At 35.4% G+C, this 57671-nt stretch carries 52 protein-coding genes and 2 tRNA genes (1 of these 54 running past the window's edge); 42 read left to right on the top strand and 12 right to left on the bottom strand.

The annotated features are described in order from the left end of the window. The 9 genes from GON26_RS19670 to GON26_RS21700 all read left to right on the top strand — a co-directional run. On the top strand, positions 1-253 hold the final stretch of the coding sequence (locus tag GON26_RS19670) for an aspartate kinase (protein WP_140503575.1). It extends 404 nt beyond the left edge of the window; the window shows 253 of its 657 coding nt (coding positions 405-657); the start codon falls outside the window, past its left edge; its stop codon occupies positions 251-253. Between the two features lie 393 nt (positions 254-646). Beyond that, the gene (locus tag GON26_RS19665; protein ID WP_160376479.1) at positions 647-1210 is read left to right on the top strand and encodes an RNA polymerase sigma factor; all 564 of its coding nucleotides are present in this window, start codon (positions 647-649) and stop codon (positions 1208-1210) included. A gap of 228 nt (positions 1211-1438) precedes the next feature. After that, the gene (locus GON26_RS19660; protein ID WP_160376478.1) at positions 1439-2617 is read left to right on the top strand and encodes a FecR family protein; all 1179 of its coding nucleotides are present in this window, start codon (positions 1439-1441) and stop codon (positions 2615-2617) included. Between the two features lie 132 nt (positions 2618-2749). Continuing rightward, entirely contained in the window at positions 2750-6025 is a 3276-nt protein-coding gene (locus tag GON26_RS19655) for a TonB-dependent receptor (protein WP_160376477.1), read from the top strand. 8 nt (positions 6026-6033) lie between these two features. After that, positions 6034-7548, top strand: coding sequence for a RagB/SusD family nutrient uptake outer membrane protein (locus GON26_RS19650; RefSeq protein ID WP_160376476.1), 1515 nt, complete (start codon positions 6034-6036; stop codon positions 7546-7548). 12 nt (positions 7549-7560) lie between these two features. Continuing rightward, on the top strand, positions 7561-8640 hold the full coding sequence (locus GON26_RS19645; protein WP_160376475.1) for a SusE domain-containing protein: 1080 nt from the start codon (positions 7561-7563) through the stop codon (positions 8638-8640). Between the two features lie 136 nt (positions 8641-8776). Then, positions 8777-10153, top strand: coding sequence for an alpha-amylase family glycosyl hydrolase (locus GON26_RS19640; protein WP_160376474.1), 1377 nt, complete (start codon positions 8777-8779; stop codon positions 10151-10153). 49 nt (positions 10154-10202) lie between these two features. Next, a complete protein-coding gene (locus GON26_RS19635; protein ID WP_202110906.1) occupies positions 10203-12383 on the top strand; it encodes a glycoside hydrolase family 97 protein in 2181 nt (726 codons plus the stop codon). A 253-nt stretch (positions 12384-12636) separates the two neighbouring features. Next, on the top strand, positions 12637-16008 hold the full coding sequence (locus GON26_RS21700; protein ID WP_160376473.1) for an Ig-like domain-containing protein: 3372 nt from the start codon (positions 12637-12639) through the stop codon (positions 16006-16008). A 77-nt stretch (positions 16009-16085) separates the two neighbouring features. Here the strand turns inward: GON26_RS21700 and GON26_RS19625 are convergent, their stop codons facing one another. From GON26_RS19625 to GON26_RS19615, 3 genes are all read right to left on the bottom strand, one after another. Then, positions 16086-16559 carry a hypothetical protein gene (locus GON26_RS19625; RefSeq protein WP_160376472.1) on the bottom strand — a complete coding sequence of 158 codons (474 nt, stop codon included), beginning with the start codon at positions 16557-16559 and terminating at the stop codon, positions 16086-16088. A gap of 223 nt (positions 16560-16782) precedes the next feature. Next, positions 16783-20151, bottom strand: coding sequence for a transcription-repair coupling factor (mfd, locus tag GON26_RS19620; protein ID WP_160376471.1), 3369 nt, complete (start codon positions 20149-20151; stop codon positions 16783-16785). After that, entirely contained in the window at positions 20144-20746 is a 603-nt protein-coding gene (locus GON26_RS19615) for a hypothetical protein (RefSeq protein ID WP_160376470.1), read from the bottom strand. The genes mfd and GON26_RS19615 overlap by 8 nt, the downstream gene beginning before the upstream one ends. A 481-nt stretch (positions 20747-21227) precedes the next feature. On the opposite strand from GON26_RS19615, the gene GON26_RS19610 reads away from it, so the two are divergent. The 3 genes from GON26_RS19610 to GON26_RS19600 all read left to right on the top strand — a co-directional run bounded on the left by GON26_RS19610 (position 21228) and on the right by GON26_RS19600 (position 24931). Beyond that, a complete protein-coding gene (locus GON26_RS19610) occupies positions 21228-22166 on the top strand; it encodes an L-threonine 3-dehydrogenase (protein ID WP_160376469.1) in 939 nt (312 codons plus the stop codon). A gap of 181 nt (positions 22167-22347) precedes the next feature. Continuing rightward, the gene (locus GON26_RS19605) at positions 22348-23544 is read left to right on the top strand and encodes a DUF418 domain-containing protein (protein ID WP_160376468.1); all 1197 of its coding nucleotides are present in this window, start codon (positions 22348-22350) and stop codon (positions 23542-23544) included. Between the two features lie 319 nt (positions 23545-23863). Beyond that, on the top strand, positions 23864-24931 hold the full coding sequence (locus tag GON26_RS19600) for a BamA/TamA family outer membrane protein (RefSeq protein WP_160376467.1): 1068 nt from the start codon (positions 23864-23866) through the stop codon (positions 24929-24931). A 222-nt stretch (positions 24932-25153) separates the two neighbouring features. On the opposite strand, the gene GON26_RS19595 is transcribed toward GON26_RS19600, so the two are convergent. The 3 genes from GON26_RS19595 to rseP all read right to left on the bottom strand — a co-directional run bounded on the left by GON26_RS19595 (position 25154) and on the right by rseP (position 26772). Further along, positions 25154-25227 (bottom strand) — tRNA-Asn (locus tag GON26_RS19595). Between the two features lie 38 nt (positions 25228-25265). Beyond that, positions 25266-25339 (bottom strand) — tRNA-Asn (locus tag GON26_RS19590). Between the two features lie 83 nt (positions 25340-25422). Beyond that, positions 25423-26772, bottom strand: a complete 1350-nt coding sequence (gene rseP, locus GON26_RS19585) for an RIP metalloprotease RseP (protein ID WP_160376466.1) — start codon at positions 26770-26772, stop codon at positions 25423-25425. Between the two features lie 203 nt (positions 26773-26975). Between rseP and GON26_RS19580 the strand changes: the two genes are divergently transcribed. The 6 genes from GON26_RS19580 to GON26_RS19555 all read left to right on the top strand — a co-directional run bounded on the left by GON26_RS19580 (position 26976) and on the right by GON26_RS19555 (position 35966). Next, positions 26976-28046, top strand: coding sequence for an NADH:flavin oxidoreductase/NADH oxidase (locus GON26_RS19580; protein ID WP_160376465.1), 1071 nt, complete (start codon positions 26976-26978; stop codon positions 28044-28046). A 76-nt stretch (positions 28047-28122) separates the two neighbouring features. Further along, positions 28123-29163 (top strand): Gfo/Idh/MocA family oxidoreductase, encoded by a 1041-nt coding sequence (locus tag GON26_RS19575; protein WP_160376464.1) that lies wholly within the window; start codon positions 28123-28125, stop codon positions 29161-29163. Between the two features lie 227 nt (positions 29164-29390). Then, positions 29391-30614: an MFS transporter gene (locus GON26_RS19570; protein ID WP_160376463.1), complete on the top strand. Its 1224-nt coding sequence runs from the start codon at positions 29391-29393 to the stop codon at positions 30612-30614. 190 nt (positions 30615-30804) lie between these two features. Further along, positions 30805-33630 (top strand): carboxypeptidase-like regulatory domain-containing protein, encoded by a 2826-nt coding sequence (locus GON26_RS19565; protein ID WP_160376462.1) that lies wholly within the window; start codon positions 30805-30807, stop codon positions 33628-33630. A 20-nt stretch (positions 33631-33650) separates the two neighbouring features. Then, positions 33651-35000: a DUF5689 domain-containing protein gene (locus GON26_RS19560; protein WP_160376461.1), complete on the top strand. Its 1350-nt coding sequence runs from the start codon at positions 33651-33653 to the stop codon at positions 34998-35000. Positions 35001-35099: 99 nt separating this feature from the next. After that, positions 35100-35966 (top strand): hypothetical protein, encoded by an 867-nt coding sequence (locus GON26_RS19555; protein ID WP_160376460.1) that lies wholly within the window; start codon positions 35100-35102, stop codon positions 35964-35966. A gap of 102 nt (positions 35967-36068) precedes the next feature. On the opposite strand, the gene GON26_RS19550 is transcribed toward GON26_RS19555, so the two are convergent. The 3 genes from GON26_RS19550 to GON26_RS19540 form a co-directional block, all read right to left on the bottom strand. Next, positions 36069-36416, bottom strand: a complete 348-nt coding sequence (locus GON26_RS19550; RefSeq protein ID WP_230407970.1) for a hypothetical protein — start codon at positions 36414-36416, stop codon at positions 36069-36071. A 158-nt stretch (positions 36417-36574) separates the two neighbouring features. Beyond that, the gene (locus GON26_RS19545; RefSeq protein ID WP_160376459.1) at positions 36575-37300 is read right to left on the bottom strand and encodes a tetratricopeptide repeat protein; all 726 of its coding nucleotides are present in this window, start codon (positions 37298-37300) and stop codon (positions 36575-36577) included. Positions 37301-37306: 6 nt separating this feature from the next. Beyond that, positions 37307-37888: an RNA polymerase sigma factor gene (locus GON26_RS19540; protein ID WP_160376458.1), complete on the bottom strand. Its 582-nt coding sequence runs from the start codon at positions 37886-37888 to the stop codon at positions 37307-37309. Between the two features lie 124 nt (positions 37889-38012). Between GON26_RS19540 and GON26_RS19535 the strand changes: the two genes are divergently transcribed. The 6 genes from GON26_RS19535 (at position 38013) to GON26_RS19510 (ending at position 46259) form a co-directional block, all read left to right on the top strand. Further along, positions 38013-38312, top strand: coding sequence for a hypothetical protein (locus tag GON26_RS19535; protein WP_160376457.1), 300 nt, complete (start codon positions 38013-38015; stop codon positions 38310-38312). Positions 38313-38395: 83 nt separating this feature from the next. Continuing rightward, positions 38396-39373 carry a hypothetical protein gene (locus tag GON26_RS19530; protein ID WP_160376456.1) on the top strand — a complete coding sequence of 326 codons (978 nt, stop codon included), beginning with the start codon at positions 38396-38398 and terminating at the stop codon, positions 39371-39373. 184 nt (positions 39374-39557) lie between these two features. Further along, the gene (locus tag GON26_RS19525) at positions 39558-41510 is read left to right on the top strand and encodes a PKD domain-containing protein (protein WP_160376455.1); all 1953 of its coding nucleotides are present in this window, start codon (positions 39558-39560) and stop codon (positions 41508-41510) included. 116 nt (positions 41511-41626) lie between these two features. Beyond that, positions 41627-44251 carry a CHAT domain-containing protein gene (locus GON26_RS19520; RefSeq protein ID WP_160376454.1) on the top strand — a complete coding sequence of 875 codons (2625 nt, stop codon included), beginning with the start codon at positions 41627-41629 and terminating at the stop codon, positions 44249-44251. Further along, positions 44248-44685 (top strand): retropepsin-like aspartic protease, encoded by a 438-nt coding sequence (locus tag GON26_RS19515; protein WP_160376453.1) that lies wholly within the window; start codon positions 44248-44250, stop codon positions 44683-44685. Before GON26_RS19520 ends, GON26_RS19515 begins: the two co-directional genes overlap by 4 nt. 122 nt (positions 44686-44807) lie before the next feature. Continuing rightward, a complete protein-coding gene (locus GON26_RS19510) occupies positions 44808-46259 on the top strand; it encodes an RNA-binding domain-containing protein (protein WP_160376452.1) in 1452 nt (483 codons plus the stop codon). A 108-nt stretch (positions 46260-46367) separates the two neighbouring features. Here GON26_RS19510 and odhB read toward each other — a convergent pair whose 3' ends face one another. Together odhB and GON26_RS19500 are read right to left on the bottom strand one after the other, a co-directional pair. Next, positions 46368-47645: a 2-oxoglutarate dehydrogenase complex dihydrolipoyllysine-residue succinyltransferase gene (gene odhB, locus GON26_RS19505; protein WP_160376451.1), complete on the bottom strand. Its 1278-nt coding sequence runs from the start codon at positions 47643-47645 to the stop codon at positions 46368-46370. Between the two features lie 193 nt (positions 47646-47838). After that, positions 47839-50613: a 2-oxoglutarate dehydrogenase E1 component gene (locus tag GON26_RS19500; RefSeq protein WP_160376450.1), complete on the bottom strand. Its 2775-nt coding sequence runs from the start codon at positions 50611-50613 to the stop codon at positions 47839-47841. A gap of 116 nt (positions 50614-50729) precedes the next feature. On the opposite strand from GON26_RS19500, the gene GON26_RS19495 reads away from it, so the two are divergent. Next, positions 50730-51278: a hypothetical protein gene (locus tag GON26_RS19495; RefSeq protein ID WP_160376449.1), complete on the top strand. Its 549-nt coding sequence runs from the start codon at positions 50730-50732 to the stop codon at positions 51276-51278. A gap of 105 nt (positions 51279-51383) precedes the next feature. On the opposite strand, the gene GON26_RS19490 is transcribed toward GON26_RS19495, so the two are convergent. After that, complete coding sequence (locus tag GON26_RS19490) at positions 51384-51569, bottom strand: class I lanthipeptide (RefSeq protein WP_160376448.1); 186 nt, start codon at positions 51567-51569, stop codon at positions 51384-51386. 187 nt (positions 51570-51756) lie between these two features. Between GON26_RS19490 and GON26_RS19485 the strand changes: the two genes are divergently transcribed. From GON26_RS19485 to GON26_RS19405, 17 genes are all read left to right on the top strand, one after another. After that, entirely contained in the window at positions 51757-53568 is a 1812-nt protein-coding gene (locus GON26_RS19485; RefSeq protein ID WP_160376447.1) for a helix-turn-helix domain-containing protein, read from the top strand. A 713-nt stretch (positions 53569-54281) separates the two neighbouring features. Next, positions 54282-54464, top strand: coding sequence for a class I lanthipeptide (locus GON26_RS19480; RefSeq protein ID WP_160376446.1), 183 nt, complete (start codon positions 54282-54284; stop codon positions 54462-54464). A gap of 6 nt (positions 54465-54470) precedes the next feature. Then, the gene (locus GON26_RS19475; RefSeq protein ID WP_160376445.1) at positions 54471-54638 is read left to right on the top strand and encodes a class I lanthipeptide; all 168 of its coding nucleotides are present in this window, start codon (positions 54471-54473) and stop codon (positions 54636-54638) included. A gap of 13 nt (positions 54639-54651) precedes the next feature. Next, the gene (locus tag GON26_RS19470; protein ID WP_160376444.1) at positions 54652-54834 is read left to right on the top strand and encodes a class I lanthipeptide; all 183 of its coding nucleotides are present in this window, start codon (positions 54652-54654) and stop codon (positions 54832-54834) included. Positions 54835-54841: 7 nt separating this feature from the next. Next, the gene (locus GON26_RS19465) at positions 54842-55012 is read left to right on the top strand and encodes a class I lanthipeptide (protein ID WP_160376443.1); all 171 of its coding nucleotides are present in this window, start codon (positions 54842-54844) and stop codon (positions 55010-55012) included. 13 nt (positions 55013-55025) lie between these two features. Further along, positions 55026-55193: a class I lanthipeptide gene (locus tag GON26_RS19460; RefSeq protein WP_160376442.1), complete on the top strand. Its 168-nt coding sequence runs from the start codon at positions 55026-55028 to the stop codon at positions 55191-55193. 513 nt (positions 55194-55706) lie between these two features. Beyond that, positions 55707-55853 (top strand): class I lanthipeptide, encoded by a 147-nt coding sequence (locus tag GON26_RS19455; protein ID WP_160376441.1) that lies wholly within the window; start codon positions 55707-55709, stop codon positions 55851-55853. Positions 55854-55880: 27 nt separating this feature from the next. Then, complete coding sequence (locus tag GON26_RS19450; protein ID WP_160376440.1) at positions 55881-56039, top strand: class I lanthipeptide; 159 nt, start codon at positions 55881-55883, stop codon at positions 56037-56039. 32 nt (positions 56040-56071) lie between these two features. Then, positions 56072-56236: a class I lanthipeptide gene (locus tag GON26_RS19445; RefSeq protein WP_160376439.1), complete on the top strand. Its 165-nt coding sequence runs from the start codon at positions 56072-56074 to the stop codon at positions 56234-56236. Positions 56237-56252: 16 nt separating this feature from the next. Beyond that, positions 56253-56411, top strand: a complete 159-nt coding sequence (locus GON26_RS19440; RefSeq protein WP_160376438.1) for a class IIb bacteriocin, lactobin A/cerein 7B family — start codon at positions 56253-56255, stop codon at positions 56409-56411. Positions 56412-56419: 8 nt separating this feature from the next. Continuing rightward, positions 56420-56575: a class I lanthipeptide gene (locus GON26_RS19435; RefSeq protein WP_160376434.1), complete on the top strand. Its 156-nt coding sequence runs from the start codon at positions 56420-56422 to the stop codon at positions 56573-56575. Between the two features lie 27 nt (positions 56576-56602). Then, positions 56603-56755, top strand: coding sequence for a class I lanthipeptide (locus GON26_RS19430; RefSeq protein ID WP_262885443.1), 153 nt, complete (start codon positions 56603-56605; stop codon positions 56753-56755). A gap of 10 nt (positions 56756-56765) precedes the next feature. Beyond that, positions 56766-56921: a class I lanthipeptide gene (locus tag GON26_RS19425; RefSeq protein ID WP_160376436.1), complete on the top strand. Its 156-nt coding sequence runs from the start codon at positions 56766-56768 to the stop codon at positions 56919-56921. Positions 56922-56938: 17 nt separating this feature from the next. After that, positions 56939-57094 (top strand): class I lanthipeptide, encoded by a 156-nt coding sequence (locus GON26_RS19420; RefSeq protein WP_160376435.1) that lies wholly within the window; start codon positions 56939-56941, stop codon positions 57092-57094. A gap of 24 nt (positions 57095-57118) precedes the next feature. After that, the gene (locus GON26_RS19415) at positions 57119-57274 is read left to right on the top strand and encodes a class I lanthipeptide (protein ID WP_160376434.1); all 156 of its coding nucleotides are present in this window, start codon (positions 57119-57121) and stop codon (positions 57272-57274) included. Between the two features lie 23 nt (positions 57275-57297). After that, entirely contained in the window at positions 57298-57453 is a 156-nt protein-coding gene (locus tag GON26_RS19410) for a class I lanthipeptide (RefSeq protein ID WP_160375836.1), read from the top strand. 28 nt (positions 57454-57481) lie between these two features. Beyond that, on the top strand, positions 57482-57637 hold the full coding sequence (locus GON26_RS19405; protein ID WP_160375835.1) for a class IIb bacteriocin, lactobin A/cerein 7B family: 156 nt from the start codon (positions 57482-57484) through the stop codon (positions 57635-57637). Positions 57638-57671 lie beyond the last annotated feature (34 nt).

Here is a 57671-nt window from a genome sequence, read left to right as displayed (position 1 = left end):
TAATCATTTGGTTGAAAAACACTTTATGCGCGAAAAATTAATTCAGAAATTAGATAATTTAGCTTCAATTACAGTAAAATTGCCTAAAGAAAATATTGTTGTACCGGGTATTTATTACTTCATTTTTCAGCGTTTGGCCTGGGAAGGAATTATCATCAATGAGGTAATTTCTACTTCGAATGAGTTTACTATTTTGGTAGGAGAAGATCAGGTAGATGTAGCTTTTAAAGTAATAAAAGACCTGAAAAACTAGTTCGCAAAAATCCAATCAGAATCTATTAAAGATTCTTTATTATACCATCCTTTTGTCTTTTTTTAAGAAAGATAAAAGGATTTTTTTTGTTTGAAAGTTGAATATCAAATTATCATGAAATAAAACTTAAATAAGAATATTCACAATAAAAGATAATTAGCGTGTTTTAAATGTAAAATATACGTTAAAAACCTGCTAAGTTGATAAATCCTGTAAATTAAGAACTTCAGCACTTCTTCATTAAAAAAACAACAAAAAAATTAAATTAAGTTTTTTAGAGAATATTCGATGAGAATAATATTTTTATATATTTGCTAACCCATCAGCAAATTAGACCACTCATTTTGATAGTATCATAATATAATTAGAATTAAATAAAGACTAATTAAATTAATGTTAGAAGCGAACCTCCATAGCGAAAAATTATTGGTAAGTGAACTCAAAAATGGCAACGAAAAAGCCTTTCGTACCCTTTTTGATTTTTATTACCAGGATATCTATGGGTATAGTGTTAGTATTCTAAAATCAAAAGAAGCGGCCGAAGAAAATGTTCAGGATGTTTTTATGAAAGTTTGGCTCAATCGCGAAAACTTAAATCTGGAACAATCATTTAAAGCTTATATTTTTACTATTGCCCGAAATCAGGCTTTTAATTTTCTGAATAAAGCGGCAAATGAGGTTTTGCTTAAACAGGAGATTTTTTATGAAAGCCAGCAATCGCACGAATATGGCGATTATTCTATTCGGGAAGCCGATTGTAAAAAACTTAGGAAAGAGGCCATGAAACAATTACCGCCGAAACGGAAACAAATCTTTAAAATGTCCCGGAAAAAAGGGATGAGTTATGAAGAAATAAGCCAGGAACTCGGCATCTCGATAAATACAGTCAGGAACCAGATGAGTAAAGCACTCGAAACGATGCGGGTTTTTTTTCAGGTTCACGACGAAATGATTTAAATAAAAACTAGCTAACCATTAAAATCACTCCTTGTGGGTGATTTTTTTTGCTTTTTTCTGAAAATATTTTCAAGTCAATAAAGTCTTTAAAATCAATGCTTCACAAAGTTTTTAGCGAATATTTTATTCATTTTAAATGTTAAAATTAAAAAATTTATAACGTTTGAGTAGTACTCAAATTCCTTTCAGCTGTATTATATCAGAACTAGTCCTAAAAATCAATTCGTAATGAATTCAAATTCAGAAATAAAACAGTTACTTCAAAAGTTTATTTTAAACCAATGCACGCCCGAAGAAACGAACGAGGTAATCGCTTATTATAAAAAAAATAAACTTACGGATGATTTTCCTTCCGTAGAAGAGGTTCAAACTCTTTTAGGCGAAATGCCGAAAATGAATCAGCAAACCGCAGATGATATTTTCATGAACATTCTGGCTTCATCAAAAGAAAATGAAACTACGATTGCTATTGCTCCGAAAAAATCAAATTTCAGAAAACACATTTCGATTGCTGCATCGGTAATAATTTTGTTGGGAGTTGGATTTTTCTACAAACAAAATCTTCAGAATAAAACTGCGGAACCAAAATTCGATTTTAAGAGTACAGATATCGTCCTGCAGTTAGAAAATGGTAATGTTCAGATTATTTCTGAAGATAATTCTGTTGAGGTAAGAGATTCTAAAGGAAATGTTGTGGGGAATCAAAACGGAAACAAACTGGTTTATGAAACAGGTTCAGATGTAGAGAAAGTTTCTTATAACACGATTAAAATTCCATACGGGAAAAAATTCCAGTTGCAATTGTCAGACGGGACTTTGGTACACTTAAACTCCGGAACGACTTTAAAATATCCGGTGAAGTTTATTGCAGGTGAAAACCGACAAGTATTTCTGGATGGTGAAGCTTTTTTTGATGTTGCCAAAGATAAAAAACACCCTTTTATCGTAAATGCGGATAAGCTGAATGTACGTGTTTTAGGAACCCATTTTAATGTTTCGAATTACCCTGAAGATGCGATGACAGATGTAGTTCTGGTTGAAGGTTCAGTAGGAATGTATCATACCAGTGAGGAATTTGATGCAGCTAAAAACACGATTTTAAAGCCAGGTTTTAAAGGAAGTTTTAATAGAGGAAATGCTCAAATTTCGACGAAACCAGTTTTGACAGACATCTACACTTCGTGGATAAACGGAGGGCTGACTTTTAGAAACATGACCTTCAAAAATATTATTACAAAACTCGAAAGACGTTATAACGTAACCATTGTAAACCAAAACGAAAAACTAGCTAACGAGAAATTTAATGCCAGCTTTAGTGATGAATCTATAGAAAAAGTGATGAGTTACTTTGATGATATTCACGGAATTAATTACACCATAAAAAACAATCAGATACTAATTAAATAACCACTAAAACCAATGAAAAAAGATGAAGAAGTAAAAATACTAGAATAAAAAAAATCGGAAAGAGCTGCGAACAATTTCCGATTAACTAAGTGATTGAATATAACGAATTAACTACAATCAATTAACAAAATTATGAAAAAAAAATCAAAGGATATGGGATTTTTGTTCCCAATATTCAAAATTGACCTAAAATTGAAACTAACAGCCTTACTTATTTTGGTCGCCGTGTTTAATATTCGAGGGAATACTTATGCCCAAAAAACAAAAGTAACTTTAGAATTAAACAATTCAACAATCGAGAAGGTTATTGAGACCATAGAACAAAAAACAGATTTTAGATTTATTTACAAACTGAATGATATCGACTTAGACCGGGTGATTTCGATTTCAGTTAAAAATCAATCGATCGATATTGTTTTGGATAAACTTTTTAAAGGAACTCCTACTGAATTCAGGGTGCGAGATACGCAGATTATCCTAAAAAAGCCGGAACTCAGAACGGAAACTATACAACCAGAGAAGATAACGGTATCCGGGATTATTACCGATGAAAATGGTATGCCTTTACCTGGAGCTTCCGTTTTTGAAGAAGGATCAAAAAACGGTATGGTGACCGATTTTGACGGGAAATATAAACTTACAGTTGAAAGCAGCAACTCAGTAATTGTAGTAACTTTTATTGGATACAAACCCAAAAGAGTGGTTGCTAACCAGAAAAACATCAATATTCAGCTTTTTCCGGATACTACAGATTTACAGGAAATTGTAGTGGTAGGATATGGTTCTACAGCTAAAAGAGATGTTACGGGAGCTGTTTCTTCTATCAATGCAAAAGAGATGAATCAGGGGGCTATTGTAAATCCGTTACAGTTGATTTCAGGAAAAGCGGCGGGTGTAAATATTACACAAATTGGTAGTGAACCAGGATCAGGGCCAAGTGTTCGTATTCGCGGAATTGGTTCTTTGATTGGAGGAAACGATCCATTGGTAGTGGTAGATGGAATCCAGGGAAATATGGATTTGCTAAATCAGGTTCCGCCTAGCGAAATTGAAAGCATGGATATTTTGAAAGATGCTTCGGCTACTGCGGTTTACGGTTCAAGAGGAGCGCCAGGTGTAATCATTGTAACAACAAAAAAGAACAAAGCAGGAAGAACTACCTTGGAGTATATTGGTTCTACATCTTTAGATTTCATTCCAAAAAAACTGGATATGCTAGATGCGAATCAATGGTGGAAAACGGCTCAAACATTAGGAGTGCCAGCTTCATCCAATCATGGTTCAGATACGGATTGGTATGGTCTTTTGACACAAACCGGAATCACACAAACGCATACTTTGTCTTTTGGTGGAGGAACGGATAAATTTAACTACAGAGCTTCTATAACAGCTATTTTACAGGATGGAGTTGTTATAAACACAAATAATAAAAAATACATTGGACGTGTTCAGGCAACACAAACAGCCCTTGATGATAAATTAAAACTGACTTTTAATTTGACTAACGGGATTATCAATGGCAATAACTCTATTGGCGATATCGGGACAGCGGCCTATATGTCAAATTTGATTACAAATGCCTATTTGATGCGACCAACAGATCCTGTGTATAATACGGATGGAAGTTATTTTACAGATCCTAATGTGTTTCAATATTTAAACCCTTATGCAGCGGCACAAACGGTTACCAATGAAAGACAGGAAGATAATTTATTTGGAAGTCTGAAAGCAGATCTGGATGTAGCCAAAGGTTTGGTTGCAAGCTGGTTTGGAAGCTGGAGAAAAACAAATGTAATGTCTGGTTATTATCTGCCTGCCGCATCGACAAATGCCTATGCAATTGATCAAAAGGGATATGCAGACATTACAGACCAAAAGCAAAACGAAAAACTGATGAATGCCAGTCTTACCTATAAAAGAACTTTTGGTGTTCACAGTATAAATGCATTGGCGCTATACGAATGGCAAAATCAGACCTATCAGGGAAATTATGCACGTGTAAAAGGGTTTATCAGTGATAAGACTACTTACAATGCGCTTCAGTTAGGGGATCTTTCTAAAGTTTCTCCTGGTGATATGACATCATACAAAAACGACAGAACATTGGTCTCTTTTTTAGGACGTGTAAACTATTCTTTGCTTAATCGTTATTTGTTTACAGGGAGTTTCAGACGTGATGGTGCATCTGTATTTGGGGTAAACAATAAATGGGGAGATTTTCCATCTGCATCTGTAGCCTGGCAAATCAACAAGGAGTCTTTTATGGAGAATCAAAGTTTGTTCACTGAATTGAAATTGCGTGCAGGATATGGTGTAACAGGAAACCAACAGGGGCTTATGCCTCAAAACTCTATCGCCTTAATCGGTAACCGTGGATTAACTTATTTTGGAGGATCACAAATCACAAATTATGGTGCAAAACAAAATGCAAATCCTGACTTGAAGTGGGAAACGAAAAAACAAACCAATATAGGTCTTGACTTTGCCCTTTTAGACAATCGATTAAGAGGAACGGTTGATGTTTACGATGCCACAACCGATGATTTATTACTGGATTATACCTTAACTCAGCAAGGAAACGACTACAATTACATAAAAGCGAATGTAGGAAGTATTTCAAATAAAGGATTGGAGGCTTCATTGGCGTATGATGTCATCAAAACAGACAACAGCACCCTTACAGTAGGAGGTAACGTTTCATTTATGAAAAATGAAGTACTTAACCTAAACGGAAATTATAATGGTCAGGATCTAACGACGGCTTACGTAGGTTGGGGAACTGCAAATTCTTATTTGGTAAAAGGAAAGCCAGTGGGAGCCTTTTATATTCTGGAATCTACGGGGGTAGATGGTAATAATGCAGAAACAGTATTGGATCGTGACGGAAGCGGAGGTGTTATCAATCAAAATGCCGATAGCCCGGATCGTTATTACGCAGGTTCCGCTTTACCAACTTATACTTTTGCTTTCAACCCATCTTATCGATATAAAGATTTTGATGTTTCGATGTTATGGAGAGGTTCAGGAGGAAATAAAATTTACAATGCACTTAATCAAAGGTTAAGCATGCTGGAGAATGTTGGTAAATCGAATGTTTTAGAAAGCGCTGTTGACAAAGGAATTGTTACTTCTACCTACAGCTCAGATTTATGGTTAGAAGATGGTTCTTTTATTCGATTAGATAATATTACAGCGGGTTATAGTTTCCGTTTTACAGATAAATATGTTGATTCGGTTCGACTTTCTCTTACAGGAAATAATTTATTACTCTTTACTGATTATACAGGTATGGATCCGGAATTAAATATAAGTGGAAGTGGGAATCCTGCAGACAACTTTGGTGGAGACAGAGGGATTTATCCTCGTACCAGAAGTATTGCATTTGGTTTAAGTGTAAAATTTAAATAGTAAAAGAAATGAAAATTAAAAATATATTGTGGGCTGGAAGCTTATGTTTCCTTGCCTTGTTTAGTTGTACCGATGTTAGTGAAACGGTATATGACCAATATCCTGCAGATGAGTTTTACGCAACTCCCGAAGGAACCAATAGTTTACTTGCAAGCATTTACGCCCAAATTCCGGGAGAATTTAATAGAGACGGATATAATGGTGTAGGCTATGCTGGAGCAGATAATGGCTGGTATGACATGAATTGCATGGCATCTGATGAACAGGTTATTCCGCATAGAAATGATGGTAACTGGCAACAGGATTTTGCACGTTTCCATAAACATGGCTGGTTGCCAACTGAAGGTATCATCGACAATACCTGGAACTGGCTGTACAGATGTATTTTCAAAGCCAATTTAGCAATAGAATTATTAGAAAAATCAAATGCAGATGCTTCAAAAATTGCCGAAGCGAAAACATTGCGTGCTTTTTTCTATTATTTATTGATTGATGATTTTGGAGATGTTCCTTTTTTTACAGAAAACAAAATTGATGGAGATAAAATTCCACAAGTGAGCCGTAAAGAAATTTATAATTTTATTGTAAAGGAACTAAAAGACAATGTAGAATTACTTTCGGGTACCAAAGGAGCAGACTATTACGGAAGATTCAACAAATGGGCAGCTTATACCGTATTGGCAAAAGTATATCTGAATGCTGAGGTTTATACTGGCGAAGCAAAATGGAATGAATGTCTTGCGGCTTGTAATAAAGTAAGCGAAGGCGGATTTACACTTCACTCAGGTGCTGCTGACGCATCTAATCCTTTAGGAAATAAATATTATGAATTGTTTGGGGATGTTTCACCTCAGGATGAAACTATTTTATCCATTTATGCTACTGTTGATGTTTTGTCGCGTAATGTTTACGGCGTTAGAAGCCTTTATGGTCCTCATGCACAAGCTGTATTTGGATTTAGTGGCTGGAATGGTACTATTGTCCCAACACAATATTACCTGAAATATGCAGATAACGATATTCGTAAAAAGCAGTTTTTAGTAGGCGAACAGCCTGGAGGAGTTAATTATTCATTAACTGTTCAGTCTATAGATCTTCCGGGAGCAGATCCGCAGGCAGGTGTTCGTAATGTAAAATTTTATCCTGCTGGAGTAAGTACCGGAGGAGGAGCTTCTAATGATTTTCCGATTTACAGATACGCTGATGTGCTTTTGATGATAGCGGAGTGTAATGTTCGTTTAGGAAATCCTGGAGCAGCAAAACCTTTTGTAGATCAAATCAGACAACGTGCTGGATTAAATGCACTGGATGCAAACCCAACACTGGATGATGTTTATAACGAAAGAGGTTTTGAGTTAAACTGGGAAGGCCACAGAAGACAGGATATGATTCGTTTTAATAAATTTTTATTAGCAAACGAATTCAGAGGTGTATCGCCTGATTTCCGAAAGTTATTCCCTATTCCAACATCTGCTTTAAATGCAAATAAAGCGCTGAAACAAAATCCGGGCTACCCGCAATAAAAACAAACTATCATGAAAAAATATATAAATAAATTATTCATATTAGGCAGCTTGCTTTTTTTGGGTGCCTCCTGTGAAAATGAATCCGCCCAAACAACGACTTTGAAAAAAGTTACTTTTCCGGCAGACATTGAGGCTTCTGCAACCACATTGGTACTTACAGAAGATAATTCAGATGAATCTGTTGTGCTGTTTTCATGGCCGTCAGTCCAATTTCCTGTTGGTACAGCAGTTACGTATGCTTTACAAATTGATGTAATCTCAGGTATTACAGGTCCAACTGCCTGGCAAAAAGCCAAAAGGGTTGAAGTGGGCGAAGATGTTTTAAGCAAAGCTCTAATAGGAAGAGATTTAAACAAAATAGCTACAGATTTAGGACTTGCTATTGATATTCCAGGAAAATTAGTTGTTCGTGTAGAAGCCAGTTTAGACCATAAAGTGTATTCGAATGAGATTACCTTAACGGTTACGCCTTATGAAAAAAAGGTTGTTTTTGGCGAAATTTATATGCCGGGAAGTTATCAGGGATGGGCTGTAGAAACAGCTGCTGCTTTAAGTGCCATACAAACCGGTGTTTATCAGGGTTATGTTGAAATTCCGGAAGGAGCTGGTTTAGGCTTTAAATTAAACACAGCAAGAAACTGGGCACAATTTTATGGAGATGACGGAGCTGGAAACCTTAAAAACATGAGCGATACTGATTTGGTAATGCCAGGCGCAGGAACGTATCAGGTAAAAGCCAATCTAAACACCTTAAAATGGTCAGCAACTCCTTATTCGTGGGGAATTGTAGGAGACGGAACCGCTGGAAGCTGGGACAACAGTACACCAATGTCATACGATCATCAGCTTAAAATCTGGAAAATTACCACGACGCTGGTTGCCGGAAACGTAAAATTCAGACTAAATAACAACTGGACGATCAATTACGGACCAAAAAACACAACAGACGGAATGGTACATCTTGATGATCCGGGTGCGCACTATGTTGGTGAAGCCGGTACTTACGAAATTACCCTGTCAATAAATGATGTCGATCCTGCTAACCTTGGATATCCTCCAACAGCGACGTACACCATTACAAAAAAATAATAAAAAATTCTAAGTTAGTTTGGTTACAGAATGCTTGTCTTTCATTCGTGAAAGGCAGGCTATTCTTAATGACCTGAAAACAGTAGAAGTTCTGGAATAAACCCGGAACTTATTAAAAACTAAAATTCAAAAAATTATGAAATTTAATATAAAAATCGTTTTGGGACTACTGCTTGCGTTAGCGTTTGTTTCCTGTAGTTCATCTGATGACGATTCAGCTCCGATTTCTCCATATACTCAATATGGGTCGGTTTTCGAAAAAATGCCAAGCAAAGCAGATGCTGTAATTTATCAGGTAAATATTCGCGCTTTTAGTCAGGCCGGAACCTTAAAAGGAGTTCAGGAAAGACTGACTCAAATTAAGGATTTAGGTGTAAATGTAATTTACTTAATGCCTGTTTTTCCTGTGGGAGAAGAAAGAGCTACAGGGGAATTAGGTTCGCCTTACGCAGTTAAAGATTACAAAGCGGTGAATCCTGATTTTGGAACTCTGGAAGATCTTCGCACATTAGTCGAAGAAGCACATAAAAAAGATATGGCTGTAATTCTGGACTGGGTTGCTAATCATACCGCCTGGGATAATGCCTGGATTACGCAGCATCCTGACTGGTACCAGAAAGATGCAAGCGGAAATATTATTATTCCTCCGGGAACCAATTATAATGATGTGGCGCAATTGGATTTTAATAATAGTGAAATGAAAGCGGCTATGATCGACGCCATGGAATATTGGGTTTATACTGCCAATATTGATGGGTTCCGATGCGATTATGCAGATTTTGTTCCGCAAAATTTTTGGTCCGAAGCGATTACAAAAATCAGAGGAATTAAAAAACAAAATATGCTAATGCTGGCTGAGGGAACAAAAGTCAATCATTTTACGGCTGGTTTCGATTATACTTTTGGATTTAATTTTTTCAGCACTTTAGAAAAAGTATTCAAAGAAGGAAAACCTGCAACCACCATTCAGGATTCTAATGCTACAGAATATGCCAGCAATTATAACGAAGAAAACAGAATTGTAAGATACACCAGCAACCACGATGTAAATTGGGTTGAAGGAACACCTATCCAACTTTTTGGAGGTAAAAAAGGATCTGTGGCAACCTTTGTAGTAGCGGCTTATATGAAATCGGTTCCGATGATTTATAACGCTCAGGAAATTGGATACGATCAAAAAATCGATTATTTCTCCCGCACGCCAATTGACTGGTCCACTGCTGACGCTGACTTACTTGCTGAGTACAAAAAAATTATTGCTTTCAGAAACACCAGTAATGCGGTCAAAAAAGGAACTTTCAAAGGATATAGTAACGATGCCGTAAGTGCTTTTACTATGGAAAAAGACGCTGAAAAGGTTTTGGTTTTGTCTAATTTGACAAGCGGATCCGTAAAATATCTTGTAGCTCCAAGTTTAAAAGGAACCTGGAAAGACGCTCTTTCAGGAGCAACAATAAATTTGGGTGCTGAGGTATCTTTGTCAGGATATGAATATCTTATATTAACAAAATAAAAGAGAAGCAACTTTAAAAATAAATTAGATTTGCAAAAAACTAAATAACATGAATTTTCAATCTCAAAAAATGTTGCTTCAAATTCGTTTTGGCAAAAAAATAGCGGTGTTGCTTTTTGTATTCGGTAGCTCTTTATGGGCCCAGGCCCAGGAAATTTCTTCGCCAGATAAAAATCTTTCTTTAAAATTTGAATTAAAAGAAGGCGGTATTCCGAGTTACCAATTATCATACAAACAAAAAGCAGTCGTAAAACCAAGTTCTTTAGGGCTTGAACTGAAAGATTTGCCTTCTTTTATGGATGGTTTTACCGTTACAAATTCGGCTCAATCTTCTGTTGATGAATCCTGGAATCCGGTTTTGGGTGAAGAAAAAACAATTCGCAACAACTACAACGAATTGGTTGTCACTTTAGCGCAAGCGAAAAACAACAACCGATTTATCCGAATTCGTTTCCGTTTATTCAACGATGGATTAGGTTTTAGATATGAGTTTCCGAAGCAAAATGATTTGAGTTATTTTGTAATAAAAGAAGAGCGTTCCGAATTTAATTTGGCTGGAAATCATAAAATTTTCTGGATTCCGGGAGATTATGATACCAACGAATATGCTTATACGACTTCTAAGATTTCTGAACTTCCTTCGTTGATGAAAAAAGCCACTATCGAAATCAATTCGCAATGGCCTATCAAAGAATTATCGGTGCAAACGCCAGCAATGATGAAGTCTGATGACGGTTTGTACATCAACATTCACGAAGCGGGTCTGATCAATTATCCTGCGATGTATCTGGAAGTGGATGCAGCAACTAACAAAATGAAAAGTCATTTGGCACCAGATGCTGTTGGCGCAAAAGGATATATGCAGACAGATGCACAATCGCCATGGAGAACGATTGTGGTAAGTGATAAAGCAACTGATATTTTAGCATCAAAATTAATTCTGAATCTAAACGAACCAACCAGTTATAAAGATGTTTCCTGGATAAAACCGGTAAAATACATCGGAATTTGGTGGGAATATTTCGTAGCCGGAAAAAGCACCTGGGCTTTCGGAAAAGAAAACAATGTAAAACTGACGGATGATTTTTCCAAATTAACGCCAAACGGAAAACACGGTGCTACGACTGAACGAGCTAAAGAATACATAGATTTTGCTTCAAAAAATGGTTTTGATGCCATCCTTATCGAAGGATGGAATATCGGTTGGGAAGACTGGATCAACAACTGGAAAGAGGAAGTTTTTGATTATGTAACCGCCTACCCTGATTTTGATGTAAAAGCAGTTCACGCGTATGCCGCTTCAAAAGGAGTAAAAATTATCATGCACCACGAAACCTCAGGATCAGCAACCAATTATGAGCGTCGTTTAGACCGTGCTTTTGAGTTTATGAATGACAATGGTTATGATGCTGTAAAAACAGGTTATGTAGGTAAAATTATTCCACGTGGAGAACACCATGACGGACAATGGATGGTGAATCATTACATTCATGTAGCCAAACGTGCAGCCGATTATAAAATTATGATTAACAGCCACGAAGCGGTTCGCCCAACAGGTTTAAATAGAACTTTCCCAAACTGGATTGCACAGGAATCTGCCCGTGGAACGGAGTTTGAATCAATGGGAGGATTAGCACCGGATCATACCACGATTTTACCTTTTACCCGCTTAATGGGTGGCCCAATGGATTACACACCAGGGATTTTCCAGACCGATCTTTCGTATTACGGAACAGGAAGCACGCAGCGTGTCAACACCACTTTGGTGAAACAACTGGCATATTACGTAACGATGTACAGTCCGTTGCAAATGGCAGCTGATATTCCGGGAAATTATGAGCGTTTTCCAGATGCTTTTCAGTTTATCAAAGATGTTGCTGTGGACTGGGACAACAGTTATATTCTGGAAGCAGAACCTGGAGATTACATTACAATTGCCCGTAAAGCTAAAGGAAAAGACGAATGGTTTATTGGTGGAATCACCGATGAAAACGCCAGAACTGCCAACATCACTTTTGATTATTTACCAGCCGGAAAAAAATTCATCGCCACTATTTATGCCGATGCAAAAGAGGCCAATTGGGATAAAAATCCTCAGGAATATACCGTTTCTAAAGTTGTTGTAACCTCCAAAACAATTTTAAAACAATATCTGGCTTCGGGCGGTGGTGTTGCCATCAGCATCAAAGAAGGAACTGCTTCAGAATTAAAGGGATTGAAGAAGTTGTAAGATTACAGAATCGCATTTATTAAAAAGTTTTTTTGCCACGAATTCACGAATTAAGTTTTTCTCCATAAAAATAAACTGGAAAAAAAATTCGTGCATTCGTGGCAGGGAAAACGATTGTCTAATTTTTGGGCAAAAATTAAAAATTTACTACTTGAAGACTATTAACCAACCAATGTTTGTCAAATTTAAAAAACAATGCAAGTGAGAATGAATTTTAGTTAAAGATGCTGACAAGCATGCAAAAACCAAAATTATGAAAATTAAAAAAATCACAAGATTATTGGAGATCAGCAAAGCATTAATTTGTTTTCTGATGTTATTTGCAAGTTCCGTTTATGCACAAGATCCACCTCAGTACGGCACCCCCTTCGCAGGAGTTCCCGATACCAGAGATATAAACATGTATCAGGTACATATTCGTCCGTTTAGTGCTAACGGAGATTTAGCCGGAGTAACCGCCCGATTAGATAATATTAAAGCACTTGGGACCAATGTTATTTATTTAATGCCCATTTACCCTCATGGTACTGATTCGAGAAGCTCGCCTTCGCCTTATTGTATTAAAGATTTTAAAGCCGTAGCTTCTGAATATGGCTCGTTGTCTGACCTTCGTACTTTAGTTGATGGAGCACACAGCCGTGGAATGGCTGTTATTTTAGATATTGCTATCAACGGGACTTCCTGGGATAATCCCTGGACAATCCAGCATCCTGAGTATTATTTGCGTAGCGGAACAACCATTCAGCAATTAGGTAATTTTTCAGATATTGCTGCTCTTGACCTTAATAGTTCGGCGACACGAAACGCCATAAAAGATGCTATGCGTTATTGGATTTTGGCGGCAAATATCGACGGTTACCGTTGTGATTATGCTAATAATCCGCCGCTTGATTTTTGGTCGGAAGTAATTGGAAATATCCGTGGAATCAATACGCATAAATTACTGATGCTTGCTGAAGGAGACAGACAGGCTAATTTTACTGCCGGATTCGATATGAATTTTGGTGACAGATGGTTTTGGAACGCTCTAAAAGATGTTGCTGCCGGAGGACCTGTTTCGCAACGATTTCAAACCATCAATGATTATGAATATGTAAATGCAACCGGATCCAATCAGGCTGTTCGATACACCGGGAATCATGATACTTACACCAATGAAAATGGGGTACAGAGACCTTTTGTAATCTTCAATAATCATAATGGTATTGTTGCTAATTTCCTGGTTTCGGCTTATATGAAAGGGGTTCCTTTTTTAATGAGTGGACAGGAAATCGATTACGAACCCAAAACAGATTGGCCCTGGAACAATTTTAAATTCAATTGGTCTCAAAATCCAACCGCTGCGGCTGATTTTGCTAAAATATTGAACTTCAGAACCAGCAGTGCAGCCATTCGTCGAGGCGATTTAACGATGTATGCGAATGATGATATTAGTATTTTTACCAAAACATTAGGTGCTGAAAAAGTAGTCGTAATGTCGAATTTAAGAAATGCTTCTAAATCGTATGTTATTCCGGCAGCATTAGCGGGAACCTATGTAAATCCGTATAACGGAAATGCTTCTGTAACGCTAACAGCAGGCGCTACACGATCATTTGCAGCTTATGAATATTTGGTTTTAACCAATGCCAATGTTCCGGTGGTAGCTGTTACGGGAGTATCGGTTAATCCGGCAACAGCTACAGTTGGTTTAGGTTCAACACAGCAGCTTAATGCTACAATTGCTCCGGCAAATGCCACCAACCAAAACCTGACCTGGACATCGGGAAATACCGCTGTAGCAACGGTAAACGCTTATGGTTTAGTAACGGCAGTTTCAGCGGGTACCACAACAATTACAGTTAAAACCGTTGACGGAAATAAAACGGCTACATCAGCCATAACCGTGGCGGCAATTCCTGTTGCATCTGTGAGTGTTTCACCTGCTACAGCAAGTTTATATGCCGGCAATACGCAACAGCTTAGCGCAACAGTGGCTCCTGCCAATGCGACCAACAAAACGGTAAGCTGGTCTTCGAGTAATAATGCCATTGCCACTGTAAATTCAAGCGGACTTGTAACAGCAGTTTCTGCCGGAACAGCAACTATTACAGCGACTACACAAGACGGAAATAAAATAGCTTCGGCAACCATTACGGTAAATGCCAATACTAATTTTACCGTTTATTTTTATAAACCATCTACTTGGGGAACGGGTATCAAAATTTACTATTGGAGTGCATTACCGGCTGGGGTTTTGGCAAATGCTAGCTGGCCTGGTGTAAACATGACAGATACAGGTAATGGTTGGTACAGTTATACTTTTACCAATGTAACTTCTACGAATGTAATATTTAACGATGGTACCAATCAAACGGCCGACTTAAGCCGAAACAAAACCGGTTGGTACATGAATAATACGTGGTACGACAGCAATCCTGGTACTGTAGTAGCAGTTACGGGAGTTACACTTGCTCCAACTACGGCCACTTTATTAGTGGGTGCTACGCAACAGTTAACACCTACAGTTGCTCCTGCAACGGCAACCAATAAAGCAGTTGCTTACAGTTCCTCTAATACAGGCGTTGCAACAGTAAATGCTGCAGGATTAATAACTGCCGTAACAGCGGGTTCTGCTACGATAACGGTAACAACTCAGGACGGTGCCAAAACAGCAACTTGTGTGGTAACAGTAAATGCTGTAAATGTAGCAGTAACAAGCGTTAGTCTTAGCCCAACATCAGCTTCATTGTCTGTTGGCGGAACACAACAGCTTACACCTACAATTCTGCCTGCCAATGCGACGAATAAAGCCGTAACGTACAGCTCAAGTAATACAGCTGTGGCAACGGTAAATGCTTCTGGAGTAGTAACGGCTGTGGCAAACGGAACAGCAACGATTACGGTAACAACAGTTAGCGGAAGCAAAACCGCCACTTGTGCCATTACGGTTTCAACGGCTACAGGAACGTATTATACCATCAAAAACAGATGGACAAATGCTTATTTGTCGGATAATGGAGCGAATGTAGGTTATGGGGCAACAGCTTCCAATAACAATTACAAATGGCAGAAAATTGCTATTGACGCGACTTATTTTGTCTTGAAAAATGTGGCGACTGGTGAACTGATGAATATCGAAAGTCAAACCGGAAATGTTCAGTCGAATGTAACAGATACTACTTTCTGGAGCGCACAATGGTCAGCGGATTATATAGACGGAACATGGATCAGAATCAGAAACAGATGGCAGACCGGAAACATTGTTCACGTAGAAAACCAAACAGGTTCTGCACAATACGGAAATTCTCAGGATGGCTGGTACAGTGCACAATGGCAATTGGAGACGACCACAATGTCAAAAACTGCGGTTAGTGTTAAGGAAGAAATCATAAAAGAAGATACTTCAGCTTTGGTAGGGATCTATCCAAATCCGGCATCAGAAAACTTTTTTAATGTAACGTTACCGGAATTAAAGGGAGAAGCCCCAGCAACAATTACGGTTACAGATATGAATGGAAGAAAGGTTGTAGCGGAAAGACTTTCGGCATCAGGAACTGTAAATCATCATTTAGCTGCTGGTTTATATTTAGTACATATTCAGGCAGATGATGTGAATGTGACGAAGAAACTGATTGTTAAATAATTGTTTTTTCGCCACGAATTCACGAATTATTATTGTTAAAAAAGTAAGCCCAGATGAAAATTTCATCCGGGCTTTTTTTATAATTCTGGATAAATATCATCTTTTGTATTTAATATCAAATCTGGTCCAAATGATTTTAAAACATAATTTTGTTCTGTTTTTTTGTAATAAAATCTGGCAGGTTTTGACTTCTTAAAATTAAATTCATCACTAAAAAACTCATCATCCAAAAAGAATTTATTTTGAGGTTTTAATTGTGCTAAACTATCCGGATATTGACCTTTTTTGTTTTTATAAAACTCTAAATCTTTCACTACTTCATTCAATCGATGATTTGTAAATTGAGTTAAATGTCCTTTATGAAAATCGCTATTGAGATAAATGAACCAAAATAAAGGAGTGAAAAGAATTCCAGACAATCCGATTATTTTCATTTTATTGTCTTTTCTAATAAAACCCTGAACAATTAAAACCATTCCGGCTATTAATCCGAAATTTGGAACCAATCCTACAAAACCTAATTTATAAAGGCTCTTTGAGGTTATTTTCATGTTTTTTTATAGATTAGATAATTTTAAAAATGGCAAATAAGCACTTATAAATACTAAACCTCATACCTAGCCCCGATAGGACTGGAAATCCTTTTGTGCCGGGGTTAGGCACAAAAGATTACTTCACTTAATTTTTATTTTTATTGGAGTTCAGTGAACTTCGTTTGAAAGGGATAGCGGGACAAGTGTTCTTATGAAAAAAAGTTTTCTGCTCTTGAAAAAACTACTCACCACCCAACATCTCCATCAATTCCAAAGCTCTTTTGGTCGATTTTACATTATCGAAAGTCAGTAAAAGACGCAAGCCGTTTGGTGTTTGCTTTTCTTTCATGGTGCAAAGACTGCTTTGTTTTTGTACAAATTGCAACACTTTTCTAAACTTCGATGATTGGTAATAATCAGACTGCTGATCGGAGACAAAATAACCTATCATTTTGCCTTTTTTCATGACCAGTTTTTCGATTCCGATGTTGGTGGCAATCCATTTGATGCGGATGCTATTCATCAAAGCATTGGCGCGCGGCGGCATTGGCCCGAAACGGTCGATTAATTTATTTTGGAAAATAATTAATTCTGCTTCATTTTTTACCGAACCCAATTCGTTGTACAAACTCAAACGCTCGGTGACATTATTGATATATTCGTCAGAAAACAACAACTCAAAATCGGTATCGATTTGTAAATCTTTGACGTATTCTTTGGTTTCAATATCGTTTTCTTCAGGATATAAATCTTTGAATTCGTTTTCTTTTAATTCCTCGATGGCTTCGTTCATGATTTTCTGGTAGGTATCAAAACCAATTTCGTTGATGAAACCACTTTGTTCGCCACCCAATAAATCACCTGCACCACGAATCTCTAAATCTTTCATGGCAATATTGAAACCGCTTCCTAATTCGCTAAATTGTTCCAAAGCCTGAATACGTTTTCTGGCATCTTCGGTCATGGATGAATACGGTGGGCAAATAAAATAACAGAACGCTTTTTTGTTGCTTCGACCCACGCGACCACGCATTTGATGCAAATCTGACAATCCGAAATTATTGGCATTGTTGATAAAAATCGTGTTGGCATTGGGTACATCCAATCCACTTTCGATGATGGTTGTGGCTACCAAAACATCAAAATCGCCGTTCATGAAACCTAACATCAATTCTTCAAGTTTTGCGCCTTCCATTTGTCCGTGACCAATTCCGACTCTGGCATTGGGCACCAAACGCTGAATCATTCCAGCGACTTCTTTTATATTTTCTATTCTATTATTGATAAAGAAAACCTGTCCGTTACGCTGAATTTCATACGAAATCGCGTCCCGAATAATTTCTTCATTAAATCCAACGACATTCGTTTCTATCGGATAACGATTGGGCGGAGGTGTTGTAATTACCGATAAATCTCGTGCCGCCATTAATGAAAATTGTAAAGTTCTCGGAATTGGCGTTGCGGTTAAAGTCAAGGTATCAACATTTGCGGCAATCGTTTTGAGTTTGTCTTTTACGTTTACACCAAATTTTTGTTCCTCATCGACAATCAATAAACCAAGGTCTTTAAAAACGACATTTTTATTAACCAATTGATGTGTTCCAATGACGATATCTAGTTTTCCTTCGGCTAAATCTTTTAGGGTTTGCGCTTTTTGTTTGGCGGTTCTAAACCTATTTAAATACCCAACCGAAACCGGCATGTCTTTTAATCTTTCGGTAAAAGTTCTGTAATGTTGGTAAGCCAAAATGGTTGTTGGAACCAAAACGGCAACTTGTTTACTATTATCAACTGCTTTAAAAGCTGCACGAATGGCCACCTCGGTTTTACCAAAACCTACGTCGCCACAAACCAAACGATCCATTGGGCGATCGCTCTCCATATCGGCTTTTACTTCCTGCGTTGATTTGGTTTGGTCAGGCGTGTCTTCGTAGATAAACGAACTTTCTAATTCGTTTTGCAAATAACTATCTGGCGCAAACTGGAAACCTTTTTCTAATCTTCGTTTGGCATACAACTGAATCAAGTTGAAGGCAATATGTTTGACTCTGGCTTTGGTTTTTTGTTTTAAAACTTTCCAGGCATTTGAGCCTAATTTATATATTTTAGGCGGCGTTCCGTCTTTTCCGTTGTATTTTGAGATTTTATGAAGCGAGTGAATACTCACATACACAATATCATTATCGGCATACACCAATTTTATGGCTTCCTGCGTTTTGCCTTCAACCTGAATTTTCTGCAAACCACCAAACTTCCCGATTCCGTGATCGATGTGCGTTACATAATCGCCAACAGAAAGGGCCGTCAATTCTTTCAGCGTAATATTATGCTTTTTCGAATAGCCGTTTTTGATGTTGAATTTATGGTAACGTTCAAAAATCTGATGATCGGTATAGGCCGTAATCTGATTTTCTTCGTCAATAAATCCCTGGTACAAAGGCAACACCACAGTATGATATTGCTTTCGGATATTCTCGGAATTGGCTTCGTCTAAGGTTTCGAAAATGTCATGAAAACGTTTTGCCTGAGCATCATTCGAACAAAAAAGATAATTTTTGAGTCCGTTGAAATGATTTTCGCTCAGATTATTCAATAACAAATCAAATTGTTTGTTGAAAGAAGGTTGTGGCTGAATATGAAATTCGAATGATTTTGTGATTCTAAAAATCGGCTTTGAAGTCAATTCGACTATCGAAAAATCTAATGCTCGTTTGATGAAAGACTTTTGATTTAAGAATAATTGTTCCGGAGTGGCGTGTTTTATTTCTCCCGAAAGTTTCTCAAAAGCTTCTTCGGCTCTGGCGAATTGTTTGTCTAACTGACTGAATAATCCATCAGTATTCTGAATGAAAATCACCGTTTTCTCCGAAATATAATCTAAGAAGCTTTCGCGATTTTCCTGAAAAACTTTGTTTTCGACATTCGGGATAATCGTGATTTTTTTGTGTGTTTCCACCGATAATTGGGTTTCGACATCAAAGCTTCTGATACTGTCAACTTCATTTCCGAAGAATTCAATTCGGTACGGATGATCGTTCGAAAAAGAAAATACATCAACAATACCTCCACGAACCGAAAATTCGCCAGGTTCTGTGATGAAATCGACTCTTTTAAATTCGTATTCAAACAACACTTCATTGATAAAATCAATTGAAATTTTGTCGTTCAGAGCAACTTTCAAAGTGTTTTTGTCCAATTGCTGACGCGTTACCACTTTCTCAAAAAGAGCTTCTGGATACGTAACAATGATGGCCGGCTTTTTGCGGGAATTGATTCGGTTTAGAACCTCGGCACGCAACAAAACATTGGCGTTATCAGTCTCATCAATTTGGTATGGGCGACGAAATGATGCTGGATAGAACAGAACATCCTGTTCGCCAATCATTTGCTCCAAATCGTTCAAATAATAAGCAGCTTCTTCTTTATTGTCTAAAACGACTAAAAAAGGCAATTCAGCTTTTTTGAAAACAGCACGAATCACAAAGGAAACTGCGGATCCCAACAAGCCGTTAAGATGCATTTTTACCTGATTGTCTTCCAGTAATTGTGTGGCAATCTGCTGTGTTTTAGGCAAATTGTCATACATCGTATATAAAGCGTTTTTACTCAATTTTTTTTAAATTTGGATCCGTAATTGCGTTCGGAATGGCACGGGTTGTGTCTAACATTCGCAGAAAATCTTCTTCTCCCTGTTCTTTCGGAATTTTACTTTTTACCACAATGTTATCCATTTGTCTTTCTAATGAAACCAATTCTTTGTTGATTTCACCAATTAAAAAAGTCACTTTTTCATCCGGAATTTTATCCAGGTGAATGAACAGATCCATCATTTTTACTTTGGTAATCAAAACAGAAATCCTGCTTTTAATTTGAGGTAAATTAAATTCGGCTGGAATATTTTCGTTCAAAGCCATTGCTTTTTTGGCAATCGCTGCTGATTTTTTCTGAAAAGCACCAATTGTTTTTCGCGGCTTTTGATCGATTTCTTTTAGAAAGTCACGCCATTGAGGCCATGAACTTATTTTTTGTTCCGATATTTCATTGATGGGTTCATCGATAAAGACCCATCCTTTATTGATGTTGTTAAAGATAACTTCTTTCTTTTTGGCTTCTTTTTCGTTTTCTGCACGGCGTTTTTCGTTTTCATCCTGACACGAGTTCAATACAAAAACAAAAAGTAGAAAAAGAGATATTTTATATTTCATATATGTAAAATTTATTTTTTAATGGTCATATATGTTATCGCCTTCTATTTTTATGGGTGTTTGTCTGCGCAAACTTTTTGTTAATGGCGATTTCATTTGGTAAAACATTAAGCTACAAAGTTACAAAGTAAATTTACAATTACGAATTCTGATTTAAGGTATAGAAGTTGGAGATTAACATATATTTTTTAGCCACAGATTCCGTCATGTTTGTCATTCCGTAGGAATCTAAAACTTTTGTTATTTGCTTACTGAGATTCCTACGGAATGACAAACTTAATGGTAAATCAGTACGCTTAAAAATTTAAAATAATTGGTGACAATTAGTGAAATTCGAGGCAAAAATAATCTTTTGATACATTCTTTCAATTCAGGAATAATCCAAAAAACAATCTTTATCGTTGTTGATTTTATAATTTTAACTTCTAAAAACATTAGATATTTGCGAAAACGTTATATTTGCAGTATTAAAATCACTCAAATGAATCCAAAGATATTGATTATTGGCGCTTGCGGTCAGATTGGGACCGAACTGACTCAAAAACTGCGTAAGTTATACGGAACAGAAAATGTAATCGCTTCTGACATCCGAAAATTAAATACAGATGTCGTTAATTCAGGACCATTTGAAGTTGTAAATGCTTTAGATTTTAATCAGATCGAACATTTGGTTGAGGTACATCAAATTACTGATGTGTATCTGATGGCCGCTCTTTTATCTGCTACAGCTGAAAAGAATCCTGCATTTGCCTGGGATTTGAATATGAATTCACTTTTCCATGTTTTAAATTTGGCTAAAGCCAAAAAAATAAAAAAGATATTCTGGCCATCCAGTATTGCGGTTTTTGGACCCACAACTCCCAAAGAAAATACACCTCAATATACCATTATGGAACCTTCAACGGTTTACGGAATCAGTAAACAAGCCGGCGAAAGATGGTGCGAATACTATCATAATATTTATGGTGTTGATGTGCGCAGTATTCGTTATCCGGGTTTAATTAGCTGGTCAACGCCTCCTGGTGGCGGAACGACAGATTATGCGGTTGATATTTTTTACAAAGCTATTGCCGATAAAAAATACGAATGTTTCTTGTCATCAGAAACCAAAATGCCCATGATGTACATGGATGATGCGATTAATGCGACTATTAATATAATGCAGGCACCAGTTGAAGAAATCAAAATACATTCGTCTTATAATTTAGCAGCGATGAGTTTTACTCCCACCGAAATTGCTGCCGAAATCAAGAAACACATACCTGAATTTGAGATTACCTACAATCCGGATTTCCGTCAGAAAATTGCGGACAGCTGGCCGGCAAGTATCGATGATAACGAAGCAAGAAAAGACTGGGGCTGGAAACATACTTTTGATTTGGAGTCGATGACTAAAGATATGCTGGAGCATTTAAGTTAGTAAGGACAAATTAAGCTAAGATCATTACTGCCTTGATTTAAAAGAAATACTTTTAAATCAAGGCAGTTTTTTTATGTAAAAAAAGGAGGTAAAAAAAGCAGGAATATATAATTTTCTTACTTTTGACTCACTATTAATAAATTTAAAAAAAACGTATAACCCCAAAATTTCCCCAAAATATATGACGACTTCCTACCAGCCTATTGAAAAAAGTAAAAGAACTGCTATTGTTGATATTCTTCGTGGATGGGCATTATTAGGAGTTGTAATTGGGAATTATATAGATTTTATCTACATTGGATTGCCTGTTAAGACTGAAAATAATATCCTTTCAACTGTTTTGCAGCTGATCAATCGCCATTTTTTTGCTGCGAAATCCTGGACACTATTGACACTTTTATTTGGTTATGGTTTTGCGATTTTAATAAATAATATATCCAGTAAAGGAAAAAACCCAGTTCTTTTTTTTAGCTGGCGAATGATTTTGCTTTTTGTGCTGGCCTTTATTAATTCGTCTTTTTGGTTGGGCGATATTTTAAAAGATTATGCTTTTTTGGGACTTGTGTTGTTGCTTTTTTATAAAAGTTCTGCTAAAGTTCTAGGGTTACTTTGTACCGTTCTTATTGTTTTAACTCCGGTTATTACGGCTTACATCGCAGGCATAAAAATGCAATATACAGAAATCACCACCAATGCTGAATATCTGAAGTTGTATTATTCTGGGAATTGGCTGGACTTTTTTAATTTTAATTTGCTGGCTTCCTATTACGAGCAAATCGTCAGGCTGGGATATGCTGTTTCAGCACATATCGTGATGTTTGCTTGTATGCTTTTTGGGTTTCTGCTGCAAAAAATTGATTTTTTTAATCGTTTAAATGAATTGAAAAAAACATTAAAATATACCCTTTTTATAAGTCTTTTTTGTGCTGTAACTTTTGGAATCATTTTTAATGTTGCGCTTTCTTATAAAGCAGCTTTTCTTACTTATTTTTTTCCGGTTTATTGGGTCATTCTAAGTACCATGGTTTTTATTGCTACAGGAATTTGTTTGTTGTATAATAGTGGTAAGCTCAAAACGGTATTTAGTTATTTTAGTGCCTGCGGAAAAATGACACTAACAAATTACATTGTACAAAATATCCTGGCAGCCTTTATTTTCTCAGGGATTGGTCTAAAAATAGGCAATACAATGCCGTACTGGTTTTATTTTACAGTAGCAGTTATTGTATATGTTATCCAGTTGTTTATAAGCAAATGGTGGCTTTCGAAGTTCAATTACGGTCCAATCGAATGGGCTTGGAGAGCGGCTAGTTACCGACAATTATTTCCTTTCCGAAAAACAAATGATGAAGCAATTGCCGAAATAAAAGCAGTATAGTTTTTATCGGGAAGATAAATTTTAAAACACTTTTTCTACAGATAATCAAGGTGTTATGAAAAAGAATTAAGCAGCTATTACAATAAGCAAAGTCTTTATAATTAATTATAAGGACTTTTTTTTATCTTATTCTTTTTCCGTTGATTAGGCGCTTTTCCGAACTAAAAACCTACAAAAAATAAAAAAATGGCGTAACTTGGCTATAGTTTTTTTGAACAACAATTTAAAAAATAGCATTTTGAAAAGATATATTTACATCATTTGTTTTTCTTTTTTTTGTTTGAATGGTTTTTCTCAGCCTGCCTTCATAAAAAAGTTTATGGAAAAAAGAGCTGTTATAAAACAAAACAAAATTGACTCCGGAAAAGTTTTTATAAGTCCGATAGTGGGTCCGGGATACACGCCCGAAAATGGTTTGTTGTTAGGAGGAGGAGCTTTGATAACCTTTAAAACAAATCGGAAGGACAGTCTGATTCAGCGTTCTTCATTGCCTGTTACCGCTTTTATTAGTACCAAAGGCAATATTGGTTTAAATGTAAAAATGGCTTCTTTCTGGAACGAAGATAAAATCAGGTTTAATTTTGTGAGTAGAGTGGTAAAAGCAACCGATGATTATTTTGGTGTAGGTTTTGAAACGGCAGATAATATAGAAAAAGGTGAATCGACCTCCAGTTATAAAAGAGTTGGTTTCTTTTTTACGCCAGAGTTTCAATACAGAATTGTCAAAAGTTTATACGCAGGGGTTTTGGTAGATTTGAATCAGACAGATGTCAAAGAGGTTAATGAGATAATGCTCAATGATTCAAATTACATAAAATATGGGCCAAATAATTTCAACACAGGAGTTGGCGTAACACTTACTTATGATAGTCGTGATATCTCGGTAAATGCTTATAAAGGAATGCTTGCAAAGATATTTTTTACACGATATACGGATGCTTTAGGAGGTGATAATACGTATAGTGTTTACGAAGTAGATTTGAGAAAATACTATCAGATAAACAGACCGGGAAACACTTTTGCAGTGCGGCTTGACGGTCGTTTTGCAACTGGCGATGTTCCGTATTCGGAATTATCTGTAATTGGTGGGAATGATGCTCTTCGGGGCTATTTGACGGGTAAATATCGGGATAAAACCGCTATTTTTTTAATTCCGGAATGGCGTTATATGTTTCTGAAAAGTGATGGCAAGATGAGTAAACACGGAGTTGTCGCCTGGGCTGGCTTAGGAACCATGGCGGATTCGGTTAAGGAAATCAATAAATTTGTTCCTAACGGAGGAATAGGATACCGTTTTGAAGTGCAGCCCAGAATGAATGTCCGAATCGATTTTGGAGTAGGAAAAGAAGCGCACGGTTTGTATTTTAATTTTACAGAAGCGTTTTAGAGGATCAATACTAATTTTTTTTACCGTTGAGAATACAAGGATTTTTATCTTAGAATGTCTTTTATATAAAATAAGAGCAAAAAAACTTAGCGTTCTCTGCGTTAAATTTTTACTCTATCCACAGCTTTTCGTCTTGATGGTTTTTCGTGTTGATCCGTATTAAATTCACTTGACTTTAGAGCAAAAAAAAGACTACCAAGTAAATGATAGTCTTTTAATAAGCTCCCCCTCTTGGGCTCGAACCAAGGACCCTCTGATTAACAGTCAGATGCTCTAACCAACTGAGCTAAGGAGGAATCACCTTAAAGGTAAATATGTTTGCTAAAAAAAGTTGCTCCCCCTCTTGGGCTCGAACCAAGGACCCTCTGATTAACAGTCAGATGCTCTAACCAACTGAGCTAAGGAGGAAGTTGTTGCTCTTTTTAGCGAGTGCAAATATAGTCGAATTTTTAATTTCCCAAAAATATTTTAACTCTTTTTTGCAACTATTTTTATTTGCCTACAATTGCCTTGTAAATATCGTTTCCGTTGGCAAATAAAAGCAGTGATATAAGTAGTACGAAACCAACCATTTGGGCGTTTTCAAGGAACTTGTCACTTGGTTTTCTGCCACTAATTATTTCGTATAATAAAAACATCACATGACCACCATCAAGGGCAGGAATTGGCAATAAATTCATTACACCCAACATAATTGACAATAAAGCAGTGATTGACCAGAATGCTTCCCAGCTCCATGAATTTGGAAAAATATTGAAAATTGCGGCAAAACCACCTACTTCTTTATAAGCTTCTGTTTTAGGATTGAATATTGTTTTAAGCTGGTTTCCGTAGTCAACTAATCCGTCAACACCAGTAGTAATTCCGATTGGAATAGATTCTCCAAAACTATATTGATCGCGATTAACCTTATAAAGATTCAATTTTTCAATATTAGAATAGGGTAATCTTGAAGCGTAAGCTATTTGTAACTTAGATTTGTTGTTGAATTTTACAGTAGTCTGAACAACTTTACCATCTCTTTTTAAAGTGACAGGAACAGTTTTGCCACTAAAGTTTTTAAATTGAGCTATTGCTTCATCTGCATATTTTACTGGAACACCATTAAAATGAGTGATGATATCTGCTGATTTCAAATTTGCAGCATTAAGAGAGTTTTTTTCTACTTCACTAACTATAAACGGAATCCTCATTTCGACCAAAGTACGTTTGGCTCCGGAATTACTTATCTGATTGATAATATTGATAGGGAATTTTATAGTTTTAGTTTCATTGTTTCGTTGTACGGTAACTTCTGAAGCCATGTACAGATTTTTGGAGATATCATCATAACGCTCCATTTTCTTTCCGTTTATAGAAATAATTTTATCCCCAGTTTTTATTCCAGCTTTTTCAATAGCCGGATTGGTTACCCAAATTCCGTCTTTCAAATCTGCATTGGCAACATACGTATCACCATAAACAAACGCCATTCCGATATAGATAATAAACGCCAGGATAAAGTTTACTGTAACCCCACCTAACATAATAATCAAACGTTGCCAGGCCGGTTTAGAACGAAATTCCCACGGCTGTGGAGGCAAAGCCATTTGTTCTTTGTCCATGCTTTCGTCGATCATTCCGGAGATTTTTACATAACCACCAAGAGGCAGCCACCCAATTCCGTACACCGTTTCTCCAATTTGCTTTTTGAAAAGGGAATATTTCACATCAAAAAATAAATAAAATTTTTCGACTCTGGTTTTAAATAATTTGGCAGGAATAAAATGTCCTAATTCGTGAAGAATAATCAGTAATGATAAACTCAATAGAAATTGAGAAAGCTTGATAACTATATCCATTTTGTATTTTTAGTTCGTAATTTTAACGCACAAAAGTAACGTTTTCTATTTTAATTTGATAGTGCAATATAGTGTATAAGGTTTTAAAAGTTTGTTAATTCGTAAAATTTAGATTTCTACTTTAACAAGATGCTGTAACTTTACTTTTTTTAATTGCTATCGCTACTCAGTTGGTAGCAAAATTTCCTTAAAAGTTACATCCTATGGCTTCATTATTATTTACACCTCTTTCGATAAAAAAAATCACTTTAAAAAATAGAATCGTTATTTCACCCATGTGTCAATATTCTGCAATCGATGGATTTGCAAACGACTGGCATTTGGTTCATTTAGGCAGTCGTGCCAGCGGTGGAGCGGGTTTAATCATTCAGGAAGCAACAGCAGTTTCTCCTGAAGGCCGAATTTCACCTGCCGATTTAGGACTTTGGAACGACGAGCAAATCGTGAAGTTGAAACAAATCAATGAGTTTATTGTTTCGCAAGATTCGGTTCCGGGAATTCAGTTGGCACACGCTGGTCGAAAAGCGAGTGTTTCTGCTCCCTGGCTAGGGAATAAAAAATTAGATATTTCTAATATTGGATGGCAAACGGTATCCGCAAGTGCTGTACCATATCATGAGAATGAGCCTTATTTGCCGGTAGCTTTAGATAAAACCGGAATTGAAAAAGTAATTTCAGATTTTAAATCGGCTACGAAAAGAGCAGTGGAGGCAGGCTTTCAGGTATTGGAAATTCATGCCGCTCATGGGTATTTGTTACACCAATTTTTATCGCCCTTAACGAATGTCAGAACCGATGAATATGGTGGAAGTTTCGAAAATCGAATTCGTTTAACGGTTGAAATTACCGATGCAGTGCAATCAGTGTGGCCTTCGGATTTGCCTTTGTTTGTCCGAATTTCGGCTACAGATTGGGCAGAAGGCGGATGGAATCCGGAAGAATCAGTGCAACTTTCAAAAATATTAAAAGAAAAAGGAGTTGATTTGATTGATGTTTCGTCAGGTGGATTGGTTTCGCATCAGCAAATTCAGCTTGGGCCAAATTATCAGGTTCCTTTTGCCGAAAAAGTAAAAAAAGAAGCCAATATTTTAACGGGAGCAGTTGGTTTGATTACCGAAGCACAGCAAGCCGAAGAGATTTTAGAAAATGGTCAGGCCGATTTAGTTTTATTCGCCAGAGAATCACTTCGAAATCCTAATTTGCCTCTCGATTTTGCTTCCGCTTTAAGCGAAGATATTCAGTGGCCTAAACAATACGAACGCGCTAAAAATTAAAAAATAGCCACGAATTCACGAATTATTTTTTCAGAATATATAATTCGTGAATTCGTGGCGGAAAAAACTTTATAAAATGCAAAAAATAAAAACTGCACTATTATCATACGGAATGTCGGGGAAAGTTTTTCACGCGCCTTTTTTAGAACTTCACCCGGGATTTGAATTATTAGGTTCCTGGGAGAGAAGCAAAAAACTGATTCAGGAAGATTATCCTAATGTAAAAAGTTATCCTTCTATCGAAGAATTATTAGCCGATGATGTCGATTTGGTTATCGTAAACACGCCAGTCGGAACCCATTTTGAATATGCTAAAAAAGTGCTTTTGGCCGGGAAACATGCCGTGGTCGAAAAAGCATTTACAACCACTGTTGCCGAAGCCGAAGAATTAGCCAAAATAGCTAAAGAACAAGGAGTAAAATTAGCCGTTTTTCAAAACCGTAGATGGGATAGTGATTTTAAAACCATTCAAAAAATAATACAAGAAGGTGTTTTAGGCGATTTAGTTGAAGCCGAATTTCATTTTGACAGATATAATCCGTTATTGAGCCCGAAAGCACATAAAGAAACCGCTAATGACGGTGCCGGAATTCTCAAAGATTTAGGGCCGCATTTAATCGATCAGGCTGTTTGTTTGTTTGGTTCACCAAAAGGTATTTTTGCTGATATTCGCATTACCAGAGAAAATTCTTTGGTAGATGATTATATCGATTTGTTGTTGCTTTATGAAGATTTCAGAGTGCGGTTAAAAGCAGGTTTCTTTGTTAGAGAAGCACATCCGGCCTATACAATTCATGGTAAAAAAGGATCATTTTTAAAACCTCGCGGAGATGTTCAGGAAGATGATTTGAAAGTCGGAAAGAAACCAAATTTAGATAGTTGGGGAACTGAATCCGAAGATTTAAAAGGGCTTTTGCATACCGAAATCGACGGAAAAATTATTCGTGAAAAAATCCCAACACTTCAGGGTAATTATTACGAGTATTTTGATGGCGTTTACCATTCGATAGTAAATAATACAATAGAGCCAGTAACAGCACAGGATGGAGTGCGTGTTATGCAAATCATCGAAGCAGCAATTGCAAGTAACGCACAGCAAAAAGTGATTAGTTTATAGCGCATAATTTATTTATTTGCCACAGATTAAAGGATTAAAAAGATTAAAATAAATCTGCTCCATCTGCCAAATCTGCGTGAAAAATCTTTTCCCGGCTGTATTTAAAAGAGTTATTTAAGCTACAATTTATAAACAATAACGTTATATATAAAGGAACAATTTAGGTTTGGTAGTCTGCAAAGTAGGATTTTCGTACTTTTACAGCACCAAACCTAAATTGTATTCCTGTGATAAACTTCAATCCATTAACATTATTCCAGACCAAAGGAAAAATCAAAAAAGTTTATAGAGAAGCCAAAGCATCTTATCTGAACAGGATTCGTATTGCTGTTGGAATGTTTTATTTCGGAATGGGTTTAAGTTTTGCCACCTGGGCCAGTAGAATTCCGGACATTAAAACGGCTTTGCATTTATCCGAGGGCGATTTAGGCTCTATACTTTTTGCCATTCCATTTGGACAATTAGTAATTATGCCTTTTTCGGGCAAAATGGTCACTAAATTTGGCAGCCATCGTATTTTGGTAGTAACCTTAATCATGTATGTTTTGAGTTTGATAAGTGTAGGTTTGGCTACTTCAGTATTGCAGCTTTCTACGGCTCTTTTTGTTTTTGGTCTGTTCGGAAATTTAGCAAACATCGCCGTTAATACCCAAGGTGTTTATGCCGAAGTACTTTATAAAAAAACGATTATGTCATCCTTTCACGGCATGTGGAGTTTTGCAGGATTTACGGGTGCATTGGTAGGTTTAGGGATGATGACATTGCATTTAACTCCGTTTTATCATTTTCTGATTGTAGCTGGGATTGTGGTATTGATGATTGCTTTTAATTTTCAGTTTTTGGTAAGAGCCAAAGAAAAAATAAAACCCAAACCGGAAGGCAAAAAACTATTTTCTAAACCCGATACGACATTAATTTGGCTGGGTGTAATAGGCTTTTGCAGTATGGCCAGCGAAGGTGTTATGTTTGACTGGAGTGGTGTTTATTTTAAAGAAATTGTAAAAGCACCTGGACCATTGGTAATTTTAGGATACACTTCGTTTATGATTATGATGGCCGGAGGACGTTTTTTAGGTGATGGTTTGATCAATAAATTTGGTAGAGAACGCGTGATGCAAATTAGTGGAGCCATGATTTCGTTAGGGCTTTTTACAGCAGTTTTTTTACCTTATATTATTCCGTGTACGCTCGCTTTTATGTTGGTCGGATTGGGCGTTTCTACCATTGTTCCGACGGTTTATAGTTTGGCTGGTAAAAATCCAACAGTACCGCCGGGAGAAGCTCTTACAATAGTTTCGAGTATAAGTTTCCTTGGTTTTTTACTTGGCCCGCCAGTAATTGGGCATATTGCAGAAACGTTTGGACTTCAGTTTTCTTTTGCATTTATAGGTGTTTTTGGCGTTATGATTGCCTTTATGGTTTCTAAAATCAGAACTTCAGAGACAAAATAAATCAGAAAAATAGTACTATTGAATATTTTTTTCTATATTTGAAATAATGTATCAAGAATCATTATAGTGAAATGATGCTCTGAAATCTATATTTTTTTTCCAAAAACCAATTTTCTCTTTTGAATAAAGATTGTAATGTTTAAAATCCATTTCAATCCAAAACTATTTTCAAAGTTAATTGGTGTTTTTCATGGGAAAAAAGTACTTGGTCTTTTTTATTTTATTGTGTTTTAAAAGTGCTTTTGCGCAACAGGAAACTATTTTTTCAGGAATGGTTATCGATGGCAAAACACAAAATCCTTTAGCGCATGTTGTAGTAAGCATTCAAAATTCTTCGATTACACAACTTACCAAAAATGATGGGAAATTCGAACTTCATTCGTCACTTCAGGGCGAACAACTTCTTTTGATTCACAGTCAGGATTATAAAGATTTGCTTTTAAAAATAAAGGCTAAACCCGGAGAAACCGTAAATCTGGGTATAATTACCTTAGAAAATGATTTTTCAGATGATGTTCCCGCAACCTTAATTACAATTTTAGAAAGCGATTTGTCCGATGATAGCAGCTCGTCTGAGATTACTTCCGGACTTTTACAATCTTCCAAAGATGCTTTTTTGCAAGCCTCGGCGTTCAACTGGGGACAAGCCCGATTTAGAGTTCGTGGTCTGGATAGCGAAAATGCTACGATGATGCTCAACGGGATGTCAATGAACAAAATTTACGACGGGCGTCCACAATGGAACAATTGGGGAGGTTTGAATGATGTGCTTAGAAATCAGGAATTTTCGATAGGAGCAGCAGCTTCAGATTATACTTTTGGCGGTATTTTAGGAACGCAGCAAATCAGTACAAAAGCTTCTGCTTACAGAAAAGGTGGCAGAATCTCTTTTTCTGGAAGCAATACGAATTATAATTGGAGAACCATTGGAACTTATGCTTCAGGGATGAATGCCTCGGGTTGGGCTTTTGCCATTTCGGCGGGAAAACGCTGGGCAAAAGAAGGTTATTTTGAAGGGACAAACTTTAAAGCGGAATCCTTTTTTTTAAGTGTCGAAAAAAAATTAAACGAAAAACATTCACTCAATTTCACGGGTTTTTATACGCCTAATTCCCGCGGAAAAAATTCGGCAAATACAGCCGAAGTAACGCAACTAACCTCCGAGAAATACAATTCGTATTGGGGATTTCAGAATGGAGAAAAACGAAATTCAAGAGTAAAAAATGTCGAAGAACCACTGTTTATGCTCAATCATTATTTTAAAATTAATGAAAAAGTACATCTCAATTCGGGCGTAATGTATCAGTTTGGAAAAGTCGGTAACAGCAACATTGATTATCAAAAAGCCCAAAGTCCGGATCCAACGTATTATCGAAAATTGCCGAGTTATTACACTTCGATATATGCGGCTGATAATGGCGAATATTCAGGTGAACCAGCTCCAGATTATGAAAATGCCGAAAAAAGCAGAACGCTTTTTTTAGAAAATTCACAAATTAATTGGGAAGCCATGTACCGTGCCAATCAAAAACCTATTACAAATTCTGAAGGCATAATTACAGGATATGAACCGGTACAAAGCCGTTATGTTTTGTACGAAGACAGAACCGATGATACATCATTAGCCGCGAATACGAACCTAAATGTTCGGTTTACAGAAAATAGTACCTTTAATGGTGGTGCCACTTTTAGAAAACTAAAATCACATAATTTTCAATATCTTTTAGACTTGCTTGGAGGAGAATATTTCCAGGATATTGATGCTTTCTACAAAGGAGACAGATCACAGTCGGATTTGCAAAACCCAAATCGTCAGGTAAAAACGGGGGATATTTATGGGTATAATTATAATTTTCTAGCCACGACAATCGATGCCTTTACGCAGTTCAAATTCTCTTATAATAAAATAGATTTTTATTTAGCGAACTCTTTTTCGACTACCAATTATCAGCGTGAAGGGTTGTATCAAAACGGAATTTATCCATCTAATTCTCTCGGAAAAAGCGAAAAAGTAAGTTTTGAGAACTTTGGTTTCAAAGGTGGACTGACGTATAAAATTTCGGGTAAACAATGGTTGTTTTTGAACGGAATGTATTTGACAAAAGCACCTTCAATCAGGAATTCATTTTCAAATTCTCGTCTTAATAATTCCATTGTTGATGGTTTAGAAAGCGAAACTATTAGTTCTGCCGAAGCCAATTATGTTTTTCGTTCACCTAAAATCAAATTCCGTTTGACGGGTTATTATTCTTTAATGAAAAATACCACAGAAACTTCCTTTTTTTATGCAGAAGGTATTTTTGATGACGGTGCAGGTTATAACAGTACAGATGCTTTTGTGAGTCAAACTTTAACTGGGCTGACGAAGAAAAATGTAGGAGCCGAATTGAGTTTTGAATATCAGATTTCGACAACAATCAAAACGACTTTGGCTGCTGCGTTTGGCAATTATACTTACGATAGTAATCCTAATGTCTCCATTGCCAATGACGCAAATGTAGCTCAAAACACATTTGATTTAGGTCAGTCGTATCTTAAAAATTACAAACAACAAGGTGTTCCAGAACAGGCGTATTCGTTAGGAATTGATTATCGAGACCCTAAATTTTGGTGGATTGGCGTAAATATGAATTATATAGCGAATACTTATATAGATGTTTCGCCAATTTCCAGAACGGCAAGATTTTACATCAATCCGGCAAGTGGTTCTGTTTTTCCGGAAGCTACGCAAGAACGTGCCGCAGTATTATTGGAACAAGAAAAATTCGACCCCATTTCGTTGTTCAATATTACAGGAGGAAAGTCCTGGAGAATTCGGGGTAAAAATGTGGGACTTTTTGCAAGTATCAATAATGTTTTGGATACAAAATATAAAACAGGAGGTTTTGAGCAAACACGAAATGCTAATTTCAGAGAATTAAATCAGGATGTATCCAGCGGAACGCCCTCTTTTGGGCCTAAATATTTTTATGGGTACGGAAGAACGTATTTCGTAAACCTTTCTATCAATTTATAAATTTTAAAAAATTAGTAACCATGAAAAATAAATACGCTAAATTGTTTCCTGTATTCATTATTTTGTTTTTTTACAGTTGTAATGAAGAAGTCGAAATGCCAAAATTAGAATGCTCAGCTGCCAATTTCAGACCCAATCAAACGGTTGAAAAAATTAAAGAAACAGCCAGCACAACCGCTACCAAATATTTGTACGATGATATTATCGAAGCCTATGTGGTTTCAAGCGACGAAGGTGGGAATTTTTTTAAAACCATTTCGATGCAGACAATTCCAACAGAAACAATGCCTGCAGTTGGCTTTAGCATTTCTGTAGATGCTTCGAATACCTATATCGACTATCGCGTTGGGAACAAAGTTTATATCAAACTAAAAAATCAATTTACGGATTTGTCTTTTGGCGGAATGAGAGTGGGGAGTTTATACGAAAGCGGGACAGGAAGTGCTTCTATAGGAAGAATTCCTCAAAACGATTATAAAAATGTGCTGAATGCTTCTTGTACAATGGTCGATGAAAAGCAATTGTTGAAACAAATTTCGATAGAAGAAGCTTTAGATGACAGCAAATTAAATACTTTGGTAGAACTAAAAGATGTTCAGTTTACAGAAGCCGCTATGGGCCGACATTATTTTGAAGAAACAAACAATGTTGGAGGCGCGACCAACTGGAATTTACGGGATAAAACTGGAAATCAAATCATTTTCAGAACCAGCAGTTTTGCTGACTTTGCAACTAGTTTTGTACCTGAAGGAAACGGAAATATTCGAGGAGTTTTGACCAAGTTTGGTTCAGATTATCAGTTGGTGGCAAGATACGAAAGAGATGTTGATATGAAAGGAAGTAGATCGATTCCGTTCTTTTCAGAAGATTTTCAAACGGCCACTAATAATTCAATTTTAAGTTTACCGGGTTGGGCAAATATTGTGGAAAAAGGAAAATTGTTTTGGAAAGGCGTTGTTGCTTCAGGAAACGGATATGCTGAATATGCTATTTCCGGCACAAAAGTGGTATCCAATGTAGGCTGGCTGATTTCTCCGGAAATCAATATGGATGAATATAAAAATGAAATTCTGACTTTTAGATCATCTCAGCATCATTTGGATGTTGACTCACCATTAAACTCTTTAGAAGTTTTGGTTTCAGCCGATTTTGACGGATTGAATATTGATAAAGCTACCTGGGAAACACTAAAAGCTAATTTCCCTAATCAGTCAACAGCCTGGAACGTGTTTGTTGGCAGTGGCGCGATTGATTTGTCAAAATATACAGGAAACATTAGAATTGCTTTTAAATATACCGGTTCCGGAAAGAATCTGGCATTAGACGGGGCTTTTCAGCTAGATGATGTTCAGGTTTATGGGGAGAAGTAAAGGTAGGCAAGCCATTTTTTTTGTATTTTTTGCATACGATATTTTTAAAATTTCTTTTAAAGTTGTATTTTGGTCTTCCCAAATCAATACAAGTACTTTATGAAAACCTACGTTATCACCATTTTATTAATGGTACTTCCCTTTTTAGCCAATAGTCAGGATCAGGACAAACCTATTCGATTAAAACAAATCAATGTTATTAAAACCAATTATCAAAATTTAAAAGATGGCGAAATTGTAAACAAAACAGTATTATTTAAAGAAGGAAGGATCGAATCGATTCAGACTTCAGATATCATTCAGAAATTCTTTTATAATCCAAAAGGACTTTTAGACATGACTGTAAAAGAAAAAACTGGAAGTGACTGGAAAGAAGTGGTAAACTATGTGTATGACGCAGATAATAATATTACCAAGTTTATAAAAAAATACCAGGAAGGAACGGAGTATGTAACTAAAACCGTAACCTTTAGTTACGAAGGTGCGAGAATTAAAGCCCTGACTAAAAAAAGTAATAATCATCAAAATCCTTTAGAAAATGTTGAATATATTGTCGAAAACGGAGTGATTTCGAGACGTACTTTGCGTGATAGAAACAAACAGATTATTGGCAAAATCGAATATGTTTACGTAAATGATAACGTTATAAAACATAAAGGTTTAGTAGGAGATAAAATAAGTAAAACCTACACTTTTGATGATAAAAAATCAGTTGAAAGTCTGATTGTGCAAAGCTTATTTGGTGATAATTATAAAATTATTGTTCCAATGATTTCTTATCATGAAGACGAATTTAGTTTTGAAGCGATTTCGTACAACAACGAAATGAATTATGTACCGTCATCGACTACCTTAATTGGAGAGATGAGAAAATACAAATACAATAAATTAAATTTTCCAATATCCTGCTCACAGATTGAAGCAAACGGAATTGTAAAAACCGAAAAAACGTTTATTTACGAATAGCGATTTTTCTATTTGATAATCCCGTCCTGAGAAAATACGTTTCAGTATTAGTTTCAGGACGGGATTTTTTTTTAATAAACTTTCGATTATTATTGAATAGCCTCAATTAGAATTAGCGAACCAGCTTAAATCGAAGTTTTTATCGAAATATTCAACCTCTTTTGCAACAGGAATCGGGGCAATTTCTTTTATCGGACCAAGATCATCAATCCAGTTTTCAAGGATTAATGAAAACTCTTCTTTGGTTTGTGCTTTTTCTATTTGTGGTAATTTCTCTAAAAGCTGATTATCCCAATTAAACTCTCCATTGGCTACTTTTGGGTGATAATATTTTAAGAAACCCCAAACTTTGCAGGTTGCCGCTAGTTTTTGAGTTTCGGTAAGATTGTTTTTTGCGGATGTATTTTGCGAAAGCAGGACAAGAAGCAACAATAAAGTAATTTTCCTCATGTATTAAGGTTAATTTATAAAAGGTTTTGGGACTAGTTTCATTTAAAAACGAATCCGAATTTAGGACTTAATTCTTAAAAAAGTTAATTTTTTGAGAAAAAAGCGACAATGTTTATACATTACCTTTCACGATTTTGACTTTCAATACTTTAAAATAACTAATCTAATTCGCTGAGAAGTTTCTGAACCTGTTCGGTATTTTCATAATCAGCAGGAATTGTCAGCAAGATTTCTTTGGTGGCTTTGTAGTCTTTCTGTTTTAATTTGGATAAAGCCAGTTGCCAGATGGCTTTGTTTTTGTAAACAGAAGTTCCGGATTTTAACTCATTAAAAACCGTTTCTGATTTCTGAAACTGATTTTCCTGAAGTAATGAAATGCCATAAAAATATTGAATTTCAGCCGTTTTGTTTTCTTTTAAAATAGTTTCAAAAAGCGAAATTGCCTGCTTGTATTGCTTGTCGTTAAAGGCAATTTCAGCCTGTTTTAAAGCTGCTTCAGTAGTACCTCTTTCTGTAAAATAAGCTTGCTCGGGCTGATTGAAATCTTCAAAACGTGGATTAGAATTTTGATTCACAAAGAAAACTCCAATCAAAACTGCAACCGAAGCGGCAACAGCATAATACCAGGGTTTCAATTGGATTACTTTTGGTTTTGAAGATTTAAAATGGGCTTCCGAAATAGTTTTAAGATTGGCTTTAAAAGCTTCGCGTTCTTCCGTAATTCCAAATTTATTGGTTAGCTGAAGCTGCATTTCTTTGAATGTTTCAAAGGCAGAAGCCAATGAATCATCCTGAGCCAATTGGCTTTCAAAAGCATTTTTTTCTTCAACAGACATTTCATTCTGAAGGTATAAATCAAATAAGATGTAATTTTCTTCGTTCATGGCGGGTTACTTTTTTAACGATTTATAGATTTGGGCTTCCTGAATCCACTGTGTTAACTGCCCTACGCACAACGATTTCTTTTTACGGACATAACCATAGGTTACCTGCAGTTTTTCAGCCACTTCTTCCATTGTTTTCAGGGTAAAACTCCATTGCAATACTTCTTTGCATTTGTCGCCTAACTTTTGAAACATGGTATCAAAAAGCTGTTGTTTTTCGTCGAAAGCTTCGGTTTGTAAAATCATTTCCTGAGTAGATTCACTCATAGATGCTAAATCTTCGTTGATTGTTACCCCTTTGTTCGAAGTTTTTTTCAATTCGTTGAGCCATTTTCGTTTACACAATAAAAAGAAATAAGCATCAAAAGGACAAGTCAGATTCAAAGTCCCCGCCTTGGCCTGATTAAAAAGTAAAATCATAATTTCCTGAACAACATCCTGCGCCTGATCTTCATCGCCTGAGTTGTTCCTTATATAAGCAACCACCTTCGGAACAAACTTCTTATAAATAGACTGAATGATTGCCGAATTATTATTCGCCAGTCCTTCAATATACATTTGATCGGGATGAGATGTTCTTTTTTCCATATTGAAAATTATCAGCTAATGTAAAAAAAAGAATTCGAAAAAAAATTACTGCAAATGGGGTAACAATCCAAACAACAAATTGATATGAGTAAACAAAGGGTTTAAAAATCAAAAAACAGCCAAAATGGAAACATACCAATTTACAACCGAAAAAGAGTTTGCCAAATTCCAGAAAACACTTTCTACTAAAATCAACAACGGATTTGTTATCATCGAACGCAATGACAAATTACCGTATGTGGTTTTGAGAAAAGAAAAAAAACAGATCGATCATGCATTTCATTTGTTTTTGACTTTTATCACAATCGGACTTTGGTCAGTAGTGTGGATTTATTGGATCATTACATTAAATAAGAAGAAAAATATTCTGGTCGCGGTAGATGAAGACGGAAATATTTTTGAAGAAAAATGCCTTTCAGAATAAATTCAAAAAAAAAATAAAAAGAGGGGTAACAATTACAAAAGGAAAAACATCTATTACTATATAACTATTTAAAACTAGAAATCATGAACACAAATTTTAAAAAAATCGGACTATTATTCTTAGCTATAACCTCATTTGTAAGTTGCGACATTTCAGACGGAGATGATCCTGTAATTATGCCGCCATCAAAAGCTGCCTTTACGAACATCAGAGAAGCTGCTCTGGAAAACAAAACACAAAAATTTACACTTACTGCCGGAACTGGAGTTATCACGCTAACTTCTGCTAAAGGAGTAAAAATCAACATCAACGGCGATTGCCTTACTAAAGCCGGAAATGCGGTTACAGGAACGGTAGATATCGAATACGTAGAGCTTTTTGACAAAGGCGATATGCTGGTAACCAATAAACCAACAATGGGTTTAATGGCTGACGGAAAGAAAAATTTATTAATTTCAGGAGGAGAGTTTTTTATCAGAGCGACTCAAAACGGACAAGACTTAGTCACTTCCTGCAACATTAATCTTTTAGTACCTGCAAATCTTACTGGAGGAGTTGACAACGACATGACTTTATGGTTTGGAAATATCGACGAAAAAGACGATCTGGTTTGGAGAGAGGTTAAAGATGGAGGCGATGGCGGAAAAGGTGGTGTACAAGGCGAAGGAACCAATTATTATGTAACCTTTGGAAACTTTGGATGGACAAATGTAGATAAATTCTATAGCGATCCAAGACCTAAAACAACCATTTTAGTTGACGCTCCTGAGGGTTATGACAACGACAATTGCGCCATTTATTTGTCTTACGATGGCGAAGGTCAAAACGCATTGGCAAAATTAGACACTTATACAGCCGAAGGTCTTTTTAGCGAACATTACGGTCAAATTCCGGTTGGTTTAGCATGTCACATCATTTTTGCGACCGAAGAAAGTGGTCAGTGGCGTTATGCAATCAAAGCCGTTACCATTGCTGCCAATCAAACCTATACGTTTACTTTGGCCGAAACTACGATAGGCACAGAGGCGCAGTTAGTAGCCGCAATCAATGCTATTCAGTAACTTACAAAATACTTTTCAGGAAAAAGTGGTGATTTGCTCATCACTTTTTTTTACATTTAAAAACAATTTGAGATTCGGTTTTATGAATTTCAGAAGCTAATCCTGCTGTCCGCTATATCTTTTCCTGGCTAAAGAAGCCAGAAAAAGGATGCCGCTTCCATCAGGGCTAAAAAACTCCTCGACTATGAAAAAACTATTGTACTGCTTTATTTGCCTTTCATCAGCAATGGTGTTTTCGCAAGCCAAAGTAAAAGATACCATAACCCGAAGAGCCAATATTACGTACAGTCAAAAAGGAAATGCGGTAACTTTCAAACCAGAAACGCCGCCATTAATACCTATTGCAGGTGCACCCAAACCAAGCTATTCGTATCTCTGGGAATTAGGAGATGGTCATTACAGCAAACAGGCAGAACCCAAACATGTGTACAAAAAAAAGGGAACCTATACAGCCCGCCTTGCTGTAACCAATAATTATGATAACGGAAAACCTCCGGCAACACGGCCCAAAAAAGTGGCGGTAAACGAAATAGAAAATGATCCGTCTCAGGATATTGCCTCGATTGCAGATCAAAACGGATTTGCAATTCTGAAAAACTGTGACCCCATTCCGGATCAGGAAATGGTAGTCGTGCTGAGTTATCAAAATCTGGAAAATTATGTAGCCAACGGAAAAATATATCTCTTCTATAATGAGAAAGAATTCAAAAACAATAATTTTGAATTACTCGATTTCAGGACCTATGCCGGCGAAAGAGAAGTTCAGGAAAACACGATCGCAGCCGTAAACGATCTGGACGATTCGAAGACCTATTTGGCTACAGCCGAAAACACTTTTAAAACCAAAAAATATAAAAACACCACTACCGAAGAAGATTTAGAAGCGTCACTTGCCGAAGCCCATAAAATCTATAATAATGTTTCGATTGTGGAATTTGACGAAGCGAATCCTTCCGAAACACGCAATATTTTTTATACTTTCAAAACTACCCCTGAAATGATAAAAGATACCAGCGCAACAGTTACGATGCGTGGGATTTTTGTGCCCAACAGAAGTTTTAAAAATCATAAAATTAAAAACCTTGAGATGGAAATCGTGACCTCTCACGACCCAAATAAAATGAGTTCTACCGGAAGTTTAATCAACTACAGACTGGTTCGGTTTAAAAGAGTGAAATTTAAAACCCGTTTCCAAAACGATGGCGAAGGACCGGCAAGAACGATTCGTCTGGAAACTGATATTCCCGATATGTTTGACAAGAAAACATTTCAGATAGAAGGAATGTATCCGGAATGTCCTATTTGTCCAAAAGATGAGGTGCCTACAACAAGCTGTCTGGACACGATTATCAAGCAAAAACAAATTTTCTTTACTTTCAAAAATATTTATCTGCCGGGAAGTAATCAGAAAAATGTAAAAGAAAAAGACAGCACACAAGGTTTTGTTCGTTATTCTATGAAATTCAGTGAAGACTTTCATAAAGTAAAAACCAAAAGCAGAACGGCAATCATCTTCGATAAAAATGAACCGATTATCACCAATTATGCGACAACCCGATTTTTACCCGGTATTTCTATTGGTGCCAAAGCAGGTTATAATTTCTATCCCGATTTAGAAAAATCGACCAGTTATTTTGTGGGCGCAACGCTTTCTCCGTTTAAATCCTATCGGTTTTACTGGCAGGTAGAGTGGGTCAATGGACTCAATACATACGAAAGCGACATAGCCGTAACCGATAATACAGGTGGAAATCAGGACGGAGTAAAACAATTACAACGAACGACAACTACTACAGAATTTAAAAATATCAATTGGGAAATTCCAATTCTGATCCGTTATAACATTAATAATTATATCGGAATCGGAGCGGGTATTCAGGCCAATGTAAATGTTTCTGAAGAGAAAATTCAAAGCCTGAAAATTGAAACTTTTGAAGGTCCCGATGACCGGTTTTTGATTAATACCAGAAGTGCTTCCACCTCAGTTAAAAACTCTTTTACGGGTTATAAAGCAGGACTGTTGTTTGATTTAACCGCTGGTTTTGCCCGAATTGGACCAAGTCTTGGTGCGCGATATGTGATGAACTTCGAGCAAAATTTCAATTATATTCAGGTGTATGGAATCTGGAAATTTTAAGAGTTATTACACAGAGCTGCACAAAGATTTATCACAGAGATACACAAAATTAATTTTTAATTCTCTGTGAAACTTTGCGAAAACTTTGTGAACCTCTGTGAAATAAATAGACTTTTATGACAAAACTATATTGCTATATTTTAATCTTCTCTACACTGATTTTATTCGGACAAAAACCTATTGCTCAGGAAGATAAAATATACAATGCAATTGATGTTTTTGTTGCCAATCCTTCTGCGAAAGCATTGCAAAATTTAAGGAATACTGAAGCTGCTTTTTGGAAAAATCCCAAACCAAAAACTAACGGGGAGTTATTGGCAATTGTTGTTTTAAACTGCAACAAAGCCTATTATGAAAACCAGTTCGGGCAAACCAATCAGGCGGTAAAAAGCTATGAAAAGGCCTGGCAATTGTATCAAAAAAAGAAATTATCCGATTATGATATTATCGAATACTGCCTGAAGCCTTTGGGCAATTTATATACGATTCTGGGCGATTATAACAATGCCGAAAACACGATAAAGCAATATTTTTTTATCGTAAATACAACTAAAAATTATCCGGATTCGGGTAAACAGAAATTTGCTGCTATTCTGAATTTATCCAATGTGTATCAGAGTTCAGGGAAAAATGATTTGGCTATCGAGCTGCTCGAAAGCACTTTGAAAAGCGAGAAATTATCCGAAGTACAAAAAGGTATTTTATGGAATAATTTAGGGAATAGTTATTTGCTTAGTTCTAAAAATATAATATTGATTAGAAACGCCGACAGTAAGGCAGAACAATCATTTTATTCTTCCATAAAATATTTAAAAAATGAAAAAAATCAATCCGAGACGCTTTCTAATTCCTATCGAAATTTAGCTGCACTAAACCGACAATGGCAGAATTTTGAAATCGCCAATACTTATTTTGAAAAGGCTGAAAATTTGTTTTTGCAAATCCCAAATCCACCAGTTCGAAAAAAAGCAAAATTATTTTACGACAAAGCCTTATTACTTTTTGATCAAAAAAAATATAACGAAAGTTCGGTTCAGATTGCAAAAGTATTTTCTGTCCTGATTCCGAATTATGCTGTTAATCAAAACAATCTGCCTGATAAAAACCAACTCTATTCTGAAACTGTTTTAATGGATGCTATTGACTTAAAAGCTGAAATTTTATTAGAACAAAATCAACCTAAAAAGGCGCTTGAAGCATTCGGACTTTCCTTTAGAATAGAGGATTTAATAATGAATACGTTAGTTTTCGAAAATTCTAAAATCATTACACAATTACGGGCAAGAAACCGTACCGAAAAATGTATTTCGATTTATGAACTTTTATATCAAAAAGAGCAAAAAGTTGCTTATTTAGAAAAAGCTTTTCAATTGGCCGAAAACACAAAATCGGGTATTTTAAAGGATTATCGTTCGAATGTAAAAACGGCTTCAACTGAAGAAAAAAAGCTTTTAGAGCAACTTCAAAACCTGAATAATGACATTGTAAAAGAACAGCAAAAGGGTAATTCAGCCAATATTTTAGTTATTAACAGCGCAATCAGGAAGCAAAATGAAGCAATGCTTTCTTTAAAAAAAATACAATCTGAGAAACCCGATTTTATTCCTGAAAGTTGTGATTTGGAAAGTCTGTTTACCAAATTAGAAAAAGAAAAAGCTTTTATGATTTATTATTTTATGGGCTATGAAAAAATGTATTATTTTACTTTTCAGGATAAAAAAATACAACTCAATAATATCAATATCTCGCATGTGGCAATTCCGAAAATCGTTCAGTTTATTGATTATTTTAATGATGCAAATACCATAAACAAAAATGTTTCAGGCTACAACAAATACGGAAAAGTAGCCTATGATGTTCTCAAATTGCCTAAAAGCAGTACACAGAAAAATCTCATCATAATCCCAGACGGCATCTTAAATTTTCTTCCTTTTGAAGCTTTAATCACAAAAGAATCCAGCACGACTAATTTTGCTAAAATGCATTATTTTATGAATGACTTTAAGATTGCCTATAATAATTCGGCTTCCTTTTATCTGAATTCGGGTTCTCTTTCCTCCAATAAAAAAAGTGTTTTAGGTGTTTTTCCAATTTTCGAAAAGACCAATTATGAGCTGGCATATTCCAAAAAAGAATTACAATCGATACGTAATAATTTTCAGGGAAAATATTTAGAAAATTCAGAAGCCAGTTTTTCAAATTTCAAACATAATGCTCCTGAATATTCTATTTTGCATTTAAGTACACACGCTTCTTCAGGAGATATTGAAACGCCGGCCAGTATTAGGTTTTATGATCGGGAAATTCTTTATTCTGAATTGTATAATTTTCGGATAAACCCAGATTTGGTCGTTTTAAGTGCTTGTGAAACCGGAATAGGTAAACTCTACAAAGCTGAAGGAGCAATGAGTGTCGCCAGAGGTTTTCAGTTTGCGGGCGCTCAGAATTTATTATTTTCTTTATGGAAAGTAAACGATTATACCACGGCAATCTTCATGGATGATTTTTACAAAAATAGTAAAAACGGACAATCGTATTTTGAAGCCAATGCCAATGCTAAAATCGATTTTTTGAATAATCCTGATATTTCAAATGATAAAAAATCGCCTTATTACTGGAGTGCTTTTGTGTATTACGGAAGCATTTCGGCTCCGGAAGAACAATCCAATTATATTGTTTACATCATTAGTTTATTGGTTGTAATTGGTTTATTTTTGATATTCAATCGCTATCGAAAATGAAAGACCTCCACGAGATTCTGAAAAAAGAAAAATATAAAAAGATAAAATTCAAAATCATTAAAACACAGCATTTATTAATTAAAATAAAAATTAATGGTGTTTTTGGAAATTTTATTCTGGACACGGGAGCCTCCAATTCCTGTGTGGGTTACGAAAGTATCGAACGCTTTGCATTGACTACAAAAAACTCCAAAACCAAAGCCGCAGGAGCTGGCGGTACCGGAATGGATACGCAAATCTCGAAGCACAATGTATTACAGCTGGGTTCCTGGAAAAACACTGATTTCAGTTTGGTGATTTTTGATCTTTCGCATGTCAATGAGGCTTTACAGCAATACAAAGCAAAACCGGTTCATGGCATAATTGGTGCCGATGTTTTACTGGAAGGAAAAGGAATTATTGATTATTATAATCATTATTTGTATTTGAAATAAAAAAGTTATCAACAACTTCAAGCAAAACAAGAATCTTATTTGATGGTTATTTGACAAATAGATGTATTTTTATATATAAACCCAGTAAACACAAGACATTCTTATTTGATGGTTATTTGATTATGGAAGAAAAGAAGTTAATAAATATAGTAAACGACTTAATTAAACAGCCTAACGAAAGCGAGTGGGTTGAATTTAAATTGAATTTTCATTCAGCTGAAGAAATTGGGGAACGTATTTCTGCATTATCAAATGGAGCTTGCCTACATAATCATCCTTTTGGATATCTAGTTTTTGGTATTGAAGATAAAACTCATAAAGTTGTTGGAACCACTTTCAAAATAAAATCACATAAAAAAGGTGGGGAAGAATTAGAAAGTTGGTTGATGAATCGATTATCACCAAAGATTGATTTTAGGTTTCACGAATTTAAATATGAAGATGGAATACACATATCGATGATTATAATTCCATGTGCAGAGAACCGCCCTATCGATTTTTTACATACATCCTATATAAGAATAGGAAGTTATACCAGAAAATTAAGTGATTTTCCTGAAAAAGAAGGCAAAATTTGGAGAAAGGCACCAGACAAACCATTAGAAAACCGTATTGCGAAGGCAAATGTCACATCATCGGAAATAATAAATTTACTAAATTCTCAAACCTACTTTGAACTATTAAAACTTCCATACCCCAATACACAGGAAGGTGTGATTGAAAAATTTATCTCTGAAAAATTCATAAAAAAGAATAAAGAACATTATGACATAACAAAATTAGGAGCTATTCTTCTAGCTAAAAACCTCGAAGAATTTGATGAGATAGGGAGAAAAGCAGTTCGAGTAATTGTTTATAAAGGAAAAAATAAAGTAGAAACGATAAGAGAGCAAATAGGTAAAAGAGGATATGCAGTTGGTTTTGATGGACTAATTGACTGGATTAATGGACAATTACCAGCTAATGAAGAAATTGGAAAAGCTTTTAGAAAAGAGACAAAAATGTATCCTGAGATTGCAATTCGAGAATTAGTTGCAAATGCCCTTATTCATCAGGATTTTAATGAAAAAGGATTTCCTATGATTGAAATATTTTCAGACCGTATTGAAATTTCAAATCCAGGTCTTCCATTAATAACTCCACAACGTTTTATTGATGAATATATTTCTCGGAATGAAAAATTAGCTGATATTTTAAGGAGGTTTGGAATATGCGAAGAAAAGGGAAGTGGCATTGATAAAGTAATTTTTTACAATGAAATGTTTCAGTTACCAGCTGTTGACTTTATTGTTTCAGAAAAAAGAACAAGAATTACAATGTTCAGCTATAAAGAACTTAATCATTTAGATAAAAAAGATAAAGTTAGAGCCTGTTATCAACATGCTTGTTTGCGTTATGTTTCCAATGATATAATGACAAATCAAAGTTTAAGAGAACGATTTCAAATTGAAGAACAAAATTCAGCAATAGCATCTAGAATTATAAAGGAAACTATAACCGAAGGATTAATAAAAGATGATGACCCGTCTAGTAATTCAAGAAAATATAAAAAATATATTCCTTTTTGGGCGTAAAATATATTTCTTAAATAGTAATTAAATTTTGAACTAAATACTAACAAAAAATCCCAAACTCCTTATAATTGGAATTTGGGATTTTTATATTGAAAATTATTTTAAAACTTATAGTTCCAATGCTCTTTTAGCATCACCATTCATCAATAATTCTAATGGGTTTTCTAAAGCTTCTTTTACAGCAACTAAGAAACCAACTGACTCACGACCGTCGATAATTCTGTGGTCATAAGAAAGTGCTACGTACATCATTGGGTGAATTTCAACTTTACCGTTTACAGCAATCGGACGCTCAATAATATTGTGCATTCCTAAGATTCCTGATTGAGGAGGGTTGATAATTGGTGTAGATAACATACTTCCGAAAACACCACCATTTGTAATAGTAAATGTTCCACCAGTCATATCGTCAACCGTAATTTGACCATCACGAGCTCTTAAAGCCAATCTTTTGATTTCAGCTTCGATTCCACGGAAAGTTAATAATTCAGCATTACGAACAACAGGAACCATCAAACCTTTTGGTCCTGAAACTGCGATAGAAATATCAGCAAAATCGTAAGCTACTTTATAATCGCCATCCATCATAGAGTTAACGTCTGGGAATAATTGTAACGCTCTTGTAACTGCTTTGGTAAAGAAAGACATGTATCCTAAACCAAGACCACCGTGTTTCGCTTTGAAAGCATCTTTGTACTCATTACGAATTTGGTTGATTGGGGTCATGTTAACTTCGTTGAAAGTCGTTAACATTGCTGTTTCGTTTTTAGCAGCTACTAATCTCTCAGCAACTTTACGACGCAACATAGATAATTTTGTACGCTCCGTTCCACGGCTTCCTCCAGTTGGAGTTCCCATAGAAGGTACTGCGTTTACAGCATCATCTTTAGTGATTCTTCCACCTTTACCAGTTCCTGAAACTGTTGCTGGTGCTATATTTTTTTCGTCTAATATTTTTCTAGCTGCCGGAGATGGTGTTCCTGCTGCATAACTTGTTGGTGCTGGCGCTGCTGCTGGCGCTGCTGCTGGCGCTGCTGCTGGCGCTGCTGCTGGCGCAGGTGCTGCTTTTGGTGCTTCAGCTTTTACTTCAGCTTTAGGAGCTTCTGCAACTGGTGCTGCCGCTGCCGGAGCATCTCCTGCAGGTTTTGCTGCACCTGTATCGATTAAACAAACAACAGCTCCTACTGCTACTGCATCACCTTCTTCAGCTTTTAGCGTAATGATTCCGCTTGCTTCTGCTGGCAATTCAAGAGTTGCTTTGTCTGAATCAACCTCTGCAATAGCCTGGTCTTTTTCTACATAATCTCCGTCTTTTACTAACCAAGTTGCAATTTCAACTTCTTTTATTGATTCCCCTGGTGATGGGACTTTCATTTCTAAAATCATGTCTTTTTAATTTAAATTATGAATTTTATATTTTTAATGTTCTAAAAAGAACTTAATCATTCTGTTTTTTTAGCCCCGATAGAAGTGGAAATCCTTTTTATTTTTTCTTTAAAAATAAAAAGATTGCAACGAATAGCGGGAATAGCTCCTAAAAATATTTATTTTAGTGAGATTGCTTCGTTCCTCGCAATGACTATCTAAATAAATCTTTATCAAAAACCATTCTGATCGCATCGGCGTGACGACGTTTTGCACGTGTGTAACTTCCTGATGCTGGTGCAGCGTAAGCCTTTAATGAAGCCAATCTCCATTTTATAAAATCAAAGTTCATCAACATAAAGCTATAAGCTCCCATGTTTTTAGGCTCTTCCTGTGCCCAAACATAGTCGTCTGCATTTGGATATTGTGCGATGATTGCTTTGATTTGCTCTGCTGGGAAAGGGAATAATTGTTCGATACGAACAACTGCAACGTCTTTTCTTCCGTTGTTTTCTCTTTCGGCAACGATGTCATAGTAGAATTTACCAGTACAGAAAACCAAAGTTTTCACTGCTTTTTTATCTACTGTATTATCGTCAATAGTTTCCTGGAAAGTTCCTGTTGCTAATTCTTCTACAGTAGAAACACATCTTGGATCACGCAATAAACTTTTTGGAGAGAATACTACCAAAGGTTTACGGAAATTTGTTTTCATTTGTCTTCTCAACAAGTGGAAGAAGTTGGCTGGCGTTGTACAATCGGCAACATACATATTATGTCTTGCGCAAAGTTGTAAGTAACGCTCCATTCTTGCAGAAGAGTGTTCAGCACCCTGACCTTCGTATCCGTGTGGTAACAATAAAACAATCCCGTTTTGGTTGTTCCATTTATCTTCTCCACAAGAAATATACTGGTCAATCATAATTTGAGCTCCGTTAGAGAAATCTCCAAATTGTGCTTCCCAAATCGTTAAAGCTTTTGGATTTGCCAATGCATATCCGTAATCAAAACCTAGAACTCCGTACTCTGATAAAAGAGAGTTGAATACGCCAAATTTTCCTTTTTTGTTTTCGATTGCATCTAAAAGAATTACTTCTTCTTCAGAATCTTCTACTTTTACTACCGCATGACGGTGAGAGAATGTACCACGCTCTACGTCTTGTCCAGAAATACGAATATCAAATCCTTCTGTTAAAAGCGAACCGTAAGCTAATGCTTCTGCAGTTCCCCAGTCAATAGTGTTGTTATCGTATCCTGCTTTTCTGTCGGTAACAATTTTAGTTATTTTATTGATGAACTTTTTGTCTGATGGTAAAGTCGAAATGGTGTTGATAATAGAATCCAATCCTTTTTTATCAAAAGAGGTATCTACTTTTTGCAACATTACATTATCAGAAACTTGTTCAAAACCATTCCATTCATTTTGCATGAAAGGTGTAATGATTGTCAAATCTTTTTTGCGGGAAGCCTGTAAATTTTCTTCCATCAAAGATTTGTATTCTTTTTCTAAATTATTTACATAAGTAGCATCAATTACACCGTCTGACAATAATTTCTCAGCATAAATATCTCTTGGATTTTTATGTTTTGCGATGATTTTGTATAAAACAGGTTGTGTAAAACGAGGTTCGTCACCTTCGTTATGACCGTATTTTCTATATCCTAATAAATCGATAAATACGTCACGCCCAAATTGCATTCTGTAATCTAATGCAAAAGATACTGCGTGTACCACAGCTTCAGCATCATCAGCATTTACGTGTAATACTGGCGAAAGTGTAACTTTAGCAACATCTGTACAATACGTTGAGGAACGGGCATCAAGATAGTTAGTTGTAAAACCAACCTGGTTGTTGATTACGATGTGAATCGTACCGCCTGTTTTGTATCCGTCCAGCAAAGACATCTGAATGATTTCGTATAAGATACCCTGACCAGCAATGGCAGCATCACCGTGAACGGCGATAGGCAATACTTTAGAGAAGTCGTCAGCGTAATATTTGTCTTGTTTTGCACGAGTGATTCCTTCAATTACAGCTCCAACCGTTTCTAAGTGAGAAGGGTTTGGTGCTAAATTGATATTGATATTTTTTCCTGTTCTTGTTTTTTTGTCGGCAGTAAGTCCTAAGTGGTATTTTACGTCACCATCAAAATATTCCTGATCGTAATCTTTACCATCAAATTCTCCGAAGATATCCTGAGTCGATTTGCCAAAGATATTTGCCAAAACGTTCAAACGTCCACGGTGTGCCATTCCCATTACAAATTGCTCTACTCCTTTTTCAGCAGCTTGTTCGATTAAAGCGTCTAAAGCCGGAATGATTGATTCTCCACCTTCTAATGAAAAACGTTTTTGTCCCACATATTTAGTGTGCAAAAAGTTCTCGAAAGAAACCGCCTGATTTAATTTGTTAAGGATGATTTTCTTTTCATCAGTAGAAAAATTAGGCTGATTAACATTTACAGCCAGTTTATCCTGAATCCATTTTACAACGCCAGGATTTCTGATGTACATGTATTCGATACCAATATGCTGGCAGTAAATAGATTTTAAGCGATTTACGATGTCCTGTAAAGTACATGGAGCAACACCAATCACTTGTGCAGCATCAAAAACTGTTGATAAATCCGCTGTTGTTAAACCGAAATTTTCGATATCCAATGAAGGAGTCGTAACTCTACGGTCACGTACTGGATTTGTTTTGGTAAACAAGTGACCACGAGAGCGGTAGCCATCAATTAATTTTAATACATTGAATTCTTTTTGTAGTTTGTCAGAAACTAAACTGCAATCTGCGTTGTCGCTAGTCACATATTCAACAATCTGTTGAACTGGATTTTCGTCATTATAAACCGTTTGTCCAAAGTCGAAACCCTGAAAGAAACTTCTCCAGCTTGGCTCAACGCTATCTGGATTTACTAAATACTGATCATATAATTGTGCGAAAAACTCTGTATGCGCTGCATTTAAAAATGAAAACCTATCCATAATATTAGTGAATATACTTTTTGTTAAATAGAATGGCAAAAGTACAACAATCGATATTATTTAAATCTTTTTTTTACGTACTTTTACGTAAAAATTTGTTAAAAATAGACTCAACTATGAAGAAAAATCAAATTTCAATCGTTTTCAAATCATTTTTTGTGATTTTGATAGCTTTATTTTCGAATTTTAGCTTCGCTCAACAGGAAAATTATGTAATCGATAACAGTAATCATTTTTGGGATAAAGTACAATTTGGAGGAGGACTTGGTTTGGGATTTGGTTCCGGATACACCGATATTTCGGTTATGCCAAGTGCAATTTATAATGTAAACGAGATTGTGGCAGTGGGTGTTGGATTGCAATTTGGGTATTTGTCTTCGAAAAACAATTATAGCTCTTTTATATATGGAGGAAGTTTGGTAGGACTAGTAAATCCGATTCCGCAAATTCAATTATCTGCCGAGCTTGAGCAAGTCCGTGTTAACACTGATTATAACTTTGAAGGAGGTGATTTTTCAGATAATTACTGGAATACGGCTTTGTATCTCGGAGCTGGTTACAGAACCGGCAATGTAACTATAGGCGGGCGCTACGATGTTTTGTTTAATGATGACAGAAGTTTGTATGGGTCAGCTTTTATGCCTTTTGTGAGAGTGTATTTTTAAGAGGATTAAATACTCAAGGTTTAAAGAGCTTTGCCTTTAAAACTTATATAAATAAAAAGAGCGACTCCATTGAGCCGCTCTTTTTGTTTTTATGGTTTAGCTTAACTAAGCAGGGCAAAACATGGAATACATACTTCGTGGATTTGTATGGTTTGCTACTGCAGCTACTGTATCATTTATTGCTCCTGAAACTTCGTCTCCTCCACCTACAATTTGTCTTGCTTGATCTGAATTAAGTTCTACGATATTAGTTTTTTTTAACACTAATTTTTTTATTGTAATTTTTTTCATAATCTTTGGGTTTTAAAAGGGTTTTGAATTGTTTTAAATGAGTTTTGATTTGCGTTGAATTGCTTTGTAAAACTATCTCAAAATAACCTTAAAAAAAAGCCCATAATCCCCAGATTTATAAAAATAGCCTACCTAAATACAAATCTAACGCATTGATTGTTAATGCTTTACTTAAAAATAAACAAGTATGAATGGATTAACTAAGGCCTGCAGTCTGATTTTATTATTTTTGATGAATTTTGCCTTTTCTCAGAATAAAATAGAGACTTATAAAGATTCTGTTAAAACGTTGCTATATACCAATCCCACAAAAGCAAAATATTACAGCCATAAATTACTAAAGTACTCTAAATCAAATGATTTAGAGGAAGATGAAGCAAGAGCTTATTGTTTTTTAGCCGATTTGAGTGGTGCCTTAACTCAAAAGGACAGTGCTTTTTATTATTTTGATAAAGCAATATATAAAGCCAATGATATAGATAATGAAAAGCTGGAAATGGTTTTCAAAATCAATAAAGCGAATTATCTCTTTAATGAATTTGACTTCCAGGAAGCACTTAATTTATATGAAGAATGCTCCACTTTATCAAAGAAATTAAAGGATAACAACGCTTACAATTATATTTCGATTAAAAAAGGAAGTATTGCTTATGAATTAGAAAGATATCAGGACGCTTTAAAAATCTACAAAGAAAACCTTAACAAAAAAGGATTTGATGATGTTAGTAAACTGGATATAAAATTAGGTCTTGTAAAAACCTATATTAATTTGAATAAACAGGATTCAGCCCATATTTTTATAAAAAGCGGTATTGAAGAATCACAAAAAAGTAACCTAAAAGAGCATGAAATCCATTTTTTGTCTCAACAAGGCTTAATTTACATTGATAATAAGGACTATTCGAACGCTAAAATAACCTTTGATAAAGCCTTACTTATTGCTCAAAAAATTCAAAGTAATACTTTAATTACGGAGATAAACATTAAAATTTCTAAATTATATTCAATCCAAAAAGAGTATAATAAAGCTATTTCCCTTTTAAAGTCCATAGTAGCTGACGAAAAAGCATCTAATATACCTATCGAAAATTTATCAGAGATCTATTATCTATTAGCTGAAAACTATAAATCTATTGAAAATTTTTCGGAATCAAATTATTACTACAGTCAGTTTATTGACAAATCAAAAAAAATTGGTGAAAAACGAATTGAAGCAATAGATCATTTACACAAAATAGATATCAACGAAAGTAAAGAGCGTGAAACAGAGCAAAAAAATCAGAAATGGATTTTATTGGGTTTAACGAGTCTATTAATTCTTCTTTTTATTGGATTCTTTATTAGAAGGAGAAGAGAAAGTATTCAAAATCAGGTAAAATTTGAGGAGTTATTGCTCAAAATTAAAGATTTCGAAAATCAACCCGTTAAAAATAGCGAGGAAAACCTCCAGAATAATGTTCTAATCAGTAAAAATGAAAGTATTGAAGAGGACATCGATAATCACCAGGCAGAAGAATTTGAGACAGAACTTGTTGCTAATTCTATTATAACGATTGATCAGGATGTAAATGAGGAAGTATTTCAGGATAATAGTAATGAAGGAGAAGAAACGACTAATCCTCATTTTATTATAAAAGATGAAACAAGAACAGAGATTTTAGACAAACTTATCAAGCTTGAAGAGAAGAAATTGTTCCTGAGACAAGACTTTACGCTGCATAATGTCGCTAAAAGGCTTAAAACCAATACAGCTTATTTGTCTAAAATTGTAAATAGTGAATTGGATAAAAACTTTAGTTCGTACGTAAATGAGTTAAGAATCAACTATATTATTATAGAATTGAAGAACAATTCGAAGCTAAGATCGTATTCAATTAATGCAATTGGAGAAGAAATTGGGTATAAAAGTCCAGAGTCATTTACCAAATATTTTAAGATTGCAACCGGTATTAGCCCCTCTATTTACATAAAAAAGATAAATCAAATGAAAGAAAGTTAAAACATGTTATTTTAGCATAACTACCTGAAAAACAAGTATTTAATTTCGTATAGAAACCCCCTTATTTTATAAATATGGGGGTTTTTCGTTTTTTTTACAGGAAAAAAAGATTTTACTTTGTCTCAGAAATAAATCGAATATCAGATTGTTTCAATTGGGTTTTGAAAAGGTGGTGAAAATGAAAATGAGTAGCCACTTTCAAATCCGAAAAAATAAAACAGAGTGTGGAGACTCTGTTTTATAAGGTAATTTAACAAAACGTAATACCTAACAAGATTGCCAGAAATTACTTCTGCAAAAGTAAAAAAAAATGTGTTTCATAAAACTTTTTTTTTACAATTTCTAAAGTACTTCTACAAAGCATTACTTGTTAGCTTTTAAAAACAAAGTTTATGACAACGGGTAATCAATCCAGTCCAAAAAGACTAAGTAAAAATTCAATTTTTAAAATTGATGACAATCAGGATGTAAAACAATCTAAATCGTTGTTTTATAAGCTAAAAAAGAGCATTAAAAGATTTTTTAAATAAACCGGCCTGGAAATATTCCAGAACTCGTTAGCGCTCATTTGCGTATTATTTGAAAGATAAGTTTGATCCATTTAGAAAATCTTGATTTTCACGGAACCTGGCTGAAATTTATTTTAGTCACAGTATGATTATTTGAATCTCTGATTCGGAAAAAAAGCACTATTAATTAAAATTTAACTAAAAATGAAAAAACAAAACCCAAACAACAAGCTGGCTTTCAATAAAGTAGCTGTTACAGAATTGAACACACAACAATTAAAAAATGTTAACGGAGGCGTTAAAGGAGAAGAACTTACGGATCCAATTTCAGGATGTTTTTGTGTCCCTGTTTCGTTTCAATTAACCATTATCAAACAATTAAATTAAAAACACATGAAAAAGATAATCATATCGAACAAACTGGCTTTTAAAAAAGCAGATGTTACAGAATTAAATGATAATTCATTGAATGAAATCAATGGTGGATCTACCATTATTGGAGGAGATAACTGCACAGGATGCTGTTGTTTAAAAATAAGCCTGGTATTGGAACAAATGTAATTTTGATATTCAGATGAAAAAACAAAACCCAGACAACAAGCTTGCTTTTAATAAAGTAGCTGTTACAGAATTGAATTCACATCAATTAAAAAATGTGAATGGAGGCGTTAAAGGAGACGAACTTACGGATCCAATTTCAGGATGTTTTTGCGTTCCTGTTTCTTTAAAATTAACCATTATCAAACAAGTAAACTAAATATAAAATGAAAAAAACTACCATGGATAACAAGCTTGCTTTTAATAAAGTAGCTGTTGCAGAATTAAATGACAATTTGCTGAATGAAATCAACGGAGGTTTATCTACAATTGTAGGTGGAGACAACTGTACTGGATGCTGCTGCTTACAAATAAGCCTTGTATTACAACAAATGTAATTTACAGCTGAAGATGAAAAAACAATCCTCAAACAACAAGCTCGCTTTTAATAAAGCAGCTGTTGCAGAATTGAATGAAAATCAATTGAACAATATCAACGGTGGTATTGAAGAATCAAGAAATTTGATAAGAACGATCATTATCACTACTGGATACGGTAGCTGGTTAACGGTGGTGTAAAAACAGATCGAACATTCGGTATTGTCGATGGTTTGACAACAATGTTTACATAAAATAAAACAGAGTGTGGAGACTCTTTTTTATAAGGAATAATAACAAAACGTAATGCTATAAGTTAGCCGGAGATTGCTTCTGCAAAAGTAAAAAACATTTTCATTATGGTTTTTACAACTTCAAGAGTACTTCTTCTATACAGCACTTATTAGCTCAAAATGAAATCTTTGGCTAAGGACGTATTTGCCTATATGGTTAATACTGTCCGGCGGCCAAAACAGATGACATCTTTATTAAAAGATTATAAACGAATGTTTATCGAATAAACTGTAGCTAATCATTTTAGTAAATAGCAGTATACCTAAATCCCGCTAAAAGTTGACTGATTTTTCAGTTCAGGTTTATAGCATGAGGATTGGTATGCTCAAAATTAAATGGAAAGACTAGATTTTTTTTAGTGATTGTTCCTGTTAAGAACATTCATTCAAAATAAATGTAAATAATTTAAAACACATCAACATGAAAAAACAAAACCCAGGCAACAAACTTGCTTTTAACAAAGCTGCAGTTACAGAACTGAATGATAGTCAGATACAAGAGATAAATGGAGGTATTGATTCTATAAGAAGCATTCCGATTACCATCTATATTCTGACTTTACTTTAAAATTAATAACTAATTAATCATTATAAAATGAAAAAACAAAACCCAAACAACAAGCTTGCTTTTAATAAAGTAGCTGTTATCGAACTAAATGATAATCAAATGTACGAGATAGATGGTGGTACTGGTCCAGCCTGCAGTGTAGCAGTAGTGGTAAGTATTACATATTTAATCTACCAGGCACTTTAATAATTATCTAAAAACCCACAACTACAAAACCCATGAAAAAACAAAACCCAAACAACAAGCTTGCTTTTAATAAAGTAGCGGTTACAGAACTGAACGAAAATCAATTACAAAATATAAATGGCGGTACATCGATAGATGGCGGAGGAGATACCTGCACCGGCTGCTGTTGTGTTCAAACTTTGTTATTACTGGTTTAATAGAATTTCTATTTACATGAAAAAACAAAACGCAAACAACAAGTTAGCTTTCAATAAAGTAGCTGTTGCAGAATTGAATGACAACCAATTACAGGCTGTAGAAGGTGGAATCACTCCTGGAATCGTAATAGGTTTTGCAATAGGCTTACTTCTTAGTCAATTAGAACATAACTAAACCTAACTATGAAAAAACAAAACCCAAACAACAAACTGGCTTTTAGAAAAGCAGTTGTTGCAGAATTGAATGATAATCAGTTACAAGACGTAAACGGAGGAAGTATAATCTCAGTTGCAGTTACCATTGCACTAAGTATTCTTGTTGACCAATTACTTGACTAATTATTAACTAATTAAATAATTAAAACCATGAAAAAACAAACCATGAATAACAAGTTAGCTTTTAACAAAGTAGCTGTTGCAGAATTAAACGACAGCCAATTACAAGCAGTAGAAGGTGGAATTGATTCAGTATTACTTCCATTGAGTATCGCCACACTATCCATATTAATTCAGTTTTAATACTAAACCAATGAAAAAACAAAACGCAAATAACAAGCTTGCTTTCAATAAAGCAGCAGTTGCAGAATTGAATGAGAATCAATTACGAGATGTAAATGGAGGAACATCGGGTTTATATGTAGGAACAACGAGTCTTCTATTAATAACAATAGCAGTTGATTTATAACCAACTAATATATAACTATGAAAAAACAAAACCCAAACAACAAACTGGCTTTTAGAAAGTCAGTTGTTACAGAATTGAATGACAATCAGTTACAAGACGTAAACGGAGGAAGCTTACTCTCGGTTTTAGTTACTATTGCAGTAAGCATTATCGTTGATCAATTACTTGAATAATTAACCCATTAACTAAAAATAATTATGAAAAAACAAAACCCAAACAACAAACTGGCTTTTAGAAAAGCAGTTGTTGCAGAATTGAATGACAATCAGTTGCAAGACGTAAACGGAGGAAGTATAATCTCAGTTGCAGTTACCATTGCACTAAGTATTCTTGTTGACCAATTGCTAGATTAATTAACCATTAACTAAAAATAATTATGAAAAAACAAAACGTAAACAACAAGTTGGCTTTCAACAAAGTAGCTGTTGCAGAATTAAATGACAACCAATTACAAGCTGTAGAAGGTGGAATCACTCCGGGAATCGTAATCGGACTTACGATCTACATCGTAATCGACAAAATGTTAGACTAATCCCTTAACCCATTAATTAAAAATAATTATGAAAAAACAAAACGTAAACAACAAGTTAGCTTTCAACAAAGTAGCTGTTGCAGAATTAAATGACAACCAATTACAAGCTGTAGAAGGTGGAATCACTCCGGGAATCATCATCGGATTGACAATCAGTATTGTAATCGACAAAATGTTAGACTAATTCAATTAACCATTAATTAAATAAATTATGAAAA

The sequence above is a fragment of the Flavobacterium hydrocarbonoxydans genome, from assembly GCF_009789235.1.
GTDB lineage: Bacteria > Bacteroidota > Bacteroidia > Flavobacteriales > Flavobacteriaceae > Flavobacterium > Flavobacterium hydrocarbonoxydans.
Note: the sequence above shows the minus strand (reverse complement) of the source record. Positions and strands in the feature narration are given on the sequence as shown.

Coding starts and splice junctions, on each gene's coding strand:
- GON26_RS19440 (WP_160376438.1), top strand. CDS start 56,253: ATGAAAAAACAAAACGCAAACAACAAGTTAGCTTTCAATAAAGTAGCT.
- rseP (WP_160376466.1), bottom strand. CDS start 26,772: ATGGATATAGTTATCAAGCTTTCTCAATTTCTATTGAGTTTATCATTA.
- GON26_RS19635 (WP_202110906.1), top strand. CDS start 10,203: ATGAATTTTCAATCTCAAAAAATGTTGCTTCAAATTCGTTTTGGCAAA.
- GON26_RS19490 (WP_160376448.1), bottom strand. CDS start 51,569: ATGAAAAAAATTACAATAAAAAAATTAGTGTTAAAAAAAACTAATATC.
- GON26_RS19410 (WP_160375836.1), top strand. CDS start 57,298: ATGAAAAAACAAAACGTAAACAACAAGTTGGCTTTCAACAAAGTAGCT.
- GON26_RS19655 (WP_160376477.1), top strand. CDS start 2,750: ATGAAAAAAAAATCAAAGGATATGGGATTTTTGTTCCCAATATTCAAA.
- GON26_RS19580 (WP_160376465.1), top strand. CDS start 26,976: ATGGCTTCATTATTATTTACACCTCTTTCGATAAAAAAAATCACTTTA.
- GON26_RS19530 (WP_160376456.1), top strand. CDS start 38,396: ATGAACACAAATTTTAAAAAAATCGGACTATTATTCTTAGCTATAACC.
- GON26_RS19475 (WP_160376445.1), top strand. CDS start 54,471: ATGAAAAAGATAATCATATCGAACAAACTGGCTTTTAAAAAAGCAGAT.
- GON26_RS19500 (WP_160376450.1), bottom strand. CDS start 50,613: ATGGATAGGTTTTCATTTTTAAATGCAGCGCATACAGAGTTTTTCGCA.
- GON26_RS19565 (WP_160376462.1), top strand. CDS start 30,805: ATGGGAAAAAAGTACTTGGTCTTTTTTATTTTATTGTGTTTTAAAAGT.
- GON26_RS19445 (WP_160376439.1), top strand. CDS start 56,072: ATGAAAAAACAAAACCCAAACAACAAGCTTGCTTTTAATAAAGTAGCG.
- GON26_RS19470 (WP_160376444.1), top strand. CDS start 54,652: ATGAAAAAACAAAACCCAGACAACAAGCTTGCTTTTAATAAAGTAGCT.
- GON26_RS19610 (WP_160376469.1), top strand. CDS start 21,228: ATGAATCCAAAGATATTGATTATTGGCGCTTGCGGTCAGATTGGGACC.
- GON26_RS19405 (WP_160375835.1), top strand. CDS start 57,482: ATGAAAAAACAAAACGTAAACAACAAGTTAGCTTTCAACAAAGTAGCT.
- GON26_RS19495 (WP_160376449.1), top strand. CDS start 50,730: ATGAAGAAAAATCAAATTTCAATCGTTTTCAAATCATTTTTTGTGATT.
- GON26_RS19625 (WP_160376472.1), bottom strand. CDS start 16,559: ATGAAAATAACCTCAAAGAGCCTTTATAAATTAGGTTTTGTAGGATTG.
- odhB (WP_160376451.1), bottom strand. CDS start 47,645: ATGATTTTAGAAATGAAAGTCCCATCACCAGGGGAATCAATAAAAGAA.
- GON26_RS19460 (WP_160376442.1), top strand. CDS start 55,026: ATGAAAAAACAATCCTCAAACAACAAGCTCGCTTTTAATAAAGCAGCT.
- GON26_RS19605 (WP_160376468.1), top strand. CDS start 22,348: ATGACGACTTCCTACCAGCCTATTGAAAAAAGTAAAAGAACTGCTATT.
- GON26_RS19650 (WP_160376476.1), top strand. CDS start 6,034: ATGAAAATTAAAAATATATTGTGGGCTGGAAGCTTATGTTTCCTTGCC.
- GON26_RS19415 (WP_160376434.1), top strand. CDS start 57,119: ATGAAAAAACAAAACCCAAACAACAAACTGGCTTTTAGAAAAGCAGTT.
- GON26_RS19520 (WP_160376454.1), top strand. CDS start 41,627: ATGACAAAACTATATTGCTATATTTTAATCTTCTCTACACTGATTTTA.
- GON26_RS19430 (WP_262885443.1), top strand. CDS start 56,603: ATGAAAAAACAAACCATGAATAACAAGTTAGCTTTTAACAAAGTAGCT.
- GON26_RS19535 (WP_160376457.1), top strand. CDS start 38,013: ATGGAAACATACCAATTTACAACCGAAAAAGAGTTTGCCAAATTCCAG.
- GON26_RS19450 (WP_160376440.1), top strand. CDS start 55,881: ATGAAAAAACAAAACCCAAACAACAAGCTTGCTTTTAATAAAGTAGCT.
- GON26_RS19425 (WP_160376436.1), top strand. CDS start 56,766: ATGAAAAAACAAAACGCAAATAACAAGCTTGCTTTCAATAAAGCAGCA.
- GON26_RS19660 (WP_160376478.1), top strand. CDS start 1,439: ATGAATTCAAATTCAGAAATAAAACAGTTACTTCAAAAGTTTATTTTA.
- GON26_RS19560 (WP_160376461.1), top strand. CDS start 33,651: ATGAAAAATAAATACGCTAAATTGTTTCCTGTATTCATTATTTTGTTT.
- GON26_RS19545 (WP_160376459.1), bottom strand. CDS start 37,300: ATGAACGAAGAAAATTACATCTTATTTGATTTATACCTTCAGAATGAA.
- GON26_RS19420 (WP_160376435.1), top strand. CDS start 56,939: ATGAAAAAACAAAACCCAAACAACAAACTGGCTTTTAGAAAGTCAGTT.
- GON26_RS19515 (WP_160376453.1), top strand. CDS start 44,248: ATGAAAGACCTCCACGAGATTCTGAAAAAAGAAAAATATAAAAAGATA.
- GON26_RS19480 (WP_160376446.1), top strand. CDS start 54,282: ATGAAAAAACAAAACCCAAACAACAAGCTGGCTTTCAATAAAGTAGCT.
- GON26_RS19575 (WP_160376464.1), top strand. CDS start 28,123: ATGCAAAAAATAAAAACTGCACTATTATCATACGGAATGTCGGGGAAA.
- GON26_RS19525 (WP_160376455.1), top strand. CDS start 39,558: ATGAAAAAACTATTGTACTGCTTTATTTGCCTTTCATCAGCAATGGTG.
- GON26_RS19600 (WP_160376467.1), top strand. CDS start 23,864: ATGGAAAAAAGAGCTGTTATAAAACAAAACAAAATTGACTCCGGAAAA.
- GON26_RS19665 (WP_160376479.1), top strand. CDS start 647: ATGTTAGAAGCGAACCTCCATAGCGAAAAATTATTGGTAAGTGAACTC.
- GON26_RS19555 (WP_160376460.1), top strand. CDS start 35,100: ATGAAAACCTACGTTATCACCATTTTATTAATGGTACTTCCCTTTTTA.
- GON26_RS19640 (WP_160376474.1), top strand. CDS start 8,777: ATGAAATTTAATATAAAAATCGTTTTGGGACTACTGCTTGCGTTAGCG.
- GON26_RS19645 (WP_160376475.1), top strand. CDS start 7,561: ATGAAAAAATATATAAATAAATTATTCATATTAGGCAGCTTGCTTTTT.
- GON26_RS19615 (WP_160376470.1), bottom strand. CDS start 20,746: ATGAAATATAAAATATCTCTTTTTCTACTTTTTGTTTTTGTATTGAAC.
- GON26_RS19465 (WP_160376443.1), top strand. CDS start 54,842: ATGAAAAAAACTACCATGGATAACAAGCTTGCTTTTAATAAAGTAGCT.
- GON26_RS19485 (WP_160376447.1), top strand. CDS start 51,757: ATGAATGGATTAACTAAGGCCTGCAGTCTGATTTTATTATTTTTGATG.
- GON26_RS19550 (WP_230407970.1), bottom strand. CDS start 36,416: ATGAGGAAAATTACTTTATTGTTGCTTCTTGTCCTGCTTTCGCAAAAT.
- GON26_RS19455 (WP_160376441.1), top strand. CDS start 55,707: ATGAAAAAACAAAACCCAGGCAACAAACTTGCTTTTAACAAAGCTGCA.
- GON26_RS19510 (WP_160376452.1), top strand. CDS start 44,808: ATGGAAGAAAAGAAGTTAATAAATATAGTAAACGACTTAATTAAACAG.
- GON26_RS19435 (WP_160376434.1), top strand. CDS start 56,420: ATGAAAAAACAAAACCCAAACAACAAACTGGCTTTTAGAAAAGCAGTT.
- GON26_RS21700 (WP_160376473.1), top strand. CDS start 12,637: ATGAAAATTAAAAAAATCACAAGATTATTGGAGATCAGCAAAGCATTA.
- GON26_RS19540 (WP_160376458.1), bottom strand. CDS start 37,888: ATGGAAAAAAGAACATCTCATCCCGATCAAATGTATATTGAAGGACTG.